Here is a 44,872-nt window from a genome sequence, read left to right on the forward strand (position 1 = left end):
GCCCCAGTCCAGATTGCGTATCAGCATGTACAGCAATGCCGGCACCGCCAGGAGGAAGAACAGGGTCAGTGCGCGTTTGCCCCAGCGCATCCAGGGGTTGTTCTGAGCACTGTTCATCCGGTTTTTTCCTCTTCGTAGCCGCTGACCTTTTCGGCAGGCTCCAGCGGTTTCAGTCTTTTGCGGTGCGCTGGCAGCCAGCCGGCGATAGCCGGGAAGCGGCGCAGAAAGTGAAAGCACAGGAACACAATCGGCGCGCGCCACCAGTAGCCGCGTATCACGCGTTCGAGCTCGATGCGTTTGCAGTGCGCGGCCGAAAGCTGGGTCAGGTGCTCGTAAAGGTACTGGTTGAACGGCCGGTCACGGATCACCAGGTTGGCTTCCAGGTTCAGCGCCAGGCTCAGTGGGTCGAGATTGCTCGAGCCCACCGTGGACCAGTCGTCGTCCACCAGCGCCACCTTGCCGTGCAGCGGGCGCTGGCAGTATTCGTAGACCACCACGTTGTGGCGCAGCAGGTAGTTGTAGAGCAGGCGAGAGAAGGCCTGAACCCAGCGCATGTCCGGCTGCCCCTGAAGGATCAGCGTTACCTCCACGCCGCGTTGCGCCGCGTTGCGCAAGGCGCGCAGCACGCGGTAACCGGGAAAGAAATAGGCGTTGGCGATTACCACGCGCTTGCGTGCGGATTCGAACGCACGCAGGTGTTCATCCTCGATATCGGTGGTGTGGCGCTCGTTGTCACGCTCGAGCAGCATCACCCGCGCATCGCCCATCGGCTTTCTGGAGGGTTGAGCAGGGCTCGGTTCGCTGACGGCAGGACGCAGCAGTCGCAGCATGGCCACGTGCAGATCGCTGACGACAGGGCCCATGACCTCGACGGCATAGTCCTGCTTGGCCATCTCGCCGAAGTCGCCGAGATGATCGGCCGAGTAGTTGATACCGCCGACGAAGGCGCGCTCACCGTCGATCACCACCAGCTTGCGATGCAGACGCCGGAACAGGTTGGTGCGCATGCCCAGGTGCCTTGGGCTGGGATCGAAGACATGGATCTTCACCCCTTCGCGGGTCAGCGCGGCGACGTACTCGTGCTGCAGGTCGGCGGTGCCGTAGCCGTCCACGGCAATGACCACGCGCACGCCGCGCCGCGCCGCCTCGATCAGCACTTGCTGCAGTTCGAGGCCGACCTTGTCCTCTCGGATGATGAAGGTCTCGAGCAACACTTCGATGCGTGCCGCGCGGATGCATTCGAACACGCGCGGGTAATAGCCTTCGCCATTGATCAGCAGGCGCAGCTGGTTGCCGTCTCGCCATATGCCGCTCACAGATGAATCTCCGCTGCCAGTGGCGCGTGGTCGGACAGATGCGACCAGGGCCGGGTAGACAACACCTGCGGCTCATGCGCCGTGGCGTTGCGGGTGTAGATACGGTCCAGGCGCAGCAGCGGCATGCGCGCCGGGAAACTGCGTGCAGGCTTGCCGTGGCGATGTTCGAAGGCTTCGCGCAGGCCGTGCGGTGCCAGCTGTTCGTCCGCACGCAGGCGCCAATCGTTGAAGTCGCCGGCAACGATCACCGGTGCGTCCGGGTCGAAAGTGGCCAGCAGGTCGAGCAGCAAGCCTATCTGCTGACGGCGATGCGCCTCACGCAGGCCCAGATGCACGCATACCGCGTGCACAGCGTTCTGCCCCGGCACGTCCAGGCGACAATGCAGCAGACCGCGCTGCTCGGTGCCGCTGACCGTCACGTCGAGGTTGTGGTGCTCGACGATGGGAAAGCGCGAGAGCAGGGCGTTGCCGTGGTCTCCGGCCGGGTAAACGGCATTGCGTCCGTAGGCGAACTGCGGCCACATGCTGTCGGCGAGAAATTCGTACTGCGGCACGCTGGGCCAGTCATGGAAGCGCTTGGCGTGCAGGGCATGATTGCCGAGCACCTCCTGTAGGAATACCAGATCGGACCCTGTGGCCTGCACGGCGCTGCGCAGCTCCGGCAGGATGAAACGTCGGTTGAGAGCGGTGAAGCCCTTGTGCGTGTTGATCGTCAGCACGCGCAGGCACTTGACCGGCGTCACGCGGTCGATGATCACCTCCGGTTTGGCAATGGTGTTGTTCATCTTCAGCCCCGCTCAGTCACAAGCTGCCGGGCTTCTTCGAGCGGGATTCGCCAAGCGGGTCGGCTTCGGCGATGGCGCGATCAAGAATCGCGCCGCTGTGCACGCGCTCTTCGCTGCCGTGGCTGGCGTCGTTCTTCGCCGGCTGCAACTGCACCTTGATCCAGCCGCTGTCACGCCGGTCGAAGGCCTTGAAGGCTTCGATGGCATCGCTCATGGGTTTGACCTGGGTGAGGATCTTCGCCGGGTCGATGCGACCGGCCTGGACCATCTCGATCAGCAGGGGGATGTAGCGGCGGTGGTTGCAGTTGCCCATATTGACGCTGAGGTTCTTGTTCATCGCCTGACCGATGGGAAACTCACGCGCCTGTTGCGGATAGACACCGATGATGCCCAGCGTGCCGGCCTTGGCCAGCGCGTCCACGGCCCATTGCAAGGCCTGCTCGGGGGCGTCGCCAGGTTGCCATTCATGACCTTCGGGCTGGCGTGGCGAGTGACCGTGGGCAGGGCACTGCGCGTCGACGCCTACCGCATCGATAGCACGATCCACGCCGATACCGTTGGTCAGGCGGCGCAGGGTTTCCACCGGGTCCTCACGGTCGAAGTTGATCACTTCGGCGCCCTGGCGGCGCGCCATGTCCAGACGGTCGTCGAGGTGATCGATGGCGAACACCCGCGCAGCGCCCAGCAGCTTGGCGCTGGCGATGGCGAACTGGCCGACCGGGCCGGCGCCGAACACTGCCACGGTGTCGCCGCTGCCGACTTCGGCCAGTTCGGCACCGAAGTACCCGGTGGGGAAGATATCGGAGAGCAGGATGGCCTGGTCGTCGCTGATCTCGCTGGGCAGCTTCACCAGGCCGATATTGGCGAAGGGAATGCGCGCCATCTCGGCCTGCAGGCCGTGGAACGCCCCGGTGATTTCCGGGCCGCCGTAAAAGGAGGTGCCGGCCTGTTTGCCGTTTGGGTTGGCCTCGTCGCATTGGGCGTAGTAGCCGGCGCGGCAATAGCTGCAGTTGCCACAGGCGATGGTGGAGGGCACCACGACGCGATCGCCGATGTTCAGATTGCGCACGTCACTGCCCAGCGCCTCGACGATGCCCACGGCTTCATGACCGAGGATGGTGCCCTTGCGCATGCCGCCGACAGTGCCGCGCACGAAATGCAGGTCAGTACCGCAGATGGCCGAGGCAGTGATACGGATGACCGCATCGGTACTGGCCTGCACCTCAGGCTCGGGTACGTCGTCCAGGCGAATATCGCCTATATCGTGGAATACCACTGCTTTCATGATTGTCTCCCGTTGTCGGTCAGATGCCGTGCGTATCGCTGTCGCAAGGCAGCTGCCATAGGGCACGCCCGTGCGCGCCAGAAAGAACGGCGCCACGGTTTACCCGACGTCTTTGTTTTTCGAGTCGACGGACAAAAGCAGGGTTCAGGCTTTTTTTCGGTTCTTCGTATAGCTTGGGGGAAGTGCGGGTTGAGATCGGACTGGCAATGTAAGTGTTAGCTGCCGATGACTGGGCACTATCCGTTAGCGCGCCGCCTGTCCTGATGGTTTCGCCCCTACGGGCGAGTCACTTTCTCTTGCTTGCCCAAGAGAAAGTAACCAAAGAGAAGGGCACCCCGACATCCGGGTTTCGCTACGCGAAACTTCCCTCGTTCCGGCGCTGCTCCGGGGGCCGGCTTACAAGGGCCGTCCATGGCCCTTTAAGCCTTTCGCCGCATCCATGCGGCTCATCCCCTACGCAACACCTCCACTCGGCCTCCTGACGGGGACTTGGGCGCCGTCTGTGAGATCGCGCTTCAAGAACAAAAGCCAAACGCTACCGACTTTGATCTTGTGGAGATCTCGCAAGCCCGCGAACTGGCCCCCTTCAGGAGGCCGAGTGGAATCGCCGTGGAAGAGGTTGAGCGACATGGATGTCGCGAGAGCTGTGATGGGCCAGGGATGGCCCTTCACAGCGTGCCCCTGGAACGGTGATGGAGCGAGGGAACCCCGGCGCAGCAGGGCGGGGGCGCCTAGCTCGTATGCAGGGGGTGTGTTTCTTTGCTTACTTTCTTTGCACAAGCAAAGAAAGTGAGTCGCCCGTAAGGGGCGAAACCCATCAGATCAGACGATCTCGCTAACGAAGAGTGCCAAGTCATCGGCAGCTAACACGTCATTGTCAGTCCGGTACAAGCGTATCCTCCCCGCGAGAACGCGAAAGAGCGTTTTCCTGCCTGCCATCCATGGCTGCGGTTTCAGCGCTGCAATTCCAGCAGTTGCAGAGAGCGGCCGGCCAGTTCCAGGGTTTCGCTGTACAGCGGACGCTGTTCACCGGCCTCGTCGGGACGATGGGTGTCGAGCAGGCAGATCCAGTGCTTGCCGCCGGCCACTTCCGGCAGTTGGAAACTGCGGCCGTCGTGATAGGCATTGAGCAGCAGCAACAGGGTGGCGTCGGCGCCGCTGCGCTTGATGCCGGTTGGCTGGGCGCGGCCGTCGAGCAGCATGCCCATGCAGCGCGCCTCGCCGTCGTGCCAGTGCGCCTCGGTCATTTCCTCGCCGCCGGGGGCCAGCCAGGTGACGTCCTTGACCCCCAGTTCCTCGTTGTAATGACCGACCAGAAAGCGCCCGCGACGCAGGATCGGGTAGCTGCGGCGCAGGGCGATCAGGCGTTGGCAGAACGCGGTCAGCGCCTGACCTTCCTCATTGATCGCCCAGTCGACCCAGCTCAGCTCGTTGTCCTGGCAGTAGGCGTTGTTGTTGCCGTGCTGGGTGCGGCCAAACTCGTCGCCGGCCAGCAGCATCGGGGTGCCCTGGGCGAACAGCAGGGTGGCCAGCAGGTTGCGCATCTGCTGCAGGCGCAGCTGGCGAATGTCCGGATCATCGGTCTCGCCCTCGCAGCCGTGGTTCCAGGAGATGTTGTGGTCGGTGCCGTCCTGGTTGTTCTCGTCGTTGGCCTCGTTGTGCTTGTGGTCGTAGGACACCACGTCGCGCAGGGTGAAGCCGTCGTGGGCGGTGATGAAGTTGACCGAGGCGAACGGCCGCCGGCCACGCTGGTTGTAAAGATCGCCGGAGGCGGTGAGGCGACTGGCCAGTGCAGCCAGCTCGCCTTCGTCGCCCTTCCAGAAGGCGCGCACGTTGTCGCGAAACTTGTCGTTCCATTCCGCCCAGCCCGGCGGGAAACCACCGACCTGATAGCCGCCGGGGCCGCAATCCCAGGGCTCGGCGATCAGCTTGACCTTGCTCAGCACCGGGTCCTGGCGACAGGCGACGAGAAAGCTGTGGCGCTCGTCGAAACCGTCGGCGTAGCGGCCGAGGATGGTCGCCAGGTCGAAACGAAAGCCATCCACGCGCATCTCGGTGGCCCAGTAGCGCAGCGAGTCGGTAACCATCTGCAGCACACAGGGGTGGCTGAGGTCCAGGGTGTTGCCGGTGCCGGTATCGTTGATGTAGTAGCGGCGCTCGTCGGGCATCAGGCGGTAGTAGCTGGCGTTGTCGATGCCGCGCATGCACAGGGTCGGGCCGCGTTCATTACCCTCGGCGGTGTGGTTGTAGACCACGTCGAGGATCAGCTCCAGACCCGCCGCATGCAGGTGGGCGACCATCTCCTTGAATTCGCTGATCTTGCCGCTGGCCAGATAGGCGGGGTGGGGCGCGAAAAAACCGATGCTGTTATAGCCCCAGTAATTGTTCATGCCCTTTTCCAGCAGATGCTGGTCATTGACGAACGCATGCACCGGTAGAAGTTCCAGACTGGAAATACCCAGCTCACGCAGGTAGCGCAGCACCTGCGGGTTGGTCAGCGCCGCGCAGGTGCCGCGGTGTGCGTCGGGCACCGCCGGATGGCGCATGCTCAGGCCGCGCAGATGTGCCTCGTAGATCACCGTGCTGTCCCAGGGGATGCGCGGCGGCGGTTGCTCGCCCCAGGTGAAGGCGGGGTCGATCACCTTGCACTTGGGCACGAAGGATGCGCTGTCGCGCTCGTCGAAACTGAGGTCGCCATCCGGGTCGCCTATGGTGTAGCCGAACAGCGCTTCCGACCACTGCAGTTTGCCGACCAGTTGCTTGGCATAGGGGTCGATCAACAGCTTGTTGGGGTTGAAACGGTGCCCGGCTTCCGGCTCGTAGGGGCCATACACGCGGTAGCCGTAGACCTGCCCGGGACGTGCATCGGGCAGATAGCCATGCCAGATCTCGTCGGTGTATTCCGGCAGTTCGATGCGTTCGATTTCGGTTTTGCCCTGTTCGTCGAACAGGCACAGCTCGACGCGCGTGGCATGCGCCGAGAACAGGGCGAAGTTGACGCCAAGCCCGTCCCAGGTGGCGCCCAGCGGAAACGGCCGGCCTTCGGTAACGCGGGAGCGCTGTTGCTTGCGCATGGTGGCGACCTCAGGCTTTCGGCGTTTTGGGCGTGCGGGGGGCACGGGGTTTCTTCAGCAATGCCGGCTGTTCGACTTCGCTCAGCGGCACCGTCTTCGGTTTGCTGATACGCCGCGGCTTGGGTGCGGCCTGGGTTTGGGCTTGCGCTTGCGCCTCGGCTTCGGCCAGCTTGCTGGCCATCTTCCAGTGCCGTTCGTGTTGGCCTTGGGGGCGGCCTTCGGACTCCCAGATCTGGAAGGCAAATTCGCGGATACGCTGTTCATCGATGCTCATGGCGTGGCTCCTTTGGTAACAGGGGTGATGCGAAGCAGGTTGAGCGGAAATTTGGCCAGTGCCGCGGCAAGCGCTATGCCCTGATCCGTGGCGACATGGCAGTCACCGAGCAGGTCCACGGCCTGTCGGGCATGCAGCTCTTCGGGCAGCACGACGGTGGTATTGCCCCAGCGTTGTGGCGGCACGTGCGGCACATCGTGCTCACCGAGAAGACCGGCGGCCAGCCGCGGCACGATGACCAACAGGTGTTCGTCACCCTGGCTGCGCAGGAACGCGAGTACCTGAGCGGCGTGCTCACCCCTGACGCTCAGCGGAAGATAGCTGCCCTGGCTGAACAGCTGCGGACGCTCGGCGCGCAGCGCCAGGGTGCGTCGGATCAGCCACTGCTTGATGCGTCCGTCCTGCCAATTGGCCAGTTGAGTTGCCGGCGCATCTTCGGCCTGCAGGGCTGCCAGTCGTGCGGGAAAGTCCACCGGACGGCGATTGTCCGGGTCGACCAGGCTGAAATCCCAGAATTCACAGCCCTGATAGAGATCGGGCACGCCGGGAGTGGTCATGCGCAGCAGGCATTGCGCAAGGCCGTTCAGGGCTCCGGCCGGCGCGATGGAGGTTACCGTGCTGACCAGTTCGCGACGCAGCGCCATGCCCTCGGGCTCGACCAGCAGGCGCTTGAGAAAGTCCGCGCAGGCATTTTCGTGCTCGTCATTCGGGGCGCTCCAGGCGCTATTGAGCTTGGCCTCGCGCAGCGCCTTGCGCTGCCATTCGAGCAGGCGCTGCAGGTAAGCGTCCAGGCCTGCGGCGTCGTCAGCCTGCAGCCCCAGCGGCCAGCTGCCGATCAGCGCCTGATAGAGAATCGCTTCTTCGCCGCCGTCCGGCGCCTGCTGCACATGGCCGCTGCGCAACGGTTGAGCGAGGCGCTGCCATTCCCGGACACGCTCGGCGTACCAGGCGGCACGTTCACTGAGCACCGCCAGGCGCGCGCGGCAGTCTTCGCCGCGCTTGTGGTCATGGGTGGCGGTGGCCAGCAGGTTCAGCGGGTGGTGGACCGCACGCTCGGCGCAGGCCTGATGAAAGTGCTCGATGCTGGCACTGAAATGCTCGGCATCGAAGCCGACGTCATAACGTGACAGCAGTATGCCGGCGCGATACAGCGCGGTATCTTCCACTGCCTTGGCCGCGGCCGGCGAGGTCAGCTGCTGGAAGCGCGTCAGCGCCTGGGCCCGCAGACGGCGCGCACGGCCGGGCGGCAGCGCGCGCAGGACGGCACCGCCAAGCCAGTCGTCGAGATGCGGCAGCAAGGGCCAGTCGGCTTCGGCCAGGGTCTGCCGTGCGCCGTCCAGCGCCTGCTGGAAGAAGCGCCGATCCTGCTGTGAGCGGCCACAGGCCTGGGCATAGGTGCGGTACACCGGAAAATGCACGATCAGCTCGCGCAGCGCGCGGCGGATCGCGCCCAGGGTCAGGTCGCGCGTATCGATGTCATGGCGGGCGACGTGCAGCAGGCGCTGGGCAACTTCTTCCAGATCACCGGCCAACGAGCCTTCCAGCACCAGGCGGCGTGCCTGCTGAATTTCCTCCTCGAACGCCGTCGGACGGCCACTGAGCGCTTGCCACAGTTCGCTGAGCGGCAGCTCGCCGTGCGGGTCGTGCTGCAACAGAGAAACCTGATTCATGAACTCGTAGCCGGTGCTGCCGTCCACCGGCCATTCCTGCGGCAGGTGTTCGCCTGCGCCGAGGATCTTCTCCACGAAAATGGGGAAGGGCGCGTCACCGCGCAGTTGCCGGACACGACGACGCAAACGGCTGCAATAGGCTCGCGGATTGGCCAGCCCGTCGATATGGTCGATGCGCAGGCCGTCTATCAGGCCGCGCTCGATCAGTTCGAAGACCTTGGCGTGGGTCTGTTCGAACACCTGCCGATTCTCGGCGCGCAGCGCGCCAAGCTCGTTGATATCGAAAAAGCGCCGCCAGTTGATGTCATCCGCGGCGGTACGCCAGCTGGCCACGCGGTAATGCTGACGCTCGAGCAGCGCGTGCAGGCGCTTCTGCGCCGCTTCGTCACTGCCCTGAAAGCCGGCCAGCAGGGAAGGCACCTTGTGCGCCTGAGCGGCCAGTTCTGCGCACAGTTGCTCGGCCTGTGCCCGGCTGGCGTCATCGTTGCCCAGACGGGCGAAGCGCTGGCCCAGTTCGCGCAGCGCGGCGTCGTCACTGCTGCGCAGGATGCTAGCGTAGCTGGAAGGGGTCAGCGGCAGACGATGCTCGAAGTGCTGCGCATGAAAGCGCCCGCGCTGCGCATCGAAGTGCAGCTCCAGGGTGCCGTCGCGCAGCGCCGAGCCGTAGTCGCTGCGCAGGAAGGGCACCAGCAGCTGGCCGCTGAGCAAGGGATCGTGGGATTGCCACTGAATATCGAAGAAGGCCGCATAGGGGCTGCCTTGCCCCCATTCCAGCACGTCCAGCCACCAGGGGTTGCCGTCGCCACCAACGGCCATGTGATTGGGCACGATATCCAGGATCAGCCCCATGTCATGGGCGCGCAGGGTGTTAACCAGCTGCACCAGTGCCTCTTCACCGCCCAGTTCGGGGTTGATCCGGGTCGGATCGATCACGTCATAGCCGTGTTGCGAGCCGGGACGGGCGGTGAGAATCGGCGAGGCGTACAGGTGGCTGATGCCCAGCTGTGCCAGATAGGGCACCTGAGCTGCAGCGTCGTGCAGGGTGAAATTCTGGTGTAGCTGCAGGCGCAACGTCGCGCGCAATTCAATCATTGCCAGCCTCCCGGCGTACGTCATCTAGGGTGGCCAGGCGCGCACTGGTGGCGGTTTGTTCAAGCAGTTCGCTAGCCGCCAGCGGATAGCGGCGGCGCCAGTTCGGGTGGATATCGCCAGGTCCGGGCAGGTTGGGTTGCTGCTCCAGGCCGCAGGCGTCCTCCAGCGGCAGCAGCGCCAGTGGCGCGGGGGTACGACCGACATGTTCTATGCAGGCTTGCAGACAGGCATCGTCATCACCGCCGGCCACCATGCCTTGACGTTCCAGCAGCTGGCGCAGCGCCACGCGCTCACCGGCACGCTCGGCGTGGTCGCCCTCAAGCAGTTCGGCGTCACGTTGGCCGGCGCGCACCCGCCACTCCAGATCGCGGCCGGCGAGCCAGCCCTTGATCGTCGGCAGGTCGTGGGTGGTGGTGGTCGCCAGGGCATCGTCGGGCCAGCGCTCGGCCGGGAAGAAGCCGAGGTCGTCCTGCTCGAACAGCAGCACTCGGGTACCGAGTATGTTGCGTGCGGCGAGCTTGTCGCGCAGCCCCTCGGGCACGGTGCCGAGGTCTTCGCCGATCACCAGTGCCTGATGGCGGTGCGACTCCAGAGACAGCAGGCGCAGCAGGTCGTCTAGCGGGTAGCGCAGGTAGGCGCCGTGTTGCGACTCCGCGCCCTGGGGGATCACCCACAGTCGCTGCAACCCCATCACATGATCGATGCGGATACCGCCGGCGTGTGCCAGGTTGGCTTGGAGCATTTCGATAAAGGCGCGAAAGCCGTGCTGACGCAGGCCCTGCGGCGAGAAAGCGGCGACGCCCCAGTTCTGCCCCTGGCGATTGAGCACGTCTGGCGGGGCACCGACCGTGACTCGCGGCAGCAGTTCGTCCTGGCGCGACCAGGCCTGGCTGCCGGCGCAGTCGGCGCCCACCGCCAGATCGGCGATCAGGCCGATGCCCATACCGGCGCCGCTGGCACTGGCCTGGGCCGTTTCCAGGCCGTGGGCGATCAACCATTGGCAAAAGGCATGAAAGCCCAGCTCATCGGCATGCTCGAGGGCGAAACGGGTCACCGCGCCCTGAACCGGGTTGCGCAGGGTATCGGGCCAGGTACGCCAGTCGCCGCTGGCGCCATCGCGCAGGCGCTGCGCATGGATGGCCTCGAAGCAGCAATGTTGCTCGAGAGCTTCGCCGCCAGCTGCGCGAAATGCGTCGAAACGCGTTTGCAGCTGCCCGGGGTTCTGGCAGAAGTCCGCGTACAACTGGCGCAACAGACGCTGACGGGTGGCAGCCGCGGCGGGCCAGTCGATCAGCTCCAGTGACTCCAGGCGCGTCATTTCGCGGTGCACCCCGGCGGCCTGTATGGCGCGTCTGACGCGCTCCTCACCCAGCAGGGTGACCGGGGCGGCGTACAGCGTATTGAAGAACAGGCGGCTGGACGGCGAGTAGGGGCCGTAACTGTGCAGATCGGCGCTGAATTGCGCGTGCACCGGGCTCAGGCCAATGGCATCGGCACCGTGATTGGCTGCATGCTTGGCCAGGTCGGCCACCGCCAGGGTATCGCCCAGCCCGCCGTCGCCAGCGCGGCGCAGGCCATAGAGCTGGGCGGTCAGCCCCCAGATGCGTGGTTTGCCGCACAGCTCCTGCACCGACATGCAGGCCTGGGGGGCCACCGCAAGCGCGTGCCGAGTGTCGCGAATTTCCAGCTGGTAGTAACCAGGCTGCTGCTGGCCCGGCAGGCGACCATCCTGATCGAGTCGCCCCTCGCTGACGTTGCCTTGCTCGTCGGTCAGCCGGTAGGGGCTCTCGGCCGGGTATAAGGCGAGGGCCAGTGGCTGGCCCTGGTCCTGCAGGAGCAGGTTGGAATCTTCCGGCACATGCTGGCGGTGCACCAACGAGGTCAGGCTTTCACGCAGCTGTTCGGGGCTTTGCGCGGGGTAGCCCAGCGCTTCCAGCAGGTTGCGTTGCGCCTCCGGAGTGACGCGTTGCGGCTGGCCATAGGCATCGATCCAGTCGACGCTGATCTCCGCAGCCTGAGCCAGTTCGGCCAGTAGTTGATCGCTCATCGGGCGGGCTCCAGGGTGACCAGGACGCTGCGCGGCGGCAGTTGCGCCTGGCGTAGGTCGGCATCGTCGATTCGCAGCGTGTACAGGCGCTCGCCGTGCATGGCATCTGCAGGCAGGGACACGGCGCTGCTGCCCAGATTGATGGCGATGTTCAGCGCTGGCCCGTTGCCCAGCCGCCAGCGCGCCAGCACGGCGCCGTCGCCCAGTACCTGTGCGCCGAGGCTGCGCGCTTCCCGCAAGCCCGGCAGCAAGCGGCTGTGGCGCACCTGCAGAAGGCCGCGATAGAAGGCCAGCCACTCACGTTGCTCGGGCTCCAGCGCCGGTGCCAGGTCCGGCTGCGAACGCTGAAAGCTGGCCTCGGCATTGGGATCTGCGATGGCCTCGCGGCTGTGCGCGGAATTGAACTGGGAGAAGTCGGCGAACTCGTTGCGCCGCCCTTCGCGCACGGCATTGGCCAATTCATCGTGGTAATCGGTGAAGAACAGGAACGGTCGCTTGCTGCCCCATTCCTCTCCCATGAACAGCAGCGGCACCATCGGGCACAGCAGCATCAGCACCGTCGCGGCCTTGAGCGCGTCGCTGTCGGCGAGCAGCGTCAGGCGTTCGCCAAAGGCGCGGTTGCCCACCTGGTCGTGGTTCTGGAGAAACAGCACGAAAGCATGCGGTGGCAGATCGGCACTGGGCTCGCCGCGTGGCTGGCCGTGACGATTGGCCTGGCCCTGATAGACGAAGCCCTGCTCCAGGCAGGTGGCCAGCTTGCGCGTCGGCGCCTGGGCGTAATCGGCGTAGTAGCTTTCGTTCTCGAAGGTGAGCAGCGCATGCAGGGTGTTGTGGCCGTCGTCGTTCCACTGCGCATCGAAGCCATCGCGCAACAGATGCGCGGCGTTGTGCTCGTTCTCCAGCACCAGGTGAACCTGGCGTTGTTGCGGCACTGCCGAGCGCACGCGCGCTGCCAGCTCCTTGAGAAAGTCGTCATCGTCGATGGCGTGCACGGCATCCAGGCGCAGGCCGTCGACGCGATAATCCAGCAACCACATCAGGGCGTTTTCGCAGAAGAAGTCGCGCACCTGCGGTCGGCTGAAATCAATGGCCGCGCCCCAGGGCGTGATGCGCTCCTCGTGGAAGAACTGCCGCGCGTAAACGCCCAGATAATTGCCGTCGGGGCCGAAGTGGTTGTAGACCACGTCGACGAACACCATCAGGCCATGGGAATGGGCGCTGTCGATCAGCTGCTTGAGTTCTTCGGGCGTGCCGTAGGGGTTGGCCGGGGCGAAAGGCAGCACACCATCGTAGCCCCAGTTGCGCGCCCCGGAGAAGGCATTGAGAGGCATCAGCTGCAAGGCGGTGACGCCCAGATCGGCCAGGTGCGGCAGATGCTCGATGACCTGTTGGAAACCTCCGGACAGGCCCACGTGTAGTTCGTACAGCACTGTCTCGTGCCAGGGGCGACCGTTCCACTCAGGGTGATGCCAGAGGTAGGCCGAATGGTCGACCACCTGGCTGAAACCATGCACGTCCTCGACCTGTCGGCGCGAGGCCGGATCCGGAACCGACCACTGACCGTCGATACGGTAGCGATAGCGGGTATCGGCCGGGCACTCCAGCAGTGCCACGAACCAGCCGTCTTCCTGCGCCTGCATCGGTTGCAACCCACCGTCCTGCAGTTCCACATCCACTTGGCTGCTGCTGGGCGCCCAAAGGGCGAAGCGCACGCGTCCATCGGCCAGTGGCCGGGCTCCATGGCTGTACATCAACGCAGGGCCCGACGGGCGCTGACCTGGCTCAGCAGGCTCTGGAACAGCCGGTCATACGGCTGCACCGACTGCCGCCAGTAGAGCGGTGAACGCATCGCCTGGCAGCGCATGGCCTCCAGCAGTTCGGGGTGCTCGAAGACCTGCAGCGCGCGGTCGATGGCTTCGCGGTAAGCATCGGCGTGCGGGGCATCGAAGAGAAAGCCGTTGACGCCGTCCTCGATGGTGTCGGCCAGACCGCCGGTGCAACGCGCGATGGGCAGCGAGGCATAACGCTGGGCGTACATCTGGCTGAGGCCGCAGGGCTCGAAGCGCGAAGGCATGAGCAGGAAATCGCTGCCGGCATACAGACGCCGCGCATCGCTCTCGTTGAATCCGATATGCACCCCGATGCGACCAGGGTGACGCCGGCCGAGCTCCGCCATGGCGGCTTCCAGCGCCGGCTCGCCCTGGCCGATCACGCCGATGCGCCCGCCGCGGGCAACGATGTGCTCGGCCACTTCCAGGGTCAGATCTATACCTTTCTGCTGCACCAGGCGCGACACCACTGCGAACAGGGGGCCGTCGGCGTCGAGATTCAGCCAGCGCTGAACGTACTCGGTATTGGCCTGTTTGCCGGCCCAGTCACCTGCACTGAAACCCTGCTGCAGGTGCGGGTCACTTTCGGGCTGCCAGCTTTCGTCGATACCGTTGGCGATGCCGCTGAGCTGATTGGCCAGTACCTTGGCCCGCAGCAGGCCGTCCAGGCCGCAGCCCTGTTCCGGCGTGGTGATTTCCCGGGCGTAGCGGCGGCTCACTGTGGTCACGTGCTGGGCGTAGGCGATACCGGCCTTGAGGAACGACAGCTGGCCATAGAACTCCAGGCCGTCGACGCCGCAGGCAGACTCGGGTATTGCCAGCTCACTGGCGCAGCGCATGTCGCACAGCCCCTGATAGGCCAGGTTGTGAATCGTCAGCACCGCCGGCGCGCTGGCCTGGCGCCAGGCCATGTAGGCCGGAGCCAGCGCCGCGGGCCAGTCGTTGGCGTGTACCAGATCCGGACGCCACTGGATGCCGGCATCGCCGGTGGCGATTTCCGCGGCGGCCAGGCCGAGGCGGGCGAAACGAATGTGGTTGTCGGCCCAGTCGCGTCCCTGTGCATCGACGTAGGGCGAACCGTCGCGCTCGTACAAGGCGCTGTTGAGCAGTACGTAGACGATCAACCCATCGGCCAGATCCATGCGCCCGATCTGGCAGGGCGGCAGGGCGGCCACGCCTGGCAATTGCCCTACGATGCGGATCGGTCGACCGCTCTCCACGACCTTGCGATAGCCGGGAATCAGCAGGCGCATGTCGTGTTGTGGCGACAGCGCGCGAGGCAGCGCGGCCGAGACGTCGCCCAGCCCGCCGCACTTGATCAGGTCGGCGAACTCCGAGGTGACGAACAGCACGCGCTTGCGCTCGGGATGCTCGCTGTGCATCTGCAGGGGAGGCTTGGCGGCGGCGCAGAACGTGGGTGTGGACGGAATATGTGCGGAGGCTGCAGCACTTGCCATGTCTCTCTCCAATTGGGGTGAACCTGAGGACGACTCGCCTGCTTGGCGAGGGCCTTTGGAGGAGCGCGATGAACATGATCGGAAATCTCCCCCGTACCCTTTTCCTGACGGGGCGACTGCGACAAAGGTTCGACCTTTTTTTAACAGGCAAGCGCAACGTGAAACATTGAACTTAACGCACGGCTGACGCTTCCACAGAGCTCACGGTTAGCGTCGAGGAGAACTGCAGATGCACAGCATCGAGCAGGTGGTTAATTTTCTGAGCAAATACAAACTGCGCCTGGCGACCGCCGAGTCCTGCACGGCCGGCCTGATCAGTTCACTGGTGGCGGACGTTCCCGGCAGCGGCCAGGTGCTCGACTGCGCATTCGTGACCTATTCGCCGCAGGCCAAGCAACGCTGCCTTGGCGTCAACCCGGAGACGATCGAGCGCTTTGGCCTTACCAGCGAAGAGGTCGCGCGGGAAATGGCGCTCGGCGCCCTGCAGCGCAGCGATGCCGATATCGTGCTGGCCAACACCGGGCTGGCGGAAGCGGAAGGGGATATGGATGGCGTGCAGTGCATTGCCTGTGCAATCCGTCTCGACCAGCACCAGGGCATTGTCAGTGAAACGGTGCAGTTCAGCGGTTCTCGCAATGAAGTGCGCGAAGAGGCGGCGCGCTATGCCTTGATGCAACTGTCCTACTACTACGAACGCCTGCGCCAGGTCTGATCGCCAACCCTGCCGGACCGCATAAGCGGCCCGGCAGGTGAGCGATCACTCTTCCGGCAACTGACCGTTGATCTGCTCGGCACGCTGCAGATGCTGCTCAAGCTTGGGCAGGGTTTCGCGCGCGAAGGCGGCGATTTCCTCGTCGTCGGCATTCACGCCACGACGAAACAGCTCGATGGTTTCGCGGTGGGCGACCACCTGGTTGTTCATGTAAGCCTTGTCGAAACTCGCCTCACCGCGCATTTTCAACACCATGGCCTTGGCCTGGTTGAGCAGTTCGGCGTCGTCAGATACTTCCATATCCTTGCTCTTGGCCAGATCGGCCAGTTTTTGATTCGCCTGACGGTGATCGTCGATCATCATCTGAGCGAAGCCCTTGACCGTTTCGTTCTGCGATTTTTCCAAAGCCAGCTTGGCCGTTTCGATCTCGGCGACGCCCTTCGCCGAAGCCTCCTCGACGAACTCTTCGCTGCTGATCGACTCAGCCTGATTGGCAGCCTGCAGGCTGGTGATGGTGCAAACGGCGAAGGCGGCAGCGGCCAACAGGGCCATTGGTTTCAATAGGTGCATGTTCGATCCTCCAGGGTGGGTGTTCACAGGGGTAGAAGGGCCTGGCGCCGACGAAGTTCAGGACAAATTTGCTTCAGCGAAACCGCCTCACCACAAGCGAAACGGTCGAAAGCCACTGCCTGCATAAGAAAATTCAAGTCGAACGGAACAGCCACCGCTTGCCTCAAAAATTACCCGTGGCGACGTGTCGTCGCCTGCGTGGCCGCCATGCCTGGCATGGCCACCGACAACCAAGCGCGCGGTCCTATGCGTGCCTCCAACAGCCGGGAGTAGCCGATGAGCAAGCAACCGAAAACCGCCGGACCCAGCCAGATGGCCGGCAGCGATACGCTCGACAGAAGCAATAGCAACACCAAGCTCGAGCAACTCGAGCGATTCCGCGAGGACGCCACCGGAGAGGCGCTGACCACCAATACCGGCACGCGTATCGCCGATAACCAGAACAGCCTGCGCGCGGGTGAACGTGGACCGACGCTGATGGAAGATTTCATCATGCGCGAGAAGATCACCCACTTCGATCATGAACGCATTCCCGAACGCGTGGTGCATGCGCGCGGATCGGCAGCCCATGGCTACTTCGAAGTCACCGATCCGGCAACCGATCTGACGTGCGCCGACTTCCTCAGCGAAGCCGGCAAGCGCACGCCGGTGTTCGTGCGCTTTTCCACCGTGCAGGGGCCGCGGGGTTCGGCCGATACGGTGCGTGACGTACGCGGCTTTGCCGTGAAGTTCTATACCGATGAAGGCAACTTCGACCTGGTGGGCAACAACATGCCGGTGTTCTTCATCCAGGACGCGATCAAGTTTCCGGACTTCGTTCACGCGGTCAAACCCGAGCCTCACAACGAGATTCCCACCGGCGCATCGGCCCACGACACCTTCTGGGATTTCGTCTCGCTGACGCCGGAGTCCGCGCACATGGTGCTCTGGACCATGTCCGACCGCGCCATTCCCATCGCCTATCGCTCGATGCAGGGTTTTGGCGTGCACAGCTTTCGTCTGGTCAACGCCGAAGGCCAGAGCAAACTGGTGAAGTTTCACTGGCGGCCCAAGGCCGGCGTCTGCTCGCTGGTGTGGGACGAGGCGCAGAAACTCGCCGGCAAGGACCCGGATTTTCACCGCCGCGGCCTGTGGGAAGACATCGAACGCGGCCTCTATCCGGAATGGGAACTGGGCCTGCAGGTGATGAACGAGGAGGACGCGCAAAGCTTCGGCTTCGATCTGCTCGATCCGACCAAGCTGGTACCCGAAGAGCTGGTGCCGGTGCGCGTGGTCGGGCGCATGGTGCTCAATCGCAACCCGGATAACTTCTTCGCCGAAACCGAGCAGGCGGCGTTTCACGTTGGCCATGTGGTGCCGGGCATCGACTTCAGTAACGACCCACTGCTGCAGGGCCGTCTGTTCTCCTATACCGACACCCAGCTGCTGCGTCTTGGCGGCCCCAACTTCAACGAAATCCCGATCAACCGGCCGCTGTGTCCATTCCACAACAACCAGCGCGACGCACCGCACCGCCAGCAGATCAATCGGGGTCGTGCGTCCTACGAGCCGAACTCGATCGACGGCAACTGGCCGCGCGAGACGCCTCCTGCGCCAAGCGGGGGCGGTTACAGCTCCTATCCCGAGCCGGTTCACGGCACCAAGATCCGCGTGCGCTCGCCGAGCTTTGCCGACCACTTCTCCCAGGCCACGCTGTTCTGGCGCAGCATGAGCGAGGCCGAACAACAGCACATCGTCGACGCCTACAGCTTCGAACTGTCGAAAGTCGAGCGCCTGTACATCCGCGAGCGCCAGGTGAAGGAAATCCTCGCCCACATCGACCCGCTGCTGGCGTTGCGCGTCGCGCAGAACCTGGGCATCGATCTGGACAGTACCTCGACGCCGACGTTGGAAGGCAAGCCGCAGGTTTCGCCGGCGCTCAGCCAGATGAACCTGCTGCCTGGCGATATTCGCGGACGTCGCGTCGCAGTTCTGCTGACGCCCGGCTGCAAGGCCGACGAAGTCGCCAGCCTGAAGAAGATGCTCGAAGGGGCCGGCGCCGTGGCCAAGCTGCTGGGGCCTTCGGCTGCGGCCTTGAAGGACTCCGACGGTCAGCCCATGCAGCCTGATGGCAGCTTCGCTTCGGAACCGTCGATCACCGTCGATGCGGTGTTCGTGCCGGGTGGCGAATACGTGCTCAAGACCCTGCAGGACGATGGCGTCGCCAAGCATTACCTGCTGGAGGCCTACAAGCACCTCAAGCCCATCGCGCTCAGCGGGGATTCCGCTCAGCTGGCGGCGATGCTGGGCCTGGACGAGGATGACGGCATGCTTTGCGGCGATAGTTTCGATCCGCTGTACATGCGCTTCGAGACGGCGCTCAAGCAACATCGGATCTGGGCGCGGGAGATGCGCGCCAAGAGTATCCCTGCTTGAGCCGACGCCCGGCTAGCGCGCTTTCGGAGCGTGCTGCCGGGTACTCTTTTCGCGCCGGGCCTTGGTCGATGGGTACAGCGGTACCGGTGCATCGAGCTGCGAGCCCGGGTCTTCGTTACCTGGGTCGTCCAGTAGCGCTTCGCTGGAACGCGCCACTGGCGCTTTATTGGGTGCGTCCGGCTTTTGCCTGTTCATGATCAATCTGCCTCCAGCAAGGGATCTTCTGCGCATACCTGGCAGGTTCGCGCACACTCCTGGCAGTGCTGACTGGCGTGCCGAGGGCATTCCTCCGCGCAGGCCAGGCAGGCCACCCGGCACAACTGGCTGGCCACCGACGCATAGGGGCTGTTGCGCAGCATCAGTGTTGCTGTCAGGCGGCACAGGTCGGCGCAATCACGACATAACTCGATGCAGCGATAATGACCGGCGTCCCCTTCGTTAAGACAGGCCGATGCACATTGCTCACATGCATTGGCGCAGCTGCTGTAGGCAGTAATGTGGTCCAAATAATTGTACTGCTCTGTCATATTGTTACCCACCCGTATAAATACTGCACAAATATTGGGTCGCGCCAATAAAAACGCGACTTCAACTTACGCTCCTCAGCATGCGACATAACCTTCTCTTTCTTGGGAAGAAATAACGCGCTTATCTGATCCTTGCCTATGAATTCAGCAGAGCAATTAACAGCGCCGCTGTAACGAAGGCGTAAATCACTGAGCAGTCATGACATGCCAATTGCAGATCGAGCCTATGCATGTCGACAACCACTGCGACCATTTCGCTCAAACAATTGGATACGTGAAGCTATAAGGGGGCAGGATGAAGGCTGGAAATACCAGCCGAGGGTCGCCAGGCGACTAGAAGGAGTGATTGGTTCTGATCACTTCGATCATCATGTTTTGGGGTCTATCGCCGCTGCGGTCATCCAGAGTCTCGCCACGAGCGTTCATGCAGGTGAGAATCGAGCGGGTGAACTGAAAGGCCGGATCAGGCATGGCACTCACCGAATTGTTATCGCAGCTCTCGCAACTCGGACCGCTGAGCATTTCGCTACGCACCTGATAGCAGTTCGAATCAATCTCCTGCAGCGAGCGCGGTGCGGCATGGGCGCCGGGCTGTGGCTGGGACGACATCCCTGCCAGCCCAGACGGCTGTAAGGGTTGCCAGACCAGCAGGACTACCAGGCAGGTGGAGCCTGCGATATAGGGCCATTCATACATCAGCTGATGCCGATAGGGCATGTGCCTTCTGATTCGTCCCATCAGATCTTCGGGCGTGTTCCGAGTCGTTGCTGAATCCTTGCATCTGGGCACGTGCGTATCCTCAATCTTTCGTGAGCTTTCTCATGGCCCACAAACGGGAGGTGCGCGTGCGGAAAATCGGCTCGCGCGAGTAGGTTGGCAATTGCATGGCGTTACAATGCTTGACCGCTTCGGTTATCGATTCGCCATCTTCCTCCAGCGTCATATCGAGATGAATCAGCCGGATCACCTCCTGGGTGGGGCAGGTCCCATCGAGAACGCGAACGAGCTGTCGTTCATTATGTGCGACGGTAAGCACGATGCTGCCGTCCGGCCTTGGCGTCATATCAACTTCATAATTGGATAACGCCGATCTAATGCTTTCCAAGTCGTGTTTCATGAGTATCTCCTTAGTGGCACTCATGAACATAGCGATGAATCTAGCGCATACCAACAGTTGGGACGATTGGTAAAAAATAAATTCAAAGTGACAGCATTTACCAAAATTATACGCCTGGCGCCGCTTGCGACTTTCATTCGAGACGAAAGACATCCATATGAATTTCCGTTCCAATTTTTCGTTTGGCCACAGCGTGTTGCGCGGCGTAATAAAATATTGGATTGGCTGTGACGAAAAAAATAACCTGAACCAAATGTGAACCATGTGTTCGCCGAGCGCTTACGACAACCGCTGAACTTGGATGAAACTTGTACAAAACGTTAGCACGCCCGAAACATGCGCTAATGGGAGTTAAGGGGGTTTCTCGCACTGTTGCCATCGAACGCTGCGCTGACAGGCGCCAACAGGTCCGGATCAGCTGCAGGCTGCGTCCGAGCATCGGCGGGGCCATTTATCAGTCAGGGTGCTGAGCGTTGTCCTGCATCCATCCCGGTTACCGAAGCACACCCTTGCGACAACTCCGGAAAAGACCGTCAGCCGAGCGGCACGGCACTCAAGACGACTGAATGTTTCCACTCAGCTGCATGGCCATATGGGCAGCAGCAAGGAGGAAAGGGGTCACAGGCATGGCGGCAGGGTGAGGATCGGCAAGGCGACGAAGACGGTGGCGATGGCACCGATCAGGTTGATACCGGCTGCGAGACGGGCGACGAAACGCTCGGATTGGCTCGCATGGTCTTGTCTGGCGGCGCGCTGAAACAGGCGCGCCAGCATGAGCAGCGCAATCGCGGTAAGCAGGCTGAGCAGGGCAAGCAGCCCGTTCAGCCAGGTCCACTGGCCCTGTGCAGGCTCCGGCGGCAGCAGCGCGCAGCCCACCGATAGACCGCCGTAGATCATGACGAACCAGATACTCCAGAGTACCAGCCCGAGTGGGATGTGGACCGGGTTGTAAGGGCTGCGTAGTGGTTGCATCACGCACCTCCGAAGGTGGACGGGAACAGCACCACGCTGCCATAGGTGATCCATATCACCGCCAAGTTGTATTGCCAGAGCTGCTGCACCACCAGCGGCTCGTAAGGGGTGCGTTTGCATACATAGCCGTAACGCACGCGCAGCGCCTGCAAGGCGCTGAGGATGGCCGCCAGCACGCCATGCACCAGGCTGTAGCCGAGCATGACGGTGATCACCGCATCGTGTGCGGTAGCACGTGGCGCCAGTTCGCCAGCCAGCAAAGCCCAGAGCAGCAGCCCGGCGTGCAGTGCGCCGAGTAGCGCCACGCCGGCAAAGCAGGTGAGCAGCGCGCGCGGTTCGCCCTGGCCCTGACGCAGGCGGCGCAGCACCGGCCGCTGCCAGAACACGGCGGCGCTCAGCAGTATCGCGCTGGCCAGGAGCAGGCGCTGATCGATCACCGGGTCGTCCGGCACCAGCCAGTTCGGCGACACGGTCCACAGATAGAACCAGCCGAACAACAGCGACAGATAAAGGGCACCATTGGCCAGCAGGGTCACGCCCATGCCCCAAAGTCCCGGTCCGTCACAGGTACGTGAGTGCAGCGGGGGTTCACCAGGCTGCACACGGGCATCCGGCGCCGCCAGCGGATGCGCGCCGTTCTCCCAGCTCCAGCGCAGCAGCACCGCCACGGCGATGATGCAGGCCGCCAACGCAACCCAGTAGAACTTGCTCAGCAATCCCAGGCACATGATCGCGATGAATGCCGAGGCCGCGAAGGGCAGCCAGCTGTTGCCGGGCAAATGGACGATTTCGCGAACCTTGCCGGTCAGCGGTTCGACGCCCCAGGTTTCGCGCCGACCATGGTCGATCACGGTCAGGGCGAACTCGCCTCTGTCGATGCGCTCCCCCAGATCGGGCTGGTCCCACATCGGGTGGCGGGTAGGCACCGGCGGCAGGCTGACGAAGTTGTAGGCGCTGGGCGGCAGGTGCGTGCTCCACTCCAGGGTGTCCGCGTTCCACGGGTTGTTGGACGCCTTCTGGCCGAAGCGAAAGTGCAGGACGATATCCAGCAGCACCGTGGCGATGCCGATGGACATGATGAAGCTGCCGACTGAGGAGATCAGGTTGGGCAAGTCCCAGCCCAGGCCGGACTGGTAGGTGTAAATGCGCCGCGGCATGCCCATCAGCCCTGTCCAGTGCATGATCAGGAAAGTCAGGTTGAAGCCGATGAACACCAGCCAGAAACCCCACTTGCCGAGGCGCAGCGACGGCATGCGCCCGGAAAAGTGCGGCAGCCAGTAATAGATGCCGGCCAGCAACGGAAAGAACATGCCACCGACCAGCACGTAGTGCATGTGCGCCACAACGAAGTGGGTGTCGTGTACCTGCCAGTCGAAGGGCACCAGGGCCAGCATCACGCCGGTCAGGCCGCCGCAAACGAAGATCACCAGAAATCCTACCAGCCACAGCATCGGCACGTGGTACAGCGGCCTGCCGACCCACAGCGTGGCGATCCAGGCGAACACCTGGATGCCGGTCGGGATCGCCACCAGCATGCTCGCGGCTGAAAAGAACACCTGCGCCAACTGCGGGATGCCCACGGTGAACATGTGATGCACCCACAGGCCGAAACTGATGAACCCGGTGGTCAGGACCGACAGCACCACCCAGCGATAGCCCACCAGCGGCCGTTGGCAGAACACCGGCAGCAGGGTCGAGACGATGCCCGCCGCCGGCAGGAAGATGATGTACACCTCGGGATGACCGAACAGCCAGAACAGATGCTGCCAGAGAATCGGGTCGCCACCGCGCGCCACCTCGAAGAACGGCATGCCGACGGCGCGCTCCAGCTCCAGGAGGATGCTGCCGAGGATCAGCGGCGGGAAACCGACCACGATCATCATGGCCATGACCAGAATGTACCAGGCGTAGATCGGCATCTTGTTCAGGGCCATGCCTTCGGCGCGGGTACGCAGGATCGACACCACCAGCTCGACGCCGGCCGACACGGCGGATATTTCCACGAAGGTGATGCCGATCAGCCAGAAATCCGAATTCGGCCCCGGCGTGTGTACCGCGCTGGACAGCGGCGTATACATGAACCAGCCGGCTTTGGGCGCTATGCCCAACAGCAGGCTGGCACACAGGATCAGCCCGCCGAACAGGTAGCACCAATAACCCAGCGCCGACAGGCGCGGGAACACCAGGTCACGTGCGCCGAGCATTTTCGGAATCAGGTAGACCGCCAGGCCCTCCATCATCGGCACCGCGAAGAGGAACATCATCACCGTGCCATGCATGGTGAACACCTGGTTGTAGACGTCCGGTTCCAGGAACTGATAGCCGGGTATCGCCAGCTGCGTGCGTACCAGCATCGCCAGCAGGCCGCCGAACAGGAAGAAGCCCAGCCCGGTGAGCATGAAGCGAATGCCGACGGTGGTGTGATTGACGATGGTCAGCGACTTCCAGCCGCGCGGGTTACCCCAGACATCGTTGAACTGATCGTGCAGTTGCTCGGGGTCGGCAACGCCCTGGTTGCTTGGTTTGCTCACGGGTTCAGGGTCTCCAGCCAGTCGGCGATGGCACTGAGGTGGTCAGGGTCGAGATCGTCGTGCAACGGCATGGCGTTGCCGGGTTTGAGCCGCTGGTGCTCCTGCAGCCAGCGCAACAGCGCGCCCGACTCGTTGTTCAGTACGCCGGCGCCGAGCATCGAGCGTGCGCCGATATCGCTCAGATCCGGAGCACGATTGCCATCGCTGACGCCCGCCACACGGTGGCATTGACCACAGCGCGCGGCGAAGGCTTCGCCGGCAGGGCCGGGCAGGGCGCTGGCCTGCCAGTCGCTGCGGGTCTGCAGCCAGCTGGCGAAGTCCTCATCTTCATGGGCCTGCACGTCGAGGATCATGTGGGTGTGCTGGGTGCCGCAGAATTCCGAGCACTGCCCGCGAAAGGTGCCGGGACGGTCGGCCTGCAGGCGGATACGGTTGTGCCGGCCGGGAATCATGTCGATCTTGCCGCCCAGACGCGGCACCCAGAACGAGTGGATGACATCGGCGCTGGTGACATCGAGGTCCACCGGGCGATCGACCGGCAGGTGCAGCTGGTTGGCGGTGACCACGCCGCTGTCCGGGTAGCGCACTTCCCACCACCATTGATGGCCGATCACTTCGATGCGCAAGGGCTGCTCGCCGCTCAGCGGCAAGGGCAGCATACGCTGGCCAATGGGAATGCCGAACACGAGCAGCGCCACGATGCTCAGGGTCGGCAGCAACAGGCCGCCGCCGATCAGCCAGCGCAACGTCAGTTGACGTGCCCGTGCGGCGTCCACCTGCGGGCCGGTGCGGCGCATGGCATGCACCCACAACGCCGTCACTACGATCAGTACCAGGGTGGCGAAAGCGCACATCGCCCACCACAGGATGGCCACCTCGCGCGCGATCGGACCGGCGGGGTCGAGTGCCGATTGCGGCCCCTGACAGGCAACGAGAAACGGAACTGCCAGCGTCAGCGTGGTCAACTTGAAACAGGGCGTCAGCCAATGACGCTCCCGTTTCACCTCATCATTCACCTGTTCAGGGAGGCCGGGATGGCCGAAATAAAGGAAGTTATCGTCAGTCGCGCCGCCATCGCCGGGCATCCGTTGCATCCGATGATGATCCACTTTCCGGTGGCCGCACTGCTGGGCCTGGTGGCGACCGATGTTGCTTATCTGCTGCTGGCCGATCCGTTCTGGGCACGGGCCAGTCTCTGGCTGGCGGGCGTGGGCGCCTTCGGTGGCTGGGTTGCGAGCATGGCCGGACTGGTCGATCTGCTTACCGTCGGCAGTATCCGCCGCAAGATCACCGCCTGGTGCCACGCCATCATCGCCGTGATGATGCTGTCGCTGGCATCGCTGAACTGGCTGCTGCGCTATGCCGGCCCGGAGCAGGGCATGGAGCGCTGGGGTTTGTACTTGTCGCTGCTGACCGCTGCCCTGATCGGTCTGGCGGCTTATCTGGGCGGGCGCCTGGTGTATGAACACGGCGTCGGTGTGGATACACGCTGAACGACTCACCCCCTGCTTGCCGGCCACTGGTGGATAGGGGGAGAGGGGCAGGGCATGCATGTTCTCGAATACTCCGTGGTCAGAAAGGTTTGGCCAGCACCAGCCACAGCGTGGCGCTGATCAGCGCGACCAGCAGCAGGCCGATCAACAGGCAATCGCGGCGCAGCGCAGGGTCGGTGACGCGTTCGATTCGCAGAATCAGCACGCCGCACAAGGCATGGCACAGCACCATGCCGGCGACGGTGCTGAGTTTGACGATCAGCCAGGCATCGAAGATCGACTCACGCAGGAACAGCGCCGTGCCCGAGCCGATGGCCAGCAGCGCAGCTGGCGTGGCGATCAGGTTGAAAATGGTGCGGGTAAGGTGGGCGTGGTCGCGGTAGAACAGATCGTCGCTGCTGCGCGTGCCTGCGGCGATCATCGCGGGCAGGTACAGCAGCGCGCCGCACCATCCGATCAGCGCCATGAAATGCAGCAGTTTGAGCAGTGGCATCGATGCTTTCCCGTGCGTCCGTTCGTTTCGAGCACATGGCCCTGGAGGGGCAGGCCACGACTGTGTGACTGCCTGACGGTGTCTGAGTTCGGCCGCTCTCCTGAACGAGCCGCGATCGTCCCCCTGAAGGAAAAGAAGGAACCGCCGCAAGGAGAAGGAGGGAGACGCTGCGGCGGCCCGGGGGAAGCAGAGATGCTCGTTCGTCGTGGCGCTAGTGCGCCGGCCAGGCCGAGGTGCGAAGCCCGGCACGCCTCCCTTGAAACAAACAGAGTTGCAGCACCTCGCTTGCGTTCAAGCTTTTTTGCCTGAATTGTGCAGGGCGCCACGGATCATGACGGGCAGAAAAATTGAAACCCAGGGTTTAGTTTTCACTCACTTCAAGAGACGACATCGCAAAGGTGCTTCATGGCAGAGGAGAACATCATGAGAACTCACGTCGTGCACTTCACCGCACCGATCAACTCCTACACCTGTGGCCAGTTGATCGACAAATGCAGCCAGGCCATCCATCAGGGCGCCGATGAGCTGGTTCTGAAGATCGCCACCATGGGCGGGGAGTGCAGCTACGGCTTCTCCCTCTACAACTTCCTCATCTCGCTGCCGGTACCGGTCAAGACGCATAACCTCGGCACCGTGGAATCGATGGGCAACATCATCTTTCTCGCAGGGGAAACCCGCACTGCCTGCCCGCACAGCAAGTTCCTGTTCCACCCCTTTCACTGGACGGTCAACGGCGCGGTGGACCATGCGCGCATGTCCGAATACGCGATGAGCCTGGACTATGACCTGCAGCTCTACGCCGACATCGTCGCCGAGCGCACGGCGGGAGCCGAGGCGCCCCTGGACGTGCTGCAGTGCCTGATGTCCGCGCCGCGCATTCTCAACGTCGAAGAGGCGTTGGCTGCCGGCGTGATCCACCGCGAAGACTGCCTGGGCATGCCGGCCGAGTCGGTGAACTGGTGCGTGCATACCTGAGCGCCATTCAGACGACCGCTTGGAATTTTCCCTGAACGATCAGCGAAGCCTGAGCGTCGGAATCCATGTACGCCCCGTCAGGGGACATACCACCAAGCAATGGCCGTTTAGCCGGCCCGGAGGCGACTTATGGATCTCACAGACGATCGCAAAGACCTGGTACGCACCCTCAACAAGCTGATCGAAACCTGCAAGGACGGTGAGGAGGGCTTCAAGGTCTGCGCCGAAGACGTCAAACGACCGGACATGAAGCAGCTCTTCTCGCAGCGTTCGCGGCAGTGCGCCGAAGCGGCTGCAGAGCTGCAGCGTACCGTCCTCGAACTGGGCGGTGAGCCCGAGGACAGCACCAGCATGGGCGCCGACCTGCACCGCCGCTGGGTCGACCTGAAATCGCTGATCACCGGCAAGGATGAAGAGGCGATCCTCAACGAAGCCGAGCGTGGCGAGGACGTGGCCAAGGAGCGCTACAGCGAAGCCCTGACTCAGAATCTGCCGCCGCAAATCCGCACCCTGGTGGAGCGCCAGTATCAGGGCGTACTGCGCAATCACGACGAGGTCAGAGCCATGCGTGACGTGGTCCGCGCCAAGAGCTGATCTCGCTATCTGCCGGGTGTCGCGCATCACCGCGCGCACCCGGCTGGTTCATTTTCGTAAGTGTCAGCAAGCGTAGGAGGCGCAACGCATGCCGACCTTGGACAAGACCATCACCCAGCTCAACCACCTTCTGATGACCAGCCACGACGCCAGCCTGAGCTATGGGCGCCTTGCAGGCGGCACTCGCACGTCCGAGCAGCAGCGACTGCTCAGCGAACGAGCGCAGCAGTGCGCGCTGCTGATGGACTGCCTGCATGACCAGATTCTCACCTACGGCGGCATTCCGGCTGAGCGTCCAAGTGTGCCGGGCGTGCTTCGTCATGCCTGGAACCGCTTTATCGCTGCGCTACACAGACCCGAGCGCGGCCGGGCTCGCTTGCGCGCTGCACTGCGCACCGAAAAACAGATTCGTCACGGTTTCGAGCAACTATTGGCCGAAGAGCTGTCACCGCAGTTTCGTCAGCAGTTGCAGGAGCACAACAGCCGCAGCATCGAATTCGAAAGACTGATCCGCGCGCGGCTCTAGGTTACTGACGAAACGAAGGACGGCTCAGCCCGGCACGGAACGCTTGGCCAGCGGCTCACAGGCAGGCCCGTGCCTTACCTTGCCGTCAGCCTCGAAGATCGAACCATGGCACGGACAGTCCCAGGTGCGATCAGCATTGTTCCAGGTCACCGGGCAGCCCATGTGCGTGCACTCCGCGTTGAGCGCATGCAGCTTACCGCTGTCATCCCGCCACACTGCCAGCTTGTCCTCGCCATGGCTGATGACGCCGCCCTGTCCGGGCTTCAGCGCCTGCACGTCATCGATCAGAGTATGGCTGTCGCTGCTCTGATTGAGATCTTCCCCCGCATCACGCTTGGGATCGAAGAGCGTACCCCAGGGCCAGTGGCCGCTGGCGATCTGCTGCGCCAAGCCGATTCCGGATGCGGTGCCATTGGTGATCCCCCAGGCGCTGAACCCGGTGGCCAGATAAAGGCCGGGCGCCTTCTGCGCATCCGGCTCGCCGACGTAGGCCATGCGGTCGGGGGTGTCGTAGTCCTCATTGCACCAGCGCCACACAGCCTCGGCGACCGGCAGGTGCTGCCGCGCCCAGCGCTCCAGTTCGACGAAACGCTGCGCCACGTCGGCATCCTGGCCCGTATTGAAACGTGGGCCGAGCACCAGAATCAGCGGCCCGTCGTTGTCCTGCGCCATACGGATGGAGTGCGTGGGCTCGTCAGCGGCGATGAACATGCCGTCCAGCGTCTTTTCATCACTCGGACGAAAGGCGATGGCGACGTGGCAACGCGGCTGTGTCGGGCTGACATAGTCCACCGGCGTCTTGACCGGCATATGGGTCGTGATCACCAGCTTGTCGGCGCTGAGGAGGCCGCCTTCGAAACCGATCTGCCAGCGTTCATGGTGTTCGAAGTCAGTGGCGCGGGTATTTTCGAATATTCGTCCGCCCTTGGCCTGCACCGCTTGTGCAAGACCCAGCAGATAACGGGCTGGATTGAACTGTGCCTGCTGCGGAAATTCCAGCGCACTGGAGGTCTCGAACGGCAGCGGCGCCCGCTCAACGACGCGCGCATCCAGGCCCAGCGAACGAGCGGCCTCGGCTTCGCTTCTCAAGGCTTCGTCCTGTTTTTCGCTCAGCGAATAAACATAGGCCGAACGACGCTGGAAATCGCAGTCGATCGCGTATTGCTCGACCCAGTCGGCGATGCGCTGCAGAGCCTGCCTGTTGGCGTCTGCATAGGATTGCGCCGTAGCGCGGCCTGCCTTGGCGATCAGGTCGCGGTAAATCAGCGCGTGCTGCGTGGTGACCTTGGCGGTCGACAGGCCGGTCACCTGACGGCCGACCTTCCTCGCCTCGAGCACCACCACCGACTTACCGGCCTCGCACAGCGCCAGTGCAGTGCTCAAGCCGGCAATACCGGCGCCGACGACCGCGACCTCACATTCGCAATGACCGGAGAGACGGGGGAAGTCGCTTTCGGGCGTGGAGGCAGGCCAGCAGCAGCCAGGCTTGGCAGATAGCGCGGTCATGGGCTTTTCCTCGTTTCTGCAAGAACAGGTTCCCGTGTAGAAACCCCTTCATGCGGCGCGGTTCAACCTTTCTGCCCGTCGGTACAAGCGCTACGCCGCTCGTCAACGGCCTTCGCAAATAACCTGAACCGGCGCGGCCGAGGGCGACTCAGCACTAGAGAGGGCCAACGCAATCGCGACCACCCTTTACAGATACTTCGTCATCACCGTTCTGTTCTGCCTGTTACCAACAGGCGTTGGAGCAGGGCGGCCCGATCAGACCGACAGGAGAAATTCAAATGTCCACCGCCAAAGACAACCTGCTGGATTGGCTGCGCGACGCCCATGCCATGGAGCAGCAAGCAGAGAAAATGCTCACCGCTCAATCAGAGCGCCTGGAACACTACCCGGACCTGAAAGCGCGAATCGTCCAGCACATCGATGAGACCCGCGGCCAACGCGAACTGCTGGAGTCTTGCCTGCAGCGGCTGGGCAGCAGCCCGTCGACCTTCAAGGACCTCTCCGCCAAGGTTACGGCGTTCGGCCAGGCTGTTGCCGGCATGACCGTCAGCGATGAGGTGGTCAAAGGTGCGATGAGCGGCTACGTCTTCGAAAACGTGGAAATCGCCGCTTATACGGTGCTGATCGCCGCCGCCGAAGAGGTCGGCGACGCCCAGACCCAGACTGCTTGCGAGCAAATCCTCAAACAGGAAGTCGCGATGGCGGACTGGCTGCGCGAGCACCTGCCACAGATCACCGCGGCGTTTCTCCAGCGCAGCGCCTCGCCTGACCTGGAAGCCAAGCGTTGAGCAAACCCAGCACCGGCAAGCCGGTGCTGGGGCCTTCCATGCTGAAGACCTTCACCTTCGCCATCCTGCATTTTTCCATCGCCTTCGGTATCGCCTTTGCGCTGACCGGCGACCTCCTAACCGGTGGCCTGATTGCGCTGCTGGAGCCGGCGTGCAATACGGTCGCGTACTACTTCCACGAGAAGTTCTGGAATCGCCTCGAAAACAAGGCAGACCAGCAGAGCGAGAGCTCGGGGAAGGGTAGCCATGGCCGCATACTGAGCAGCTTGCGGCAATTGTTACGCGGCGATTAAAGCCCCTTATCAGTACCGCGCGGAAGGGCCGTCGGCCCCTCCGCGCTGCTGCGCTATACCTGCCTTACGACCTCATCCCTGAGCCAGCTTCGTATCGTTTCCAGATGCACCTGCTCCTGATTCAGTGCCTTGTAGAAGCTCTCGGCAATCTCAGGTTGGCCGCAAGTGTCGGCGAGCTCGATCAGCAGTTCCCAGCCAGCATTATCGGTAAGCTCTGCCGTGAGCAGTGCGTTGAGCGACTGCGCCAGGTTGGTTCGCGGGTCGCTGATGGTTTGTAAAACACCAATCCCGGTCACCCCCACGACATCGGCGCAGGGCGTCATCGCCGATGGGTCAGCCCCGAGCTTTTCCATGGCAGCCACCACCAGTTCGAAATGCTCGGCTTCCTCGGCGCGAAAGCGCTGCAGGGTTTGCAGCTGAGTCTTGTCGACCACCTCGATCACCGATGCCTTGGCCAATAGCGCTTCGTACAGACGCACCCCGGTGCGCTCGAAGGCCAGCCTCTCACCGAGTTTGTCGATGAGCATTTCCGGACTGACGCCGGTCAGCTTGTTCAGCGCGGCCTTCATCATGCCCTTGACCGATCCTGGCAAGGGCACCGAGCCAATGCTGTCGGCCCGCGCCACTTCCTCGCTGCGGACCGCCGCCAGCTTGCCCTCATTGCCTGGCACGTCTGGCGGCACTTCCTGGCTGGCCTTGAGCATGGCTTCACTGTCTATTGGCGACATCTGCACGCCGGTGTAGTTGAGTCCCATCTTGGTAGCGTTTTGCATGACGTGATCCTCAGGATATTTTCTTCTGGCTGAGCTCGGTACCCGGGGCCCATTGATAGCCCGCGGAAGCCACCTCGGCGGGGACGCCTTCGGAGTTCAGGTGGTTGCGATAGTCGCGGCTGGCGTGGCCCTCGTGCTTCTTGTCGACGTAGTCGTGGCCCTTGGCACGCAGGTCCATCTCCTCGGCCAGGGTCTTGCGCACGAACTCGCGCTGGCTCTTGAACTCGATCAGCTTGGGTACCGAGCCGCCGAGAATTTCCGCCGGGTCGCGGCGCTCGTACTTCTTGAACAGCTCGCCGACCAGGTGCAAATGGCCTTGCTCGTAGTCGAGAAAACGTTCCCAGATCGCCTTGATGCGCGGGTTTTCTTCCTGCTCCATGCAACTGTTGTAGGCATACACCTCCATCGCCTCATGGATCAGCCACTTCTCCAGAAAGCTTTCATCAGGGTCCTGCAGCGAACCGTACTGGGTCACGTGCTGCTCCTCGACCGAGGCAATTTCCGCGTACAGCTGGCGGGCGAGGGGATCGGCGAAGGTCGGACCGATGGTCATGTAGTAATCGTGGGTCTGGTATTCGGCTGCGGTGATCATCGCTGCGTGAATCTTGGTAATCAGCGCCGCGCTTTCGCGCTGATAGGAGTCGCGCAGATCATCCTCGGGCGCGCGGTGATGCACGGTGGTCGGGCGGCTGGGAATGATGTCGGTGTAGCCCTGGAGGATGTTGTTCGCGTCCTTGCCCTCCAAGCGATCAAGCATCGCCGAATAGCGGTAAAGGTGATCGAAATCTTCCAGCAGGCCGAAGCGGTAGGTCTGCGCCTGATAGGGATCAGGTTCGGTCTGCGCCACGGCTGCGGTTACCTCGATCGCCACCTGTTCGTAGGCCACCGTGGTTTCCAACGGCGAGTGATCAGCAGACAGCAGCCAGTTAACCATCGTGGCCTGGTGCTGCTCGGTGCGCCGCACCTCGGCCAGCGCCTGGCGCAGGTGCCCGTTGAAGCGCGCGCCGATGTTCTTCAGGCGTAGGGCATCGGTTTCGATGCCGTTCATCAGAATGATACGCACGCGGGTAAAGGCATCGTCGTCCAGCTTGCTGATGGGCTTGCCGGCCATTTCGCGCCAGGTGAATTTTTGTTTTTCCAAGGGGCAGCCCTTGGTGTCGAACAGGCTAGTCAGGGTTTCCATCTGTGTTCCTCCAGATTGGTCCAAAGGCAGGAGAGCCTTTCAGACTGGAGTGGGGGTACAGAGGCGATGTTGCAGTCGGGCGATGAGCGGCAGGGGTGGCTGAATGCCTTGATTCGCCTGAGCGCCGGCTGGCTCGGAGCCGCACCCAGAGAACCGAGAACCGGAAAAATACGCGGACGGTTCGGCTTTATTCGCGTTATGGCTTAAAGTAGCCGGTTGCCGAAAGAACCGTCATGGCCATAGCCATGAAGGGCTTTCATTCTTTACAAATTGCTGTGTGGTGAAGATGAACGAGCCTTTCATTTCGCTGTGCCCTGAAATTACTCGGGCACACGCGCTGACGTTGATGGATTGGTTGGAAGATGAGCGCGTAACTTGCTATCTGAGTGACTCGCGTCATGTTGCCCGAACCATCGAACAAGCCATCGATCGGACTCAGTTGCCGATCCTGACTCATCTATTCAACCGGGGCGGCCGATTCTTCATGGCCTATGACCGGCATGATGCCCCGGTGGGCTTTGTCCGGCTGATCAAAACCGGCTCGGATTGCGAGATAGTCCTGGCCATCGGAGACAGCGAAAAGTGGGGCCAGAACCTTGGCACCCGCACGATCCTCGAAGGCATGAAACTGGCGTTTCTGGAGATGCGGGCGGAAAAGCTGATCGCCAAGATCCATCCGGACAACCTGCGTTCGCACAAAGCCTTTATGCGCAGCGGCTTCGTGCTTGAGAGCGAAACGCCGACATTGAAGACATTTGCCATGACGGCGGGACGCTATCTGCAGTTCTTGCGCGAAGATGCCTTCAATAACGCCCCCGCGATCTACATCACCGAATTCGACAAGGCCAGACTCGAGAGCCTGATCGCGCTCGAGCAGGGCCCGGCCGTTGTCGAACTCGAACATGAGCTTGAGCGCGCCGTTGTGGTCGAGCCGCAGCAGGTGCCGGGCAATGTCGTAACGATGAACTCCAGGGCCTTGCTGCAGCTCGACGATGAAGAGATCGAAGTGGCTCTGGTTTACCCTGAAGACGCGGACGGGAGTGCCGGCAAACATTCCGTGTGTTCCGACATCGGCACCGCCATCCTTGGCTACCAGGAGGGAGACGCCATCGACTGGCGGATCTCTGACAGGACCCGCCGGATCGAGATCAGGAAAGTGCTTTACCAGCCAGAAGCCGCGGGCGATTTCCACCTGTAATTGCCTGCGGCTCAGCGCTCGTCCATCAGGCACCAATGACCGTCCGAGTCAGGGGACGGTCGTTGGCATCAACTGCAGGCCTAAAGGCGATCTTGGCCATGCGTCGATGCCCAGCTAACGCTTCACGACAAACAGGGAAGCGGTGATAGAGGTACGTGGATAGTTACCGGGGTTTCGCCTCTCATGGCCAAGCGTCACGCGAGTTCTCACGCTGCTCCATCCGTCGGATTGGCCGTCATTCGCTGTTCGATCGATCGGTTTTTGATGCCCAGCTTCGAGGGCGCGTTTCTACGGGGTTTCAGGAAGGCAACCCACTGTGGTGTAGGGTTGAGAGAAAGGCCATTCCCTCTGGGCGAGGGCGCGTAGAGCTGAGGTCGTACTTGATCTATGTTTGTTGGCTTACAGTGCTACCTTCAGATTTAGAGAAACCATCAGCTACGCTGGTCATAGCCTCTGAAGGAGTACGCCATGTCTGGCAAGGAAGATCAGTTGATACAATTGCTGAGTCTTATGGCTCGCAGCATGACCCACATGACCGCATCCGTAACTGCTATGTCCTTCGAACAGCTGCGAAGCCAGGATGCAGCACTTCAGAGCTCAGCTAGGCGCATGATCGAGCGCATGCAGGCCATCAATGAAGAGCTGGACCAGCAGTGGGAGCTAATTAGCCAGCTAAGCGGCCAGCGTCATCAGGAAGCGCTTGTGGAAGAGTTGGAAATCTCCTCGGTGTCTTGAACCCCGAAATTGACTTCGCCACCAGGGAAGGTAACGCCATGTCCCATCTATTTCTTACTCATCGTGCGGCCAATCGTTCGTATTCACGGGTCGCTCCTGATGCTGATCGGGCTGCTTTCAGTCAGAAGCAGACGATCAGTATTTTCGGCTTGAGGCCGCAAATACCCTGCGAGCTACAAGAGGCCGCATTTGGATAATGCGATTACTACCTAGCCTGGCTGTTCGATTCAGTTGAACCGGATGCTCGAGAATCGGCTACCAGAGTGATGAACTCACGCACCCATCTGAAGCCTGCGTGCCCATCTGACCGCTCATGCCAGAACATGCCAATTGAAAAACCTTCCACCGGCAAAGGGGGCTCTATATACAGCAGCTTCTCGCTTTGATCCTCCACGAGACGACGTGGAACCAGAGCCACACAGTCGGACTGCGCGACCAGCTCCGGTACTGGAAGAAATGACGACGCTGACAGAACTACGTTACGCCGCAGTCCCCGCGCTACCAAGGCGTTATCCACCGAGGTAGAGAAGCCTCCGCCGCGCAGTGACACCACGACATGTTCCAGCTGCGCGAACTCATCCACCGTCAGGCCCGCACGCAGGCTTGGATGCCCACGACGCCCGATCAGCACGTAACTCTCATCGTAGAGGTGTTGCGAGTGCAGCGCGGGCGGGGCTCCGTTCATGTTGATCACCGCCAGATCCACTTCGCCGCGGGTCATCTGCAGCTCCAGCTGTGGTACGTCCAGGATGCGCAGTGCGATACGGACACCCGGCGCTTCGCGCCGCATGGCGACAACGAGATGCTTGATCAAGGCCGCCTGCACGTAATCCGTGCAGGCGATTGATACCGTCAGGCTCGCCGTCGCGGGTTCGAAATTCAGATGAGTAGTGACGGTGGCCCTTACTTGGTCCAATGCTTGGCGAAGCGGGACGAGCAGCTCCAAGGCTTTGACCGTGGGGGTCATTCCACGCTGCGCGGGGATCAGAAGAGGGTCGTTGAAGACGTCGCGCAGGCGGCTCAACTGCGCGCTGACTGCTGGCTGGCTCAAATGCAGACGGGCGGCGGCCCTGGTCACGTTCTGCTCGATGAGAAGGGCCTCCAACGTCACAAGCAGATTGAGATCAAGGCGTCTGGTATCCATCGAATTTATGCTAGCAGGAAAATTTTGCGATTTCACAGAGGGGCCGAGCCCCGCGACACTCCAGCGACATCACAGCGGAGTCGTCCTTCATGTCAAAAAGAGTACTGATCATCTATGCCCATCCCGAGCCTTCCTCGCTAACGCGGCAACTGGTGGATGTGTCTGTTGAATGCTTGACTGCGCAAGGGCACGAGGTCCTGCAGTCCGATCTATACGCCATGGGCTGGAAAGCGATATTCGACGAGCACGACTTCCCTGAGCGGGCCAACCCTCAGCGGCTGTCGTTCGGCGCAGAGTCCGCCCACGCCTATCGTCATCGCCGCCAGAGCCCTGACGTGGCGGCAGAGCAAGACAAAGTTCTAGCGGCAGATGCCGTCATCTTCCAGTTTCCACTTTGGTGGTACGGCATGCCGGCCATCATGAAGGGATGGATAGATCGCGTCTGGGCAGCCGGACTCGCCCATGGCTACAAGGGCGCTGGCAACACCTACCGCTATGGTGACGGGGCCTTCAAGGGCAAGCGGGCCATGCTGTCAGTCGCTGTTGGCGGCCCCGAAGAAGACTACTCGCCGCGCGGTATCAACGGACCACTTGAGCAACTACTGTTTCCGATCACGCACGGTTCGCTCTATTTTCCTGGGTTCGATGTGCTGCCTACCTTCGCCATATACGGCACCGGCAAGTTGACCGCCGCGGATGCCATCGCAGCTAAAGAGGCTTGGCGCAAACGTCTCAAGGGCTTATTCACCAACGCGCCAATACCTTTCCGGCCCCAAAACGGAGGGGACTACACTCCCCGCAACGAGCTTAAACCGCACGTAGCAGTGGGCCAGACGGGAATTATGGCGCACATTGCTAATGGTGAAACAACCCAGCGGCAGCAACTGGAAGCGGAGGGGGCTTTATGAAAACCTTCGTGATTCTGACTCGCCGTCCTGATGTAGCGGTAGAGGACTTCAAGCGACTGGCGAAACCGGAGGTATTGCACGTTTGGCAAGGCTTCGCCGACGGCATTGTTCGCGCAGTCCATGGGCTGGCAGCTGGTCCCGGTGCAGCGTTTGAGCTGGAGTCCGCCACCTTCGAAGACGCTCGTGGATACATCGAGGCTCTGCCTTACGTTAAACAGAATCTGCTCCACGTGCAGTATTGCGCACTCAAGCCTTTCTCAGACTATGAGAGGCTCGTTTCTTTCTGATTAACGATCAGCTCAGACCAACTCCGTTTGCACGGCCTGCATGCTGCAGCGATTTGCTCGCAGCATGCACGTTGCGCCAGACCGGGACTCGTTTGATGCGAGGTGGGCCGGTACTGAGCCAGACGGTGCCCGTACGCTGTGCTCTATCCAATCGATGTGAATCAGTTCCGCGGAGCAGCCCTTAGGGGCCCTTGATCCCGCCGATAAATCTGCTCTCTGCTGGTATTGTGCAGAACCAGCTGCGCCCGGGCTGTCAGGCTTGAAGGCATGCAAGTCAATTTCTGTGGATCAGAGCATGAATAAACTATCTGAGATGCATACTTTCGTGGCTGTAGTGGACACCGGGAGTATTTCCGAGGCCGCTCGTCGTTTGGGCACGGCCAAGTCGATGGTTTCCCAGCGCATTCAGCAACTGGAAAAACGCCTGGGATGCATCCTGCTGGAGCGTGGCCGGCAGACTCGCCTGACTGAGTCGGGTGAGGTTTTTTACCGTCATTGCACAGCTATTCTCGCTGACATAGAAAATGCCGAGAATGCCGTTCTGACGCCCCAGTCCAGTGTTCGTGGAAATCTGCGCATCGCTGCTCCGATGGCGTTCGGCATGAGATATCTGACGCCGATTTTGGCGTCTTTTGCCAAGCAATATCCTGAGCTGTATCTGGACGTCGAGTTCGATGACCGGCGCGTCAACTTGCAGGAAGAGGGTTTCGATGCCGCGGTTCGTATTGGCGAGTTGCCGGACTCTTCCCTAGTGGCCAAGACCATTACTCCCAACCGCCATATCATCTGCGCCAGCCCTGATTACCTGAATGGTCATGGCACACCACGAGCACCGCAAGACCTGGCTCAGCATTTCGCCATGCTGTACGTGAATCGAGAACCACATGGCATGTGGACGCTACCGGTGAACGACGCATTGGAATCATTCCGTGTGCGCTGCCGGATGCGTACCAATTGTGGTCATCAGCTGATGGAGGCGGCCAAGGCGGGGCTTGGGCTTGCGATACTGCCCACGTTCCTGGCCGCGCAGGCCATCGTGGATGGTGAGTTGAAAGAGGTGCTGGAGCCCTATGCGCCCCGTGGCGGCAATATATCTGTGGTCTATCGTCAGTCGCAGAGAGCCTCGCCCAAACTGCGTGCGCTTAGTAGCTTTCTCAGTGAGCAGATTGGTAACCCGCCGATCTGGGATCAGATGCTGACAGACCATATGCGCCCACAGGGTTGAATCGTTCGAGAAAACCGAAACAGCTATTCATTTTTCTCTGGATTATGGGTAGGTAAGCCCTGGCTTATCCTTTCCCAAACAGGCGCTTTACCTGTGTCTGACATGCCTTTTTGCCTTCATGGAGGGCACAGTATGAATCTCATTGGCAAGCGCGCACTGGTGACAGGAGGCTCACGCGGTATTGGTGCCGCGATCGCACAGGCCTTGGCAGCAGACGGCGCGGACGTTGCAATCACTTATCGGCGCTCTGCTGCGCAGGCAGAACACATTGTGGCTTCCATGGAAAAAAGGGGTAGCCGTGGTTTGGCCATTCAGGCCGACAGTGCTGATCCGGCGGCTATCCAGCGGGCCGTCAGGGAGACCGTCGATACACTGGGAGGCCTCGATATTCTCGTCAACAGCGCCGCCATCGGATTGGCGGGACCGGTCGCGCAGGTCGACCTCGCAGAATTCCAAGCGATGATGGATATTAACGTCCGCGGGCCGTTTGTGGCGGCACAAGCCGCAATACCCCACCTGAGCGAAGGAGGCCGTATCATTTCGATCGGGTCGGCTTTGGCTGAGCGAGTCCCGTTTCCGGGCATCACGGCTTATGCCATGTCAAAGTCGGCACTTCTCTCGTTCACCCGTGGCCTATCACGTGAACTGGGCCCGCAGGGCATTACGGTCAATCTTGTGCTGCCCGGATCGACCGATACTGAGGCGAATCCTGCCGATGGCGAAAGTGCTGATTTCCAGCGAGGCCTGACATCGATAGGGCGTTACGCCGAGCCGCGAGAAATCGCCAACGCAGTCGTATTTCTTGCAAGCCCTGCCGCGAACATGGTGACTGGCATCAGCCTGACGGTCGACGGCGGTGCGAATGCATAGAGTCGCAATGCATGTCCCGGAAAGGGAATGCCTGACATTGCTGGTGTAGTCGTCAGTCATATCGTTCGCCCGGCCCACGAGCGGGCATTTACCGAATGTCGGGCTCCTGGTCGGGTAAAGGTCGTAGATATTGACTCGACTTTTACTTGGTAAGTCGTGCGTTGTTGTCCACAGCTATGTCCAGTCTGGCTGCAGGTATCGGCCGTCTGTATATGGATCGCCCCTCTTAGCGGTTGCAGTGACCAGCCTTCGTCGTTGACCACAACAAATCGAGGCTGCGGTGCTTTCCGAAGAGCCGGAGAGCGCTATCTAGATAGCTTCGCGTTGTGAAGATAACCCTTGCTCAACACGCTGCACGGACTCGTACCGGTTGGCATCACAGATGCTCGTTTCGCACCTCTTATCCAGGGGCGAAATCAATCCAGACCTCCCCAAAACAACAATCGAGGCCTTACTGATGACTACCCGTTACAACTCGACGCTTAAATACTCCGACTATCAGGACCTGAGTGAGCAGATTCGCTTTCAAAGCACAGAAGGCAAGATCTGGTTCGGCGAGCAGCGCATGTTGCTGATGCAGGTATCGGCGATGGCAAATTTCCGCCGTGAACTCATCAATAGCCTGGGTATCGAGCGCGCCAAGGGATTCTTCCTGCGACTTGGCTACCAATCCGGACTCAAAGACGCCGAAATGGCCCGCAAGCTGAGGCCGAACAGTCCTGAGCTGGAAATGTTTCTGGTTGGACCGCAGTTGCATTCCTTGAAGGGCATGGTCAATGCGAAGCCCATTCAGTTGGAAGTGGACCAGGAGGCTGGCCATTTTTACTGCGAGCTTGAATGGATTGATTCCTTTGAGGTCGAGAGCTGCCTGACCGAGGTGGGCCTGATGGATGAGCCCGTTTGCTGGTCCCTGCTTGGCTACGCATGTGCGTACAGCTCCTCGTTCATGAAACGCGAGATCATCATCCAGGAAACCAGCTGTCGCGGGTGCGGCGATGAGCGCTGCATTATTATTGGCAAACCCGCCGAGCAGTGGGAAAACGCCGCGGAGTTCAGACGCTACTTTCAAGCCGATCCAATCATCGAGGAGCTGTATGAACTGCAATCGCAGATCAGTTCGCTGCGCACATGCCTGGAGAGGCAAGAGGGCCAGTACTACGGTATAGGACGTTCTCCCGCCTACATGAAGGTCTGCAAGACGATCGACAAGGCAGCCAAGGGCAAAATCTCGGTCCTGTTGCTTGGAGAAACCGGCGTCGGCAAGGAGGTAATCGCACGGAGCGTCCATCTTCGCAGCGACCGCGCCGAGCAAGCGTTTATTGCGGTGAACTGCGCTGCCATTCCGCAGGACTTGATCGAGGCCGAACTGTTCGGCGTTGAGAAAGGGGCCTTTACCGGCGCCAATCAGACCCGCCCGGGGCGTTTCGAGCGCGCCAGCGGCGGGACCATCTTTCTGGATGAAGTGGTAGAACTGACGCCCAGAGCGCAGGCGAGCTTACTTAGGGTGCTGCAAGAAGGGGAACTCGAACGCGTGGGTGGTTCTCGGACCCACAGGGTCGATGTGCGAGTCATTGCTGCCACCAATGAGAGCCTCGCCGATGCAGTGGAGGCGGGCCGGTTTCGCGCGGATCTTTATTACCGCCTAAATGTGTTTCCGGTTCAGGTCCCCCCGCTTCGCGAGCGGCTTGAGGACCTGCCGCTGCTGGTCGAGCACTTTCTAAGCAAGTTTCATCTGCAGTATCACAAGCGCACGCTAGGTTTGTCAGACAAGGCTCTAGCGCTGTGCCTCAGTTACGCTTGGCCGGGCAATATCCGCGAACTGGAGAATGTACTTGAGCGCGGCGTCATTCTGACTGACAGCAACGAAACCATAGGGCAGGACGCTCTTTTTGCCGTCTCCCCAAAAGCGGGGGCTCTGCATGGTGATCGTCTCAACGCCGATGGCTCGCTGATCCAGGCTGAAAACACGGAAAGCTCAGCCGATTGGGTCACGCAGATCTTCGAACGAAACATAAGCCTGGAAGCGGTGGAAGAGCAGCTGATGCGACGCGCAATGGACCTCGCTCAGCAAAACGTTGCGCAAGCCGCTCGAATCCTCGGGTTAACTCGACCTGCGCTGGCTTACCGTCTCAAGAAGAGCGGCATCCTTGATGAGGATGCGACTGAGTGAGCTCGCTTACCTTCGCGGACAGGTCAAATCGATTACGAAGTTTTTGTGACGTTAACCAAATAATCAGTGCGCTGCCAAATTTTATCAAATGATAAGTTCCGCCCCTCTTCGATAAACAATAGATTTGAGCCAAATCTCTTCTGCTGCAAGGCTATCTCGCTGATAAATATAGATTTTCCATAAACCCCGCGATGATGGCATACCCTTTGCTGAAGTACTACCAGTTGCTGAGTGCGTCCCTGCACTTAGCGACGTATTAGGTTTCACGCCTCACAAACGGTAGTTAAACGGAGAAAGCTCATGATCATCCTCAAAATCAAGTCGCTGTTTGCAGCAATCACGCTCGCTGCGTGCATTGTCACTGTTACTCCCGCGGTAGCGCAGTTAACTAGCGAAGCACAGTCCGCGGCTTCACTTTCGGTAGTCATGGAGTTCCTGGCCAATACTGCGCCCGATAAAGTTGAAGCAGCTGCCGAGAAGCTGGCTGCGCCCGACGCCACTTATGTTTCGCTCAACTTCGATAACCCCGAGTTGAGGGAAATCATGCCTTGGACGGGTACAAACAAGGGACCGAAAGCCTTTAGTTCATTATTCCTGCAGGTCCAGGATTACTGGAAAATCGAAGACTTTACCATCAGCACTAAAATAGCCTCCGGTGAGGACGTCGCGATTTTCGGCAAGTTCACCTATCGGTCCGTGGCAGTCGACCAGGTATTCACGTCGCCATTCTCCATCCATGCCAAGGTGCGTGACGGCAAGATGACCTATTTCCAGTTCATGGAAGATACCTACGCGTCTGCCAGTTCCTTCCGACAGTCTGGCTCCTGGACTGTGAAGACCTCTGCGAACTCAGCCCCCTTTACGGTGGCCGCGGATTAACGATTTCGGTCGCGAGGACCAGCCTTGTGCCGGCATCCCAGAGAACGAGCTCCTGGCATGCCGGCAGATAGCGCGCAGAGGGGAGAGCATCATTACCAATCTCTCTTTGTGCACCGTTTCCAGAGATGCCGTTGGCGCCAACCAGAGTGACGTAATGGTCACCAACAGATCGCGGCCATCCGGGACAGGTCCCGATATTTCACACCGGGCAATATGCAGGAGTTAGCCATGAATATTCATACCCCACACCCGTCCAGACATGCATTGAATTGGGTGGGTGGCGAGTGGATGAGCGGGGATACGATCCGTGGATCCATCAACCCTGCCACCTATGAAGTCATAGGTACCTATGCCGAAGGGGGGGTTGAAACCGCCGAAGCGGCCATCACCGCGGCGAAACGTGCAATGCGCGAGACCGACTGGGTGCATGATCGCAAGCTGCGCGCGCGCGTGCTCGACAATCTTGCAGACGCGTTCGAACGCAATCGGGGCGAACTCATCAAGATACTCTGCACCGAAAACGGCAAGATTCAAGGCGAGGCTGGCTTTGAAGTCGATCTCTGCGCGCCGTCACTGCGATTCTTTGCCGGTATCGCGCGCACTGAGGCCGGACGGGTCGTGGACTCCAGACCGGGCAGAATAGCGATGATGATGCGACAGCCGATGGGCGTGGCGGGAATCATCGTGCCTTGGAATTCCCCGATAATTCTGACGATACGGTCACTCGCACCTGCGTTGGCGGCCGGCTGTGCGGTAATCGTCAAGGTGCCAGGCAAGAGCGCGCAGGTCGCTTCGACCCTGTCCAAGATATTCAGCAACGTAACGGCACTGCCCCGCGGCGTGATCAATGTTTTTAGCGACGAGACTGGCGATGGAGCCAAGCATCTCGTTGCCTCGCCGCAGGTGCCGATCATCAGCTTCACGGGTAGCACTGGCACCGGCAAGGCGATCGCGCTCAGCGCCGCACCACACTTCAAGCGCGTTGGCCTGGAGCTCGGTGGTAAGACGCCATCGATCCTGTTCGACGATGCCGATCTCGATCTCGCGCTCCCCATCCTGGAAAAGTCAGTGACGGTGTTTGCCGGCCAGTTCTGTGTGACCGGGCAGCGGGTGATCGTGCAGGAAGGGATTGCCGATGAGTTTCGCAAGCGCTTTGCCGAACGCCTGCGTGCGGTAAAGGTCGGGCCTGCTGCAGACCTGTCGAGCGACATGGGTCCGATGATCGACCGCGAGAACGTCGAGCGCGTCGATAACCTGGTTGAGCGCGCCATTGCGCAGGGCGCGCAGACCATTGTGCGAGGTGGTCCGGTAACCGAAGGCCCGCTGTCGAAAGGGGCATTCTTTCGCCCCGCGTTTCTGGAGGTGAGCGATTCGACGATGCCGATCGTCCAGGAAGAAACGTTCGGGCCGGTGGTCACCATGCAAAGGTTTGCGACGGAACAGGAGGCCATTGTGTTGGCCAATGACAGCATTTATGGCCTGGGAGCGAGCATCTGGACGCGCGATCTCTCCAAAGCGCTGCGGATCGCACCCCGTATCGAAGCGGGCATGGTCTGGATCAACGAGTGGGGCGCACTCGGCGAAGACACCGAGGAGGGCGGTTCCAAACAGTCGGGGCTCGGCCGTCTGAATGGTGTGGCTGCGATTGAGGACTTCACCGAGATCAGAACGATAACGCTCAACCCAGGCCAGATAGATGTGCTTTGAGGTTATGGCGCGAACATCCATACGGGTGCAGATATCTTCAACTCCGACTTCGACTGTCAAGATGTCGCTCAACAGAGCAATCAGGAGAATGTCAATGGATATTGGCAAATAAATATCACGCAGTTGGATGTCTAGTTCATCTGGATTCCCCATCTGGGAGGCCATAAAAGCACGGTATAAGGGAGCAGCCGTCGATTTCAACAGGTGTGTGCCGAAAGAGTTGACGCGCTCCTTCTATTGGCTTCCAAAAATACTGGCGGCGCTACAAATAACAGAAACATTTCTCAAGTAATTGTTGTGACCTCGATTATTTTGAAAGCAAAACCAGCTGGCCATCTCGTAATTAACACGAAACTCATGAATTAACCACCCGAGTAGGGGCGTGAGCTATGAGCGGAAGTATCGATGCGGGTATCATGTTGAGTAACAGTGACGTCAGTCGCACTGAGCGTGCAGAACAAGCAAGACGACTATTGACGTTGCTAATGGAGATGGAGAGGGCAATTTATCGTGACCCCGATATCGCTTCGACTTATCTGAATCAGGCAATTAGTCTACTAACGGCTACTAGGTATAACAAACAAAACCCACACAAGCCTCGCGGAGGGCTGGCGAGCTGGCAGATATCGCGAGTAGACAAGTTCATAAATGACAATATCAGTAACAGCATACGAACAACTGAACTTGCCTCACTGCTAAGTTTGAGCGTCAGCCATTTCACACATGCGTTCAAACAAACGACCGGCATGACCCCGTTAATATACGTAGCGACCATGCGTGTGAAGGCTGCGCAGCAATTTATGCTTTGCTCTACGCGCTCCTTAAGCGACGTTGCCCTACATCACGGCTTCTGTGATCAGGCACACTTTTGCCGTGTCTTTAAGCGAAAAACAGGCTTGTCGCCACAAACTTGGCGAAAAATATATGCCTCCAACGCCTGACCATCTCATACATTTTTTATAAAGTTCTCCACCGTAGAGAGAGGGGCGCAGACACTTGATTTGAAATGAGGCCTCATCGGATTTTGTTGCAACTGGATGGTTACAATTGCGTAAAAAACGTTGTTCCACGCAAATTATCAAAATTTCGACGGACTGATTCAGAACTACTCGCTGCGAGGATGTGCCAAGAGGTTTTGGCAGACACGTTGGCCGCTGAACGGCACAGCACGCAAGCGTAGCGTTGTATGAATAAGGCTTGCCGTCTCATTGCAATATGCAACTTTTATAGCTAACCGGCAGCATGCTGTATTTCTGAACTTGCCAGAGCCTGCCGGGCCGGCATCAGGAAGTGATCGATACGGATCGCCACGCCGGCCGTCTGGAACTGCCGGGCGGCAGCCTCGATGCGCTGCTCGGCACGCGTTACCCGGCCGTGGTGGCGCAGGTGCTCGAGCCAGGATTCGTCGAAGAAGAACTCCTGCCAGTGCCGCGGGTTCTCGCTGTTCTGCAC

At 61.2% G+C, this 44,872-nt stretch carries 41 protein-coding genes and 1 pseudogene (1 of these 42 running past the window's edge); 18 read left to right on the top strand and 24 right to left on the bottom strand.

Features of this window, described 5'->3' with window-relative positions:
* The 10 genes from GYB81_RS22460 to glgA form a co-directional block, all read right to left on the bottom strand.
* A protein-coding gene (locus GYB81_RS22460; RefSeq protein WP_161866866.1) for a lysylphosphatidylglycerol synthase domain-containing protein crosses the window boundary here: on the bottom strand, positions 1 to 117 show its 5' portion. Its footprint begins 858 nt before the window's first position; the window shows 117 of its 975 coding nt (coding positions 1–117); the start codon lies at positions 115 to 117; its stop codon lies off the left edge, out of view.
* On the bottom strand, positions 114 to 1,316 hold the full coding sequence (gene clsB / locus GYB81_RS22465; RefSeq protein ID WP_161866867.1) for a cardiolipin synthase ClsB: 1,203 nt from the start codon (positions 1,314 to 1,316) through the stop codon (positions 114 to 116). Before clsB ends, GYB81_RS22460 begins: the two co-directional genes overlap by 4 nt.
* A complete protein-coding gene (locus GYB81_RS22470; RefSeq protein ID WP_161866868.1) occupies positions 1,313 to 2,101 on the bottom strand; it encodes an endonuclease/exonuclease/phosphatase family protein in 789 nt (262 codons plus the stop codon). Before GYB81_RS22470 ends, clsB begins: the two co-directional genes overlap by 4 nt.
* A 16-nt stretch (positions 2,102 to 2,117) precedes the next feature.
* Positions 2,118 to 3,386 (bottom strand): zinc-dependent alcohol dehydrogenase, encoded by a 1,269-nt coding sequence (locus tag GYB81_RS22475; protein WP_161866869.1) that lies wholly within the window; start codon positions 3,384 to 3,386, stop codon positions 2,118 to 2,120.
* A gap of 953 nt (positions 3,387 to 4,339) precedes the next feature.
* Positions 4,340 to 6,460, bottom strand: a complete 2,121-nt coding sequence (glgX, locus tag GYB81_RS22480; protein ID WP_161866870.1) for a glycogen debranching protein GlgX — start codon at positions 6,458 to 6,460, stop codon at positions 4,340 to 4,342.
* A gap of 10 nt (positions 6,461 to 6,470) precedes the next feature.
* Complete coding sequence (locus GYB81_RS22485; protein ID WP_161866871.1) at positions 6,471 to 6,734, bottom strand: DUF2934 domain-containing protein; 264 nt, start codon at positions 6,732 to 6,734, stop codon at positions 6,471 to 6,473.
* Complete coding sequence (locus tag GYB81_RS22490; protein WP_161866872.1) at positions 6,731 to 9,496, bottom strand: malto-oligosyltrehalose synthase; 2,766 nt, start codon at positions 9,494 to 9,496, stop codon at positions 6,731 to 6,733. The genes GYB81_RS22485 and GYB81_RS22490 overlap by 4 nt, the downstream gene beginning before the upstream one ends.
* On the bottom strand, positions 9,489 to 11,543 hold the full coding sequence (gene malQ, locus GYB81_RS22495; protein ID WP_161866873.1) for a 4-alpha-glucanotransferase: 2,055 nt from the start codon (positions 11,541 to 11,543) through the stop codon (positions 9,489 to 9,491). Before malQ ends, GYB81_RS22490 begins: the two co-directional genes overlap by 8 nt.
* Positions 11,540 to 13,294: a malto-oligosyltrehalose trehalohydrolase gene (gene treZ, locus GYB81_RS22500; protein WP_178101870.1), complete on the bottom strand. Its 1,755-nt coding sequence runs from the start codon at positions 13,292 to 13,294 to the stop codon at positions 11,540 to 11,542. The genes malQ and treZ overlap by 4 nt, the downstream gene beginning before the upstream one ends.
* The gene (gene glgA, locus GYB81_RS22505) at positions 13,294 to 14,829 is read right to left on the bottom strand and encodes a glycogen synthase GlgA (RefSeq protein ID WP_161866874.1); all 1,536 of its coding nucleotides are present in this window, start codon (positions 14,827 to 14,829) and stop codon (positions 13,294 to 13,296) included. Before glgA ends, treZ begins: the two co-directional genes overlap by 1 nt.
* A 229-nt stretch (positions 14,830 to 15,058) precedes the next feature.
* Here glgA and GYB81_RS22510 point away from each other — a divergent pair, with 229 nt between their 5' ends.
* Entirely contained in the window at positions 15,059 to 15,541 is a 483-nt protein-coding gene (locus GYB81_RS22510) for a CinA family protein (RefSeq protein ID WP_161866875.1), read from the top strand.
* Between the two features lie 45 nt (positions 15,542 to 15,586).
* Here the strand turns inward: GYB81_RS22510 and GYB81_RS22515 are convergent, their stop codons facing one another.
* Complete coding sequence (locus GYB81_RS22515) at positions 15,587 to 16,111, bottom strand: DUF4142 domain-containing protein (protein WP_161866876.1); 525 nt, start codon at positions 16,109 to 16,111, stop codon at positions 15,587 to 15,589.
* Positions 16,112 to 16,387: 276 nt separating this feature from the next.
* On the opposite strand from GYB81_RS22515, the gene katE reads away from it, so the two are divergent.
* On the top strand, positions 16,388 to 18,526 hold the full coding sequence (gene katE / locus GYB81_RS22520; RefSeq protein ID WP_161866877.1) for a catalase HPII: 2,139 nt from the start codon (positions 16,388 to 16,390) through the stop codon (positions 18,524 to 18,526).
* 12 nt (positions 18,527 to 18,538) lie between these two features.
* On the opposite strand, the gene GYB81_RS22525 is transcribed toward katE, so the two are convergent.
* The 7 genes from GYB81_RS22525 to coxB all read right to left on the bottom strand — a co-directional run bounded on the left by GYB81_RS22525 (position 18,539) and on the right by coxB (position 24,560).
* On the bottom strand, positions 18,539 to 18,721 hold the full coding sequence (locus tag GYB81_RS22525; RefSeq protein WP_161866878.1) for a hypothetical protein: 183 nt from the start codon (positions 18,719 to 18,721) through the stop codon (positions 18,539 to 18,541).
* 2 nt (positions 18,722 to 18,723) lie between these two features.
* Positions 18,724 to 19,053 (bottom strand): four-helix bundle copper-binding protein, encoded by a 330-nt coding sequence (locus tag GYB81_RS24805; protein WP_161866879.1) that lies wholly within the window; start codon positions 19,051 to 19,053, stop codon positions 18,724 to 18,726.
* 333 nt (positions 19,054 to 19,386) lie between these two features.
* Complete coding sequence (locus GYB81_RS22535) at positions 19,387 to 19,791, bottom strand: hypothetical protein (RefSeq protein ID WP_233787654.1); 405 nt, start codon at positions 19,789 to 19,791, stop codon at positions 19,387 to 19,389.
* Between the two features lie 61 nt (positions 19,792 to 19,852).
* On the bottom strand, positions 19,853 to 20,170 hold the full coding sequence (locus GYB81_RS22540; protein WP_161866880.1) for a hypothetical protein: 318 nt from the start codon (positions 20,168 to 20,170) through the stop codon (positions 19,853 to 19,855).
* 618 nt (positions 20,171 to 20,788) lie between these two features.
* The gene (locus GYB81_RS22545) at positions 20,789 to 21,142 is read right to left on the bottom strand and encodes a hypothetical protein (RefSeq protein ID WP_161866881.1); all 354 of its coding nucleotides are present in this window, start codon (positions 21,140 to 21,142) and stop codon (positions 20,789 to 20,791) included.
* A complete protein-coding gene (gene ctaD, locus GYB81_RS22550) occupies positions 21,142 to 23,673 on the bottom strand; it encodes a cytochrome c oxidase subunit I (RefSeq protein ID WP_161866882.1) in 2,532 nt (843 codons plus the stop codon). Before ctaD ends, GYB81_RS22545 begins: the two co-directional genes overlap by 1 nt.
* The gene (gene coxB / locus GYB81_RS22555; protein WP_161866909.1) at positions 23,670 to 24,560 is read right to left on the bottom strand and encodes a cytochrome c oxidase subunit II; all 891 of its coding nucleotides are present in this window, start codon (positions 24,558 to 24,560) and stop codon (positions 23,670 to 23,672) included. Before coxB ends, ctaD begins: the two co-directional genes overlap by 4 nt.
* A gap of 147 nt (positions 24,561 to 24,707) precedes the next feature.
* Here coxB and GYB81_RS22560 point away from each other — a divergent pair, with 147 nt between their 5' ends.
* Complete coding sequence (locus tag GYB81_RS22560; RefSeq protein ID WP_161866883.1) at positions 24,708 to 25,166, top strand: DUF2231 domain-containing protein; 459 nt, start codon at positions 24,708 to 24,710, stop codon at positions 25,164 to 25,166.
* A 79-nt stretch (positions 25,167 to 25,245) separates the two neighbouring features.
* On the opposite strand, the gene GYB81_RS22565 is transcribed toward GYB81_RS22560, so the two are convergent.
* Positions 25,246 to 25,659, bottom strand: coding sequence for a CopD family protein (locus GYB81_RS22565; RefSeq protein WP_161866884.1), 414 nt, complete (start codon positions 25,657 to 25,659; stop codon positions 25,246 to 25,248).
* Between the two features lie 405 nt (positions 25,660 to 26,064).
* On the opposite strand from GYB81_RS22565, the gene GYB81_RS22570 reads away from it, so the two are divergent.
* From GYB81_RS22570 to GYB81_RS22580, 3 genes are all read left to right on the top strand, one after another.
* Positions 26,065 to 26,634 (top strand): ATP-dependent Clp protease proteolytic subunit, encoded by a 570-nt coding sequence (locus GYB81_RS22570; RefSeq protein WP_161866885.1) that lies wholly within the window; start codon positions 26,065 to 26,067, stop codon positions 26,632 to 26,634.
* A 129-nt stretch (positions 26,635 to 26,763) separates the two neighbouring features.
* Entirely contained in the window at positions 26,764 to 27,228 is a 465-nt protein-coding gene (locus tag GYB81_RS22575) for a ferritin-like domain-containing protein (RefSeq protein ID WP_161866886.1), read from the top strand.
* 88 nt (positions 27,229 to 27,316) lie between these two features.
* Positions 27,317 to 27,754, top strand: a complete 438-nt coding sequence (locus GYB81_RS22580) for a DUF2383 domain-containing protein (protein WP_161866887.1) — start codon at positions 27,317 to 27,319, stop codon at positions 27,752 to 27,754.
* 24 nt (positions 27,755 to 27,778) lie between these two features.
* On the opposite strand, the gene GYB81_RS22585 is transcribed toward GYB81_RS22580, so the two are convergent.
* Positions 27,779 to 29,260, bottom strand: a complete 1,482-nt coding sequence (locus GYB81_RS22585; RefSeq protein ID WP_161866888.1) for an FAD-dependent oxidoreductase — start codon at positions 29,258 to 29,260, stop codon at positions 27,779 to 27,781.
* Between the two features lie 278 nt (positions 29,261 to 29,538).
* Between GYB81_RS22585 and GYB81_RS22590 the strand changes: the two genes are divergently transcribed.
* The gene (locus tag GYB81_RS22590) at positions 29,539 to 30,048 is read left to right on the top strand and encodes a ferritin-like domain-containing protein (RefSeq protein WP_161897957.1); all 510 of its coding nucleotides are present in this window, start codon (positions 29,539 to 29,541) and stop codon (positions 30,046 to 30,048) included.
* Between the two features lie 38 nt (positions 30,049 to 30,086).
* The gene (locus tag GYB81_RS22595) at positions 30,087 to 30,341 is read left to right on the top strand and encodes a DUF2061 domain-containing protein (RefSeq protein WP_161866890.1); all 255 of its coding nucleotides are present in this window, start codon (positions 30,087 to 30,089) and stop codon (positions 30,339 to 30,341) included.
* 53 nt (positions 30,342 to 30,394) lie between these two features.
* Here the strand turns inward: GYB81_RS22595 and GYB81_RS22600 are convergent, their stop codons facing one another.
* The gene (locus GYB81_RS22600; RefSeq protein ID WP_161866891.1) at positions 30,395 to 31,114 is read right to left on the bottom strand and encodes a ferritin family protein; all 720 of its coding nucleotides are present in this window, start codon (positions 31,112 to 31,114) and stop codon (positions 30,395 to 30,397) included.
* Positions 31,115 to 31,124: 10 nt separating this feature from the next.
* Complete coding sequence (locus GYB81_RS22605) at positions 31,125 to 32,297, bottom strand: hypothetical protein (protein ID WP_161866892.1); 1,173 nt, start codon at positions 32,295 to 32,297, stop codon at positions 31,125 to 31,127.
* Between the two features lie 233 nt (positions 32,298 to 32,530).
* Between GYB81_RS22605 and GYB81_RS22610 the strand changes: the two are divergent.
* A pseudogene (locus GYB81_RS22610) lies at positions 32,531 to 33,495 on the top strand (bifunctional GNAT family N-acetyltransferase/nucleoside diphosphate kinase regulator).
* Positions 33,496 to 33,963: 468 nt separating this feature from the next.
* Positions 33,964 to 34,230 carry a PlzR type 4 pili assembly inhibitor gene (gene plzR / locus GYB81_RS22615; RefSeq protein ID WP_161866894.1) on the top strand — a complete coding sequence of 89 codons (267 nt, stop codon included), beginning with the start codon at positions 33,964 to 33,966 and terminating at the stop codon, positions 34,228 to 34,230.
* A gap of 205 nt (positions 34,231 to 34,435) precedes the next feature.
* Here plzR and GYB81_RS22620 read toward each other — a convergent pair whose 3' ends face one another.
* Positions 34,436 to 35,374: a LysR family transcriptional regulator gene (locus GYB81_RS22620; RefSeq protein WP_161866895.1), complete on the bottom strand. Its 939-nt coding sequence runs from the start codon at positions 35,372 to 35,374 to the stop codon at positions 34,436 to 34,438.
* 89 nt (positions 35,375 to 35,463) lie between these two features.
* Here GYB81_RS22620 and GYB81_RS22625 point away from each other — a divergent pair, with 89 nt between their 5' ends.
* The 8 genes from GYB81_RS22625 (at position 35,464) to GYB81_RS22660 (ending at position 44,361) form a co-directional block, all read left to right on the top strand.
* Positions 35,464 to 36,282 (top strand): NAD(P)H-dependent oxidoreductase, encoded by an 819-nt coding sequence (locus GYB81_RS22625; protein WP_161866896.1) that lies wholly within the window; start codon positions 35,464 to 35,466, stop codon positions 36,280 to 36,282.
* Positions 36,279 to 36,569 (top strand): hypothetical protein, encoded by a 291-nt coding sequence (locus tag GYB81_RS22630; RefSeq protein WP_161866897.1) that lies wholly within the window; start codon positions 36,279 to 36,281, stop codon positions 36,567 to 36,569. The genes GYB81_RS22625 and GYB81_RS22630 overlap by 4 nt, the downstream gene beginning before the upstream one ends.
* 295 nt (positions 36,570 to 36,864) lie before the next feature.
* Positions 36,865 to 37,794, top strand: a complete 930-nt coding sequence (locus tag GYB81_RS22635) for a LysR family transcriptional regulator (protein ID WP_161866898.1) — start codon at positions 36,865 to 36,867, stop codon at positions 37,792 to 37,794.
* 132 nt (positions 37,795 to 37,926) lie between these two features.
* Entirely contained in the window at positions 37,927 to 38,664 is a 738-nt protein-coding gene (locus GYB81_RS22640) for an SDR family NAD(P)-dependent oxidoreductase (RefSeq protein WP_161866899.1), read from the top strand.
* A gap of 457 nt (positions 38,665 to 39,121) precedes the next feature.
* Positions 39,122 to 40,834: a sigma-54-dependent Fis family transcriptional regulator gene (locus GYB81_RS22645; protein ID WP_161866900.1), complete on the top strand. Its 1,713-nt coding sequence runs from the start codon at positions 39,122 to 39,124 to the stop codon at positions 40,832 to 40,834.
* Positions 40,835 to 41,134: 300 nt separating this feature from the next.
* A complete protein-coding gene (locus GYB81_RS22650; protein WP_233787656.1) occupies positions 41,135 to 41,713 on the top strand; it encodes a nuclear transport factor 2 family protein in 579 nt (192 codons plus the stop codon).
* 228 nt (positions 41,714 to 41,941) lie between these two features.
* Positions 41,942 to 43,420 carry an aldehyde dehydrogenase family protein gene (locus GYB81_RS22655; RefSeq protein ID WP_161866901.1) on the top strand — a complete coding sequence of 493 codons (1,479 nt, stop codon included), beginning with the start codon at positions 41,942 to 41,944 and terminating at the stop codon, positions 43,418 to 43,420.
* Between the two features lie 491 nt (positions 43,421 to 43,911).
* Positions 43,912 to 44,361 (top strand): helix-turn-helix domain-containing protein, encoded by a 450-nt coding sequence (locus tag GYB81_RS22660; RefSeq protein WP_233787658.1) that lies wholly within the window; start codon positions 43,912 to 43,914, stop codon positions 44,359 to 44,361.
* A 289-nt stretch (positions 44,362 to 44,650) separates the two neighbouring features.
* Here GYB81_RS22660 and GYB81_RS22665 read toward each other — a convergent pair.
* Positions 44,651 to 44,872: MFS transporter (locus GYB81_RS22665; RefSeq protein WP_178106600.1), on the bottom strand; the 222-nt coding region annotated here is incomplete at its 5' end.

The organism is Pseudomonas yangonensis (genome assembly GCF_009932725.1).
In the GTDB taxonomy this organism is placed as follows: domain Bacteria; phylum Pseudomonadota; class Gammaproteobacteria; order Pseudomonadales; family Pseudomonadaceae; genus Aquipseudomonas; species Aquipseudomonas yangonensis.

What these genes read in the sequence shown, in the direction of transcription:
- GYB81_RS22470 (WP_161866868.1), bottom strand. Translation starts at nt 2,101, where the DNA reads ATGAACAACACCATTGCCAAACCGGAGGTGATCATCGACCGCGTGACG.
- GYB81_RS22475 (WP_161866869.1), bottom strand. Translation starts at nt 3,386, where the DNA reads ATGAAAGCAGTGGTATTCCACGATATAGGCGATATTCGCCTGGACGAC.
- glgX (WP_161866870.1), bottom strand. Translation starts at nt 6,460, where the DNA reads ATGCGCAAGCAACAGCGCTCCCGCGTTACCGAAGGCCGGCCGTTTCCG.
- GYB81_RS22485 (WP_161866871.1), bottom strand. Translation starts at nt 6,734, where the DNA reads ATGAGCATCGATGAACAGCGTATCCGCGAATTTGCCTTCCAGATCTGG.
- GYB81_RS22490 (WP_161866872.1), bottom strand. Translation starts at nt 9,496, where the DNA reads ATGATTGAATTGCGCGCGACGTTGCGCCTGCAGCTACACCAGAATTTC.
- malQ (WP_161866873.1), bottom strand. Translation starts at nt 11,543, where the DNA reads ATGAGCGATCAACTACTGGCCGAACTGGCTCAGGCTGCGGAGATCAGC.
- treZ (WP_178101870.1), bottom strand. Translation starts at nt 13,294, where the DNA reads ATGTACAGCCATGGAGCCCGGCCACTGGCCGATGGACGCGTGCGCTTC.
- glgA (WP_161866874.1), bottom strand. Translation starts at nt 14,829, where the DNA reads ATGGCAAGTGCTGCAGCCTCCGCACATATTCCGTCCACACCCACGTTC.
- GYB81_RS22510 (WP_161866875.1), top strand. Translation starts at nt 15,059, where the DNA reads ATGCACAGCATCGAGCAGGTGGTTAATTTTCTGAGCAAATACAAACTG.
- GYB81_RS22515 (WP_161866876.1), bottom strand. Translation starts at nt 16,111, where the DNA reads ATGCACCTATTGAAACCAATGGCCCTGTTGGCCGCTGCCGCCTTCGCC.
- katE (WP_161866877.1), top strand. Translation starts at nt 16,388, where the DNA reads ATGAGCAAGCAACCGAAAACCGCCGGACCCAGCCAGATGGCCGGCAGC.
- GYB81_RS22525 (WP_161866878.1), bottom strand. Translation starts at nt 18,721, where the DNA reads ATGAACAGGCAAAAGCCGGACGCACCCAATAAAGCGCCAGTGGCGCGT.
- GYB81_RS24805 (WP_161866879.1), bottom strand. Translation starts at nt 19,053, where the DNA reads ATGACAGAGCAGTACAATTATTTGGACCACATTACTGCCTACAGCAGC.
- GYB81_RS22535 (WP_233787654.1), bottom strand. Translation starts at nt 19,791, where the DNA reads ATGGGACGAATCAGAAGGCACATGCCCTATCGGCATCAGCTGATGTAT.
- GYB81_RS22540 (WP_161866880.1), bottom strand. Translation starts at nt 20,170, where the DNA reads ATGAAACACGACTTGGAAAGCATTAGATCGGCGTTATCCAATTATGAA.
- GYB81_RS22545 (WP_161866881.1), bottom strand. Translation starts at nt 21,142, where the DNA reads ATGCAACCACTACGCAGCCCTTACAACCCGGTCCACATCCCACTCGGG.
- GYB81_RS22560 (WP_161866883.1), top strand. Translation starts at nt 24,708, where the DNA reads ATGGCCGAAATAAAGGAAGTTATCGTCAGTCGCGCCGCCATCGCCGGG.
- GYB81_RS22565 (WP_161866884.1), bottom strand. Translation starts at nt 25,659, where the DNA reads ATGCCACTGCTCAAACTGCTGCATTTCATGGCGCTGATCGGATGGTGC.
- GYB81_RS22570 (WP_161866885.1), top strand. Translation starts at nt 26,065, where the DNA reads ATGGCAGAGGAGAACATCATGAGAACTCACGTCGTGCACTTCACCGCA.
- GYB81_RS22575 (WP_161866886.1), top strand. Translation starts at nt 26,764, where the DNA reads ATGGATCTCACAGACGATCGCAAAGACCTGGTACGCACCCTCAACAAG.
- GYB81_RS22580 (WP_161866887.1), top strand. Translation starts at nt 27,317, where the DNA reads ATGCCGACCTTGGACAAGACCATCACCCAGCTCAACCACCTTCTGATG.
- GYB81_RS22585 (WP_161866888.1), bottom strand. Translation starts at nt 29,260, where the DNA reads ATGACCGCGCTATCTGCCAAGCCTGGCTGCTGCTGGCCTGCCTCCACG.
- GYB81_RS22590 (WP_161897957.1), top strand. Translation starts at nt 29,539, where the DNA reads ATGTCCACCGCCAAAGACAACCTGCTGGATTGGCTGCGCGACGCCCAT.
- GYB81_RS22595 (WP_161866890.1), top strand. Translation starts at nt 30,087, where the DNA reads ATGCTGAAGACCTTCACCTTCGCCATCCTGCATTTTTCCATCGCCTTC.
- GYB81_RS22600 (WP_161866891.1), bottom strand. Translation starts at nt 31,114, where the DNA reads ATGCAAAACGCTACCAAGATGGGACTCAACTACACCGGCGTGCAGATG.
- GYB81_RS22605 (WP_161866892.1), bottom strand. Translation starts at nt 32,297, where the DNA reads ATGGAAACCCTGACTAGCCTGTTCGACACCAAGGGCTGCCCCTTGGAA.
- plzR (WP_161866894.1), top strand. Translation starts at nt 33,964, where the DNA reads ATGTCTGGCAAGGAAGATCAGTTGATACAATTGCTGAGTCTTATGGCT.
- GYB81_RS22620 (WP_161866895.1), bottom strand. Translation starts at nt 35,374, where the DNA reads ATGGATACCAGACGCCTTGATCTCAATCTGCTTGTGACGTTGGAGGCC.
- GYB81_RS22625 (WP_161866896.1), top strand. Translation starts at nt 35,464, where the DNA reads ATGTCAAAAAGAGTACTGATCATCTATGCCCATCCCGAGCCTTCCTCG.
- GYB81_RS22630 (WP_161866897.1), top strand. Translation starts at nt 36,279, where the DNA reads ATGAAAACCTTCGTGATTCTGACTCGCCGTCCTGATGTAGCGGTAGAG.
- GYB81_RS22635 (WP_161866898.1), top strand. Translation starts at nt 36,865, where the DNA reads ATGAATAAACTATCTGAGATGCATACTTTCGTGGCTGTAGTGGACACC.
- GYB81_RS22640 (WP_161866899.1), top strand. Translation starts at nt 37,927, where the DNA reads ATGAATCTCATTGGCAAGCGCGCACTGGTGACAGGAGGCTCACGCGGT.
- GYB81_RS22645 (WP_161866900.1), top strand. Translation starts at nt 39,122, where the DNA reads ATGACTACCCGTTACAACTCGACGCTTAAATACTCCGACTATCAGGAC.
- GYB81_RS22650 (WP_233787656.1), top strand. Translation starts at nt 41,135, where the DNA reads ATGATCATCCTCAAAATCAAGTCGCTGTTTGCAGCAATCACGCTCGCT.
- GYB81_RS22655 (WP_161866901.1), top strand. Translation starts at nt 41,942, where the DNA reads ATGAATATTCATACCCCACACCCGTCCAGACATGCATTGAATTGGGTG.
- GYB81_RS22660 (WP_233787658.1), top strand. Translation starts at nt 43,912, where the DNA reads ATGGAGAGGGCAATTTATCGTGACCCCGATATCGCTTCGACTTATCTG.